This is a genomic window from Pseudomonas sp. BSw22131, from assembly GCF_026810445.1.
Classification (GTDB): Bacteria; Pseudomonadota; Gammaproteobacteria; order Pseudomonadales; family Pseudomonadaceae; genus Aquipseudomonas; species Aquipseudomonas huanghezhanensis.
This window is the reverse complement of sequence record NZ_CP113949.1, coordinates 514,157-571,827: the sequence shown is the minus strand read 5'-3', so window position 1 is coordinate 571,827 and position 57,671 is coordinate 514,157. Positions and strand designations below refer to the sequence as shown.

Annotated in this window: 45 protein-coding genes and 1 pseudogene (1 of these 46 cut by a window edge); 27 read left to right on the top strand and 19 right to left on the bottom strand. The window is 59.0% G+C overall.

The genetic code is table 11. The features are described 5' to 3' along the window. Positions 1-20 precede the first annotated feature (20 nt). The gene (locus tag OYW20_RS26420; RefSeq protein WP_456239193.1) at positions 21-884 is read left to right on the top strand and encodes a methyl-accepting chemotaxis protein; all 864 of its coding nucleotides are present in this window, start codon (positions 21-23) and stop codon (positions 882-884) included. An 86-nt stretch (positions 885-970) separates the two neighbouring features. Here the strand turns inward: OYW20_RS26420 and OYW20_RS02600 are convergent, their stop codons facing one another. The 4 genes from OYW20_RS02600 to OYW20_RS02585 are packed head-to-tail and all read right to left on the bottom strand — an operon-like array spanning position 971 to position 5,350. Continuing rightward, entirely contained in the window at positions 971-1,744 is a 774-nt protein-coding gene (locus OYW20_RS02600; protein WP_268799179.1) for a hypothetical protein, read from the bottom strand. Continuing rightward, entirely contained in the window at positions 1,741-2,514 is a 774-nt protein-coding gene (locus OYW20_RS02595; RefSeq protein WP_268799178.1) for a hypothetical protein, read from the bottom strand. The genes OYW20_RS02600 and OYW20_RS02595 overlap by 4 nt, the downstream gene beginning before the upstream one ends. Beyond that, the gene (locus OYW20_RS02590) at positions 2,511-3,317 is read right to left on the bottom strand and encodes a hypothetical protein (protein ID WP_268799177.1); all 807 of its coding nucleotides are present in this window, start codon (positions 3,315-3,317) and stop codon (positions 2,511-2,513) included. The genes OYW20_RS02595 and OYW20_RS02590 overlap by 4 nt, the downstream gene beginning before the upstream one ends. After that, entirely contained in the window at positions 3,314-5,350 is a 2,037-nt protein-coding gene (locus OYW20_RS02585) for a lipase family protein (RefSeq protein WP_268799176.1), read from the bottom strand. Before OYW20_RS02585 ends, OYW20_RS02590 begins: the two co-directional genes overlap by 4 nt. Positions 5,351-5,686: 336 nt before the next feature. Between OYW20_RS02585 and OYW20_RS02580 the strand changes: the two genes are divergently transcribed. After that, a complete protein-coding gene (locus OYW20_RS02580; RefSeq protein ID WP_268799175.1) occupies positions 5,687-7,627 on the top strand; it encodes a HAMP domain-containing methyl-accepting chemotaxis protein in 1,941 nt (646 codons plus the stop codon). Positions 7,628-7,808: 181 nt separating this feature from the next. On the opposite strand, the gene mdoH is transcribed toward OYW20_RS02580, so the two are convergent. From mdoH to pip, 4 genes are all read right to left on the bottom strand, one after another. Next, on the bottom strand, positions 7,809-10,397 hold the full coding sequence (gene mdoH, locus OYW20_RS02575) for a glucans biosynthesis glucosyltransferase MdoH (protein ID WP_268799174.1): 2,589 nt from the start codon (positions 10,395-10,397) through the stop codon (positions 7,809-7,811). Then, positions 10,390-12,318 (bottom strand): glucan biosynthesis protein G, encoded by a 1,929-nt coding sequence (locus OYW20_RS02570; RefSeq protein ID WP_328284803.1) that lies wholly within the window; start codon positions 12,316-12,318, stop codon positions 10,390-10,392. The genes mdoH and OYW20_RS02570 overlap by 8 nt, the downstream gene beginning before the upstream one ends. Positions 12,319-12,582: 264 nt before the next feature. Then, complete coding sequence (gene dtd, locus OYW20_RS02565; protein WP_268799173.1) at positions 12,583-13,020, bottom strand: D-aminoacyl-tRNA deacylase; 438 nt, start codon at positions 13,018-13,020, stop codon at positions 12,583-12,585. Positions 13,021-13,111: 91 nt separating this feature from the next. Next, positions 13,112-14,083 (bottom strand): prolyl aminopeptidase, encoded by a 972-nt coding sequence (pip, locus tag OYW20_RS02560; protein WP_268799172.1) that lies wholly within the window; start codon positions 14,081-14,083, stop codon positions 13,112-13,114. A 299-nt stretch (positions 14,084-14,382) separates the two neighbouring features. Between pip and OYW20_RS02555 the strand changes: the two genes are divergently transcribed. The 6 genes from OYW20_RS02555 to OYW20_RS02530 all read left to right on the top strand — a co-directional run bounded on the left by OYW20_RS02555 (position 14,383) and on the right by OYW20_RS02530 (position 23,731). Further along, positions 14,383-16,866, top strand: a complete 2,484-nt coding sequence (locus OYW20_RS02555; protein ID WP_268799171.1) for a glycogen/starch/alpha-glucan phosphorylase — start codon at positions 14,383-14,385, stop codon at positions 16,864-16,866. A 295-nt stretch (positions 16,867-17,161) separates the two neighbouring features. Beyond that, a complete protein-coding gene (locus OYW20_RS02550) occupies positions 17,162-20,023 on the top strand; it encodes a DUF2339 domain-containing protein (RefSeq protein ID WP_268799170.1) in 2,862 nt (953 codons plus the stop codon). Next, positions 20,020-21,399, top strand: a complete 1,380-nt coding sequence (locus OYW20_RS02545) for a DUF3999 domain-containing protein (RefSeq protein ID WP_268799169.1) — start codon at positions 20,020-20,022, stop codon at positions 21,397-21,399. Before OYW20_RS02550 ends, OYW20_RS02545 begins: the two co-directional genes overlap by 4 nt. A 167-nt stretch (positions 21,400-21,566) precedes the next feature. Then, the gene (locus OYW20_RS02540) at positions 21,567-22,577 is read left to right on the top strand and encodes a class 1 fructose-bisphosphatase (protein ID WP_268799168.1); all 1,011 of its coding nucleotides are present in this window, start codon (positions 21,567-21,569) and stop codon (positions 22,575-22,577) included. A 315-nt stretch (positions 22,578-22,892) separates the two neighbouring features. Beyond that, positions 22,893-23,147 carry a hypothetical protein gene (locus OYW20_RS02535; RefSeq protein WP_268799167.1) on the top strand — a complete coding sequence of 85 codons (255 nt, stop codon included), beginning with the start codon at positions 22,893-22,895 and terminating at the stop codon, positions 23,145-23,147. Next, positions 23,144-23,731 carry a lipocalin family protein gene (locus OYW20_RS02530; RefSeq protein ID WP_408005456.1) on the top strand — a complete coding sequence of 196 codons (588 nt, stop codon included), beginning with the start codon at positions 23,144-23,146 and terminating at the stop codon, positions 23,729-23,731. Before OYW20_RS02535 ends, OYW20_RS02530 begins: the two co-directional genes overlap by 4 nt. A 144-nt stretch (positions 23,732-23,875) precedes the next feature. On the opposite strand, the gene OYW20_RS02525 is transcribed toward OYW20_RS02530, so the two are convergent. After that, positions 23,876-25,240 (bottom strand): formimidoylglutamate deiminase, encoded by a 1,365-nt coding sequence (locus OYW20_RS02525; RefSeq protein WP_268799166.1) that lies wholly within the window; start codon positions 25,238-25,240, stop codon positions 23,876-23,878. A 112-nt stretch (positions 25,241-25,352) separates the two neighbouring features. Here OYW20_RS02525 and hutC point away from each other — a divergent pair, with 112 nt between their 5' ends. From hutC to nhaA, 3 genes are read left to right on the top strand one after another with little or no spacing between them, the layout of a single operon-like run. Beyond that, a complete protein-coding gene (gene hutC, locus OYW20_RS02520) occupies positions 25,353-26,132 on the top strand; it encodes a histidine utilization repressor (protein WP_268799165.1) in 780 nt (259 codons plus the stop codon). Then, a complete protein-coding gene (locus OYW20_RS02515; RefSeq protein ID WP_268799164.1) occupies positions 26,129-26,722 on the top strand; it encodes a HutD/Ves family protein in 594 nt (197 codons plus the stop codon). The genes hutC and OYW20_RS02515 overlap by 4 nt, the downstream gene beginning before the upstream one ends. A gap of 49 nt (positions 26,723-26,771) precedes the next feature. Further along, positions 26,772-27,947: a Na+/H+ antiporter NhaA gene (nhaA, locus tag OYW20_RS02510; protein ID WP_268799163.1), complete on the top strand. Its 1,176-nt coding sequence runs from the start codon at positions 26,772-26,774 to the stop codon at positions 27,945-27,947. 89 nt (positions 27,948-28,036) lie between these two features. On the opposite strand, the gene OYW20_RS02505 is transcribed toward nhaA, so the two are convergent. Then, on the bottom strand, positions 28,037-28,744 hold the full coding sequence (locus tag OYW20_RS02505) for a substrate-binding periplasmic protein (protein ID WP_408005495.1): 708 nt from the start codon (positions 28,742-28,744) through the stop codon (positions 28,037-28,039). 260 nt (positions 28,745-29,004) lie between these two features. Between OYW20_RS02505 and OYW20_RS02500 the strand changes: the two genes are divergently transcribed. The 12 genes from OYW20_RS02500 (at position 29,005) to hutG (ending at position 43,024) form a co-directional block, all read left to right on the top strand. After that, positions 29,005-29,535, top strand: a complete 531-nt coding sequence (locus OYW20_RS02500) for a DUF3455 domain-containing protein (RefSeq protein ID WP_268799161.1) — start codon at positions 29,005-29,007, stop codon at positions 29,533-29,535. A 102-nt stretch (positions 29,536-29,637) separates the two neighbouring features. Further along, the gene (locus OYW20_RS02495; RefSeq protein WP_268801019.1) at positions 29,638-30,204 is read left to right on the top strand and encodes a sigma-70 family RNA polymerase sigma factor; all 567 of its coding nucleotides are present in this window, start codon (positions 29,638-29,640) and stop codon (positions 30,202-30,204) included. Further along, positions 30,201-30,929: an anti-sigma factor gene (locus OYW20_RS02490; protein WP_268799160.1), complete on the top strand. Its 729-nt coding sequence runs from the start codon at positions 30,201-30,203 to the stop codon at positions 30,927-30,929. The genes OYW20_RS02495 and OYW20_RS02490 overlap by 4 nt, the downstream gene beginning before the upstream one ends. A gap of 350 nt (positions 30,930-31,279) precedes the next feature. Further along, complete coding sequence (gene hutU / locus OYW20_RS02485; protein WP_408005455.1) at positions 31,280-33,013, top strand: urocanate hydratase; 1,734 nt, start codon at positions 31,280-31,282, stop codon at positions 33,011-33,013. Positions 33,014-33,218: 205 nt separating this feature from the next. Next, on the top strand, positions 33,219-34,187 hold the full coding sequence (locus OYW20_RS02480) for an ABC transporter substrate-binding protein (RefSeq protein ID WP_268799158.1): 969 nt from the start codon (positions 33,219-33,221) through the stop codon (positions 34,185-34,187). Positions 34,188-34,374: 187 nt separating this feature from the next. Beyond that, on the top strand, positions 34,375-35,226 hold the full coding sequence (locus OYW20_RS02475) for an ABC transporter permease (RefSeq protein WP_268799157.1): 852 nt from the start codon (positions 34,375-34,377) through the stop codon (positions 35,224-35,226). Then, the gene (locus OYW20_RS02470) at positions 35,223-36,077 is read left to right on the top strand and encodes a quaternary amine ABC transporter ATP-binding protein (RefSeq protein WP_268799156.1); all 855 of its coding nucleotides are present in this window, start codon (positions 35,223-35,225) and stop codon (positions 36,075-36,077) included. The genes OYW20_RS02475 and OYW20_RS02470 overlap by 4 nt, the downstream gene beginning before the upstream one ends. 14 nt (positions 36,078-36,091) lie before the next feature. After that, complete coding sequence (locus OYW20_RS02465; protein ID WP_268799155.1) at positions 36,092-37,717, top strand: HAL/PAL/TAL family ammonia-lyase; 1,626 nt, start codon at positions 36,092-36,094, stop codon at positions 37,715-37,717. Between the two features lie 11 nt (positions 37,718-37,728). Then, the gene (gene hutH, locus OYW20_RS02460; protein ID WP_268801018.1) at positions 37,729-39,264 is read left to right on the top strand and encodes a histidine ammonia-lyase; all 1,536 of its coding nucleotides are present in this window, start codon (positions 37,729-37,731) and stop codon (positions 39,262-39,264) included. 208 nt (positions 39,265-39,472) lie between these two features. Beyond that, complete coding sequence (locus OYW20_RS02455; protein ID WP_268799154.1) at positions 39,473-40,867, top strand: amino acid permease; 1,395 nt, start codon at positions 39,473-39,475, stop codon at positions 40,865-40,867. A gap of 123 nt (positions 40,868-40,990) precedes the next feature. Next, complete coding sequence (hutI, locus tag OYW20_RS02450; protein ID WP_268799153.1) at positions 40,991-42,196, top strand: imidazolonepropionase; 1,206 nt, start codon at positions 40,991-40,993, stop codon at positions 42,194-42,196. Between the two features lie 21 nt (positions 42,197-42,217). Next, positions 42,218-43,024: an N-formylglutamate deformylase gene (gene hutG, locus OYW20_RS02445; RefSeq protein WP_268799152.1), complete on the top strand. Its 807-nt coding sequence runs from the start codon at positions 42,218-42,220 to the stop codon at positions 43,022-43,024. Positions 43,025-43,258: 234 nt separating this feature from the next. Here hutG and OYW20_RS02440 read toward each other — a convergent pair whose 3' ends face one another. Then, a complete protein-coding gene (locus tag OYW20_RS02440) occupies positions 43,259-45,589 on the bottom strand; it encodes a heavy metal translocating P-type ATPase (protein ID WP_268799151.1) in 2,331 nt (776 codons plus the stop codon). Positions 45,590-45,671: 82 nt separating this feature from the next. On the opposite strand from OYW20_RS02440, the gene cadR reads away from it, so the two are divergent. Further along, positions 45,672-46,130: a Cd(II)/Pb(II)-responsive transcriptional regulator gene (gene cadR, locus OYW20_RS02435; protein ID WP_268799150.1), complete on the top strand. Its 459-nt coding sequence runs from the start codon at positions 45,672-45,674 to the stop codon at positions 46,128-46,130. A gap of 101 nt (positions 46,131-46,231) precedes the next feature. Here cadR and OYW20_RS02430 read toward each other — a convergent pair whose 3' ends face one another. Together OYW20_RS02430 and lgt are read right to left on the bottom strand one after the other, a co-directional pair. Then, on the bottom strand, positions 46,232-47,065 hold the full coding sequence (locus OYW20_RS02430) for a thymidylate synthase (RefSeq protein WP_268799149.1): 834 nt from the start codon (positions 47,063-47,065) through the stop codon (positions 46,232-46,234). Positions 47,066-47,135: 70 nt separating this feature from the next. After that, on the bottom strand, positions 47,136-47,948 hold the full coding sequence (gene lgt / locus OYW20_RS02425; protein ID WP_268799148.1) for a prolipoprotein diacylglyceryl transferase: 813 nt from the start codon (positions 47,946-47,948) through the stop codon (positions 47,136-47,138). A 128-nt stretch (positions 47,949-48,076) separates the two neighbouring features. Between lgt and OYW20_RS02420 the strand changes: the two genes are divergently transcribed. Further along, complete coding sequence (locus OYW20_RS02420; protein ID WP_268799147.1) at positions 48,077-48,823, top strand: NRDE family protein; 747 nt, start codon at positions 48,077-48,079, stop codon at positions 48,821-48,823. Positions 48,824-48,916: 93 nt separating this feature from the next. Here the strand turns inward: OYW20_RS02420 and ptsP are convergent, their stop codons facing one another. Together ptsP and OYW20_RS02410 are read right to left on the bottom strand one after the other, a co-directional pair. Beyond that, complete coding sequence (gene ptsP, locus OYW20_RS02415; protein WP_268799146.1) at positions 48,917-51,196, bottom strand: phosphoenolpyruvate--protein phosphotransferase; 2,280 nt, start codon at positions 51,194-51,196, stop codon at positions 48,917-48,919. Between the two features lie 21 nt (positions 51,197-51,217). Next, the gene (locus OYW20_RS02410; RefSeq protein ID WP_268799145.1) at positions 51,218-51,697 is read right to left on the bottom strand and encodes an RNA pyrophosphohydrolase; all 480 of its coding nucleotides are present in this window, start codon (positions 51,695-51,697) and stop codon (positions 51,218-51,220) included. Positions 51,698-51,862: 165 nt separating this feature from the next. On the opposite strand from OYW20_RS02410, the gene OYW20_RS02405 reads away from it, so the two are divergent. After that, positions 51,863-52,519: a histidinol-phosphatase gene (locus OYW20_RS02405; RefSeq protein ID WP_268799144.1), complete on the top strand. Its 657-nt coding sequence runs from the start codon at positions 51,863-51,865 to the stop codon at positions 52,517-52,519. 122 nt (positions 52,520-52,641) lie between these two features. Here the strand turns inward: OYW20_RS02405 and OYW20_RS02400 are convergent, their stop codons facing one another. Next, positions 52,642-53,070, bottom strand: a complete 429-nt coding sequence (locus OYW20_RS02400; protein WP_268799143.1) for a DUF2269 family protein — start codon at positions 53,068-53,070, stop codon at positions 52,642-52,644. A 143-nt stretch (positions 53,071-53,213) separates the two neighbouring features. Then, a pseudogene (ilvA, locus tag OYW20_RS02395) lies at positions 53,214-54,726 on the bottom strand (threonine ammonia-lyase, biosynthetic). A 252-nt stretch (positions 54,727-54,978) separates the two neighbouring features. Between ilvA and rpiA the strand changes: the two are divergent. Continuing rightward, positions 54,979-55,650: a ribose-5-phosphate isomerase RpiA gene (gene rpiA, locus OYW20_RS02390; RefSeq protein ID WP_268799142.1), complete on the top strand. Its 672-nt coding sequence runs from the start codon at positions 54,979-54,981 to the stop codon at positions 55,648-55,650. 122 nt (positions 55,651-55,772) lie between these two features. Here rpiA and OYW20_RS02385 read toward each other — a convergent pair whose 3' ends face one another. Together OYW20_RS02385 and OYW20_RS02380 are read right to left on the bottom strand one after the other, a co-directional pair. Then, the gene (locus OYW20_RS02385; RefSeq protein WP_268799141.1) at positions 55,773-56,681 is read right to left on the bottom strand and encodes an SdiA-regulated domain-containing protein; all 909 of its coding nucleotides are present in this window, start codon (positions 56,679-56,681) and stop codon (positions 55,773-55,775) included. A gap of 81 nt (positions 56,682-56,762) precedes the next feature. Continuing rightward, positions 56,763-57,671: the 3' portion of an SdiA-regulated domain-containing protein gene (locus OYW20_RS02380; protein ID WP_268799140.1), read on the bottom strand. 15 nt of this gene lie beyond the right edge of the window; only the last 909 of its 924 coding nucleotides appear in the window; the start codon falls outside the window, past its right edge; it ends in the stop codon at positions 56,763-56,765.

Sequence of the window (57,671 nt, the reverse complement as noted above, 5' to 3'; positions counted from 1 at the left end):
TTCAAAGCAGCATCCAGCGCATGACCGTAAACCTGCGGCAGTTGATCAGCGGTATCAGCGACGGCGTGACGCAGATTGCCAGTGCGGCAGAGGAGCTCTCGGCCGTGACCGAGCAGACCAGCGCAGGGGTCAACAGCCAAAAGGTTGAAACCGATCAGGTCGCCACCGCCATGCACGAAATGGCCGCCACCGTGCAGGAAGTGGCGCGCAACGCCGAAGAGGCCTCCGAAGCCGCTGTCGCTGCAGACCAGCAGGCACGCGAGGGCGACCGGGTGGTGAATGAAGCCATCGCACAGATCGAGCGTCTGGCAAGCGAGATGGGGCTCTCCACTGAAGCGATGGGCGAACTGAAACGCGAAAGCGACAAGATTGGCAGCGTGCTGGATGTGATCAAGTCGGTGGCACAACAGACCAACCTCCTGGCGCTCAACGCCGCCATCGAAGCCGCCCGTGCGGGTGAGGCAGGACGCGGATTTGCGGTCGTGGCCGACGAAGTGCGCAGCCTTGCTCAGCGCACACAGAAGTCCACCGAGGAAATCGAAGCGCTGATTGCCGGCCTGCAAAACGGCACGCAACAGGTCTCGACCATCATGGACAACAGCCGTGAACTGACCGTCAGCAGCGTGGCCTTGACGCGTCGGGCAGGCAACTCGCTGGAAAACATCACCAAGACGGTGTCGGCGATCCAGGCGATGAACCAGCAAATCGCCGCCGCTGCCGAGCAGCAAAGCGCCACGGCCGAGGAGATCAACCGCAGTGTGCTGAACGTGCGAGATGTCTCTGAGCAAACCTCGGCGGCCAGCGAAGAAACCGCTGCGTCGAGCGTTGAGCTGGCGCGGCTGGGTACGCACTTGCAGACGCTGGTGGGTCGCTTTCGGGTTTAAGCGATCATCTGATCGGCGCGAGTGAGGCGCCGATCATGGCGCTCATCACTCAACCTCAGCATCGACCTGGTCACTTACGCGCAAAATCATTGTTTGCTCTCTGTGGCCAAGCGAATGGCTTCCAGCCTGCGAAAGTTGGGATGCGTGCGGCCGTCGGCGAAGACACTTCCATCGGGGTATGTGAAAGAGGTGAAGTTGCCGTCCTTTTTGACAGCAGGGCCTTTGGAGTAGAGAACGAAGTCGGAGTGCACAACCGGCTCGAAGTAGACAGAGCGAGCATTCAAAGCCTTGTAACCCAGGTAAATCTTACCCTCGCCTGCCAGACTGACCGTTTTTTTATAGCGCCCGAGTAACTCCTCATCGACCCATGGGTAATATTCTTTTTTGATTGTTAAATCTCCTTCTACGGTCCAGGTCACCCCGCCATGCGACGGATTGTTGTGATCGAAGACCACTAGAACGCCACCCCCTGCGCCGTACCTCACGTTCTCGCCAAAACGGGTGGGGTAAGCATAAGCAACGCCGAACGTCACGTTGCTCAGGCGCCACTTGCAGGCTCCCCCACCGTCAATAGCCATTTTTGCTTGATAAAGATCAGTAGTTCCCTGACGCACAGGCTGCAGTTCAAGTTGCTGATAGCCATCCCGCGTATACGGCTCACCGTTGGCATCGTGATTAATGAAGGTACAAAGGGTTGACCGATACATCACCTGCATCGTCTCCGCCTCAAGTTCTTCAGGCACTTTCACCGTCACCGTGATTTGTTCGCTGTCTGCAGGCGGGTCAAGGCTGTGGTCCTGTCTGCAACCGCTCAGGATGGTGAACACAGCAACCATTGAAATGGACAGCGCGAGTCTCATGGTTTGCTCTGCGCAGCGAGGCGGATGGCTTGTAGTTTTTTGAAGTCAGGTTGGTAGCGACCGTCAGCGGCAACAGTACCGTCGGGGTATGTAAACTTTATAAAACTGCCAACTTTGTGGACTTTGGTACCTTCCGAAGTCACCAGCCATCTGGAATGAAAATTCGGTTCGAAGTAAACATGGCGAGCAGTCAACGCTTCGTAGGCCAAATAAATTTTCCCTTCTCCCGCCAAGTTGATGTGTTTCTTATACCCTCCAAGATACTTTTCATGTAACTGAGGATAATAGTCTTTCTTAATTGCTAGATCCCCTTCTACTTTCCAAGTGGCGCCTCCAATCGATGAGCTGTTGTGATCGAAGATCACCACCACGCCACCTCCAGTCCCGTGCCTCACGTTCTCGCCGAAGCGAGTAGGGTAAGCATAAGCAACGCCGAACGTCACGTTGCTCAGGCGCCACTTGCAGGCTCCCCCACCGTCAATAGCCAGTTTTGCTTGATAAAGATCAGTAGTTCCCTGGCGCACAGGCTGCAGTTCAAGTTGCTGATAGCCATCCCGCGTATACGGCTCACCGTCGGCATCGTGGTTAATGAAGGTACAAAGGGTTGACCGATACATCACCCGCATCTTTCTCGCCTCAAGTTCTTCAGGCACTTTCACCGTCACTGTGATCTGTTCGCTGTCTGCAGGCGGGTCAAGGCTGTGGTCCTGCCTGCAACCGCTCAGGATGGTGAACATAGCAACCATTGAGATGGACAGCGCGAATCTCATGGCTTGCTCTGTGCAGCGAGGCGGATGGCCTCTAACTTGCGAAAGTTGGGATGCCAGCGGCCATCAGCGAAGACACTTCCATCGGGGTATGTGAAAGAAGTGAAGTTGCCGTCCTTTTTGACAGCAGGGCCTTTGGAGTAGAGAACGAAGTCGGAGTGCACAACCGGCTCGAAGTAGACAGAGCGAGCATTCAGTGCCTTGTAACCCAGGTAAATCTTACCCTCGCCAGTCAAGCTAACAGACAGTTTGGGACGGCCGAGAAGGCTTTCATGCACCCAAGGGTAGTAACTTTCCCTGATCGTTAAATCCCCATCGACCACCCAGGTCACGCCGCTATGTGACGAATTGTTGTGATCGAAAACCACTACAACACCGCCCCCTGCGCCATACCTCACATTCTCGCCAAAACGGGTGGGGTAAGCATAAACAACGCCGAACGTCACATTGCTCAGGCGCCACTTGCAGGCTCCCCCACCGTCAATAGCCAGTTTGGCTTGATAAAGATCAGTAGTTCCCTGACGCACGGGCTGCAGTTCAAGTTGCTGATAGCCATCCCGCGTATACGGCTCACCGTTGGCATCGTGGTTGATGAAGGTACAAAGGGTTGACCGATACATCACTTGCATCGTCTCCGCCTCAAGTTCTTCAGGCACCTTGACCGTCACCGTAATTTGTTCGCTGTCCGCAGGCGGGTCTAGACTCTGATCCTGTTTGCAACCTCCCAGACAGAGAAAAAGAATCAGGCAAGGAATCGCAAACCTGCTGATCACGCGCGTGCACCATTCAGTGTGGGAAAAGCTCATCGCAGTGACTTCGCGTAAAACGCCTTGGAACTTGCGACATTGTCAAAGCGCTGTAATGCCTCAGGTCCGCCTTCGCTCTCGGACGTGATCCGCAACGCCGTCTCCATCTTGTCTTGCAGGCCGAGAAACAATTGATTGCGACTGTACTCATCCTCGGGAATGCGCTCGTAGTGCTCCTTCATCTGTTGTTCAAATTGATTGCGCTCGACCTGAAGATCCAGCAACTCCTCGCGCGCAGGGTTGATCAACTCCATCAACTGGTCGTGGATGTAGGGCTGGTACTTCGACATGAAGTGATCGCCGATGCCCAGCATTTTGCTGATGTCCGGATTGCCATAACGAGGGAAATGCCGAGCCAGGCTTTCGGCATCCAGGGACTTGATCAGGTTTTCCTGATTGTTGCTCGCCTGCTGGCTATCCGTCTCGCTCAGGCTGGGGACGAGGTAGAGTTTTGTACGGCGCGGTAAAAGATAAGCGATGGTTCGCAGATAGGGCCGTCCGCTGGGGTCGCGATAGGCAGGATAAGGCTCATGCAGCCTTTGGGTGTGCTGCTCGGCTGTGTAAAACATGGCGATTTCGCCGTGGTGGCTGAACGGGTCGCCGTGCTTGTACACCGCAGTTACTGCCGCTTGCCGCACCGACCAACTGAAACCCATCATGATTCCGGCCGGTCCCCAGATATCGTAGAGGTAATTATCCATTGCAGCTTCAGGCGGAACACGGGGGACCACGTCTGCGTCGTTGACGTGACGGAAATGCCATAGCTCGCTCAGGCTTTGAATGGCCTTGAGGGTGAAGGTGCGTGGCATGCCGTAGGTGTAGAGCAGCGGACTTTGGTCTTTCAATGATGCTGCGTGCACAAGTGCGAGCGCGCCGCCGAGGCTGTGACCGCAAACAAAAAGTCCCTTGTGTTCAGCGTCTATAGGAATTACTTCGCCGAGATGCCTCGCATAAACCCTTCGCGCCACCTCAAACGCATCCCGAAACCCCATGTGTACGCTGCCCTCTGGTGTCAATCCGGCACAGGGCACCTTCGTTTCGCACATGGCGGACACCTCCGGCGCAACTGGCCGAAACGTCAGGTCGGAGGCCAGATCTGCAAGGCCATTCATTTCGGTACCGCGCCACGCGACCAACACCTGAGAAGCACTGATGGCATAGAACAGCTGCGTATTGCCTTCAGGTAAAGGCGCCTTGCTGGTGTCCAACGGCTGAACGTCGGTGTAGCGGCCATCGAAAGGTACATCGGTGACCAGACAAGGCCAGTTTCGGGAACCGTCACGTACAAGCGGCGTTCGGGACAGGTCCAGACATTGCTGCTCAAACAGCTGTCTGACCGATCCAAACTCCAGATCAGGCACATTGCTGTACGCCAAAATACTCATCAGGCCCAGGTTGTAGGCATTGGCCAGACTGTATTGCGACTGATGGTGCAAGACCAGCGACCACGCACGTAGCGGGCAGATCTCCAGGACATGCCGGCGATCCAGCTGGTCGTCTTCAACAGTGAAACCGCTGTAGCGGGGATCGGGGAAGTGGTAAGCCGGGGGCTGTTTCGGGGTGGGTAAAGGCGGGTCAAAATTCGGCAACTGGTCGCAAATCTGACCGATGCGCAAGTAGTGATACGTGTGACCTGCGGCCAGAGCCTGCTCTTCGATGGGAGAGAAACCCGAGCGCTGAGGGCTGTACAGCGGCGTGGGATCGCTAAAAAGCGGTTTGTTCGGTTCAGCGCGCAGGGCTCTCAGTCTGCGGGTTTGAAGCACCTGCGCCAGCGGATCGGCAGCAATCAGCAGGGTGACAGCCAAAGGATGGATTTCCTCCAGGCGGATCACGCCTTGCGCATCGCTGACCCCACTGAATTCAGGGACGTAGTTGATGCGAGTGGCCTTACTGGTCGCCCGATAGGGCATGTTGGCGAGCGGCTCCCCGCGCTCGTCCAAGAGCTGAAACTCGACCCATTGCATTTTTTGGGGCCTGCAATAGACATCCTGATTCGGATTGATCGTGTCGGTGCGGTGCAGTCGATCGTTCATGTCAGTCCTTGCTCGCTGTTGCTTCCCTGAAGTGCCGGCAACAGTAAGTGAAGGAAAGTCCTCGCTCCATCCCGCAAAGGCCGAACGGGACACGTCCTAACCCATTTGAAGACATCTCCTACGCGCGCTTGCCGGCGCAGTTGCCAGCCCTTGAAACGGGTCCGATCTCTCACGTGATCGGCTTCAATCCGTGACCCACTTCACCTTCTTCTCTCGATCAGAAACTTCCTACGACCCTCTCAGGTCGCGCTCTTCAACTCCCTGCCGATGCGCTTTCAACGCTCGCCCTGCTGATGCCAGGCGGGCTATTGATTGCTCATCCGCAGGAGATTCACCATGTTTCGACGCATTGATCAGGCGCTGGGCGACACCAGCGTCAAACTCAAGCTTTCACTGGGCTTTGGCCTGGTGCTGATGCTGACCCTCGCTATCGCCCTCACCGGCTGGCATGGTCTGGATACGATGATCGAACGCTCGGAATCGATCACGGCCATCGGCCAGCTCAACGCGATGACTAAAGACCTGCGCGCCGAACGGATCACGTTCCGCATCGATAACACACCGCAAAGTGCACAACGGGTGGTTGATCGACTGAACGAAATCGAAGCGCATCTGAATACGTTGCGTGCGGACGCCGATCACGCCGAGTTGCTGAAGCTGCTCAACGGCCAAAGTGAAACCGTACGCACGCTCGAACAGACGTTCGCTGACCTGGGGTTGCTGCTCAAGGAGCGTGCAGCCTCAAAGCTGCGCCTGAACGAGTACTCAGAGCAGGCGGTGACGGCTGTCGGACAAGTTGAAAACAAAGTGCTGAAAGCTGTGAGCCAAGAGCAGGACAGCAGTGAGCAGTTCGATGAATTCACCAACATCCTGCAGCTGCGGCGGCAGATACAGAATGCCCGCTACGAGGTGCTTGCCTACGTCTTCAGCGGTCAGGAGAGTTATGAAGTGGCGGCCATTACCGCCATTGACGAGTCGCTCAAGGAGATTGAGCAGATCTCACAAGATCAAGCACAGGAAAGCGCATCTGATCTGAAACTCGCCAATCAGGCACTTAAGCGCTACCGCGACCAGTTGGCGCTGTTCAAAGAGGTGCAGGTTAAAACCGAGGCGGCACACGAGAGCATGGAGGCGCTGGGGGAGACGCTGCTGGCGTCGACCACCGAACTGAGCAGCTTGCAGAGCGCCCGTCGCGACAGTGAAGCCGGACAATCACGCACCGCTCTGGCGGGCGTTGCGGGCCTGGCCTTGACCCTGGGATTACTCGCGGCGTGGCTGATCACGCAGCAGATCATCGCGCCGTTGCGCCAGACGCTGATCGCCGCAGAACGTATCGCCCAAGGCGATCTAAGCCAGAACCTCGCTGTAACGCGTCGGGATGAGATGGGCGAGATGCAGCAGCGCATGCAGTCGATGACAGAGAGCCTGCGAGCATTGATCGGCGGCATCAGCGATGGCGTGTCGAAAATCGCCAGCGCCGCAGGGCAGCTTTCTTCCGTGACTCAGCAAACCAGCATCGGGGTGAATAAACAGAAGGACGAAACCGATCAGGTAGCAACGGCAATGAACGAGATGACGGCCACGGTGATGGAGGTTGCGCGCAATGCTGAAGAGGCGTCCGAAGCTGCCAGCCAGGCTGATCTGCAGGCGCGCGAAGGCGACAAAGTGGTCAATGAGGCGATCACCCAGATCGAGCGGCTGGCGGACGAAGTGACCAATTCCACTCAGGCGATGGGCCAACTGAAAACCGAGAGCGACAAAATCGGTGGCGTTCTCAATGTGATCAAGTCGGTCTCCCAGCAGACCAATTTGCTGGCGCTCAATGCCGCCATCGAAGCTGCCCGCGCAGGTGAAGCAGGCCGGGGATTTGCTGTGGTAGCCGACGAGGTGCGCAGCCTTGCGCAACGTACGCAACAGTCCACCGAAGAAATCGAGGAGCTGATCGCTGCGCTGCAAAACGGCACCCAGCAGGTGGTCAACGCGCTTGATGCCAGCCGTATGCTGACCGATAACAGTGTCGACCTGAGCCGACGGGCGGGCAGTGCTCTGGAGCACATCACCCGGACGGTTTCGACCATCCAGAGCATGAATCAGCAAATTGCCACTGCGGGTGAAGAGCAAAGCGCCGTAGCCGAACAGATCAACCGAAGCGTGCTCAACGTGCGCGACATCTCTGACCAGACCGCCGCCGCCAGCGATCAGACTGCATCCGCCAGCGCAGAACTCGCACGACTGGGCCTGGAGTTGCAAGAGATGGTGGGCAAATTCCGGGTGTGATGAGCGGGCTGGCGCTCGCTGTTGCAGGAGCTGACAACCCAGGGCGAGGCTGGATTCGGTAAATCTGGCACACCGTGATCGCAGCTTAGCGGGCAAGCCTCACGCCAACGGGATCGGTGTCAGACACAAAAAAACGCCCTTGAAGCCAGGCTTCAAGGGCGTCTTTTGTATCGGTCTGCCGTCAGACGTTCACAAGCGTCGGCTCGATCAGATGGCTCGCCGGCTGCAATGGCAGCAGTGGTGCGTGCGGGTCGGCTGCGAACGAATCTCGCCAGGCGGTGAGCCATGACGAATGCCCTTCTGTCCAGACCAGCTCGTGCAAACGGGCCAAGGCTACCGGGTCGCTCAACAACGCCAGTCGCTCGCTGTTATTGAGAAGCTCAGGACCACCCTTGACCGCATGACGAACGCGCTCGGTACGCATCCACTCGATCGGCTCGGCATGGCGATGGCGCGATGTTGCCAAAGCGCACGCCAGCGCGTTTTGCTGCGGATCGACCACTGCGCGCACGAAGCCGTCTTTCAGAGCATGCCAACGATTCTCGTGCGTGTACTTGTCGGTCGAGACCAGCTCTTGCGGCGGTGTGTGCTCCTCCGGAATCAAGAACAGGTTTTCGTCACGCGCCTTGAGGCCCAGGTTGGTACGGCTGGAAATCACCGATACCGGGATCGACAACATCAGCGAACCTACGATCGGCGCAAGCCACCACAGGAAACTCGGATTCAGCCAAACCACCAACAGCGCCCAGCAAAAGCCCAGCAAGGTCTGCGGACCGTGGCGTTTGACAGCCTCGCTCCATGGCGTGGAGTCATCGTCACGTTGTGGCGAGTTCCAGGTCGCTGCCCAGCCCAGAAATGCGGCCAGTACGAAGCGGGTATGGAAAATCATCCGTACCGGCGCCAGCAGCATGGAAAACAGCACTTCCATGAGCATCGACATCGTGACTTTGATACGACCGCCAAAACCGACCGAGCCCTTTGCCCAGATCAGAATGATGCTGAGCACTTTAGGCAGGAACAGCAGCACAATCGTGGTCGAGAACAACGCCACGGCCTTTTCAGGATGCCATTGAGGCCACAGCGGATACAGCTGACGCGGTTCCATGAAGTACGTCGGCTCCATCAGCGTGTTGACCGCAAGCAGCGCCGTCGACAACACCAGGAAGAAGAACCATAACGGCGCTGACAGATAAGACATCACGCCGGTCAGGAACACAGCACGGTGAACCGGGTGCATGCCCTTGACCAGGAACAAACGGAAGTTCATCAAGTTGCCGTGGCACCAGCGGCGGTCACGCTTGAGTTCGTCCAAGAGGTTCGGCGGCAGTTCTTCGTAACTACCCGGCAAGTCATACGCAATCCACACGCCCCAGCCGGCACGGCGCATCAGCGCTGCTTCAACGAAGTCGTGAGACAGAATCGCTCCCGCAAACGCACCTTTACCCGGCAGCGGCGCCAAGGCGCAATGCTCGATAAACGGTTTCATGCGGATGATCGCGTTGTGGCCCCAATAGTGGGATTCGCCCAGCTGCCAGAAGTGCAGACCGGCGGTGAAGAGCGGGCCGTACACACGGGTGGCAAATTGCTGCATGCGTGCATACAGCGTGTCCATGCCCGAAGCGCGCGGCGCGGTCTGGATGATGCCGGCATCCGGTGTGGCTTCCATCAAGCGCACCAGACTGGTCAGGCATTCGCCACTCATCACCGAGTCGGCGTCAAGTACGACCATGTAGCGGTACTCACCGCCCCAACGACGGCAGAAGTCATCCAGGTTACCGCTTTTGCGCTTAACGCGACGACGACGGCGACGATAGAAAATCCTGCCGAAACCACCGGTCTCACGACACACGTCCAGCCAGGCTTGCTGCTCGGCTACACAGATGTCGGTCTCGTTGGAGTCGCTTAGGATGAAGAAGTCGAAACGATCCAGATCACCTGTGGCTTTGACCGACTCGAATGTAGCGCGCAGACCGGCAAATACCCGGGGCACGTCTTCATTACAGATCGGCATGACCAACGCAGTGCGTGCGCCCACCTCAATCGGTTCGTTACCCGCGCTTGCACCGGAAATGCGGTACTTGTCATGGCCGGTCAGCAATTCCAGAAAGCCCATAAGGGCTGTCCAGAAGCCCGCTGATACCCAGCAGAACAGAATGCCGAACAACAACAGAATGCTGGACTGCAGCGCATAAGGAAGCACTTGCGCTGCGGTCTGCAGCAAGGTCTGGCGGCTGATTTCGTCGAACGACACCAGCGACCAGCCTTGATACGGCAGGATGCCCTTCATGTAGAAGCCAGCCACGATGGTCTGGCCCAGCATGAGGATCAGCAGAATGTAGCGGCGGATCGAACCGACCGTGCGCCAGCGCGACTTGGGCAAATCACGCGGCAAGTCGTCCTTGGACGGCTTGGGCGGGTTTTTCTTGCCGGTCAGCCTGCGCCAACCGCGCACCAGGATATTGGTGCGCCAAGGTTCGGGCACTACTTTGGTACGACGGATCGGCGGCGTAGCCTTGAGGCAGACGCGACCGCTGGCGTCGACAGCCAGCATCTCGGCGTCTTGCAGTTCGTCAGCGGTGGTGAGCGTCAGACGACGCTCCACCGACGCCAACGCGGCGTCGGCCGGATCGCTGGCAGTCTGCGCCGACAGGCGTTCGTGCAGCTCAGCGAACGACGTGACGCTTGCCATCTCGGCACGCTGCTCGTCGCTCATTGGCAAATGTGCCAGATACTCTTGAAGAGACTCAGGCACGGCTTGTGGATTACTCATCGGCTGGCAACTGGTAGCTCCAGGTCTCGGTCAGGATTTGTTGAATCTTGGCCGTGTCCTGTTGGGTGGATGCAGCCGTTGGAGCTGGCTGCTGGGCGTCTTTGCTGGCCTTGTTCGCTTTCGCTGCATCGCCCAGCGCCGCTTCTGGCTTGGACGCTTCGGCATCGGCTTTCGCCTCGGCAACTTTGGCCGCTTCGACAGTTTTGGCTGCGTCAGCTTTCAGGCCATCGGCGCGTGCAGCATCGACGTTGACGATTTGTGCCTTGTCATCTTTAGGCGCGGCGGCAACCAGAGCGGCAGGCGCAGCCTTGGCAGCTGCTTTTTTGTCTGCGTTCTTGTCAGTCTTGTCGGCCGTGATCACGGCAGGTTCCTTGCCAGGTTCAGCAGGGCTTTCACGCAACAAGTACGCACGCATTTCCACGGACTTGTTGGTGTCTTTGACTTTCAGACGCAGCGTCAGGCGCCAGCCCTTGGTGACCGGGTTGTAACGCAGGTTGTTTTCGACCAGCTCGGTATTTTCGTCGGTGATGACCTGGCTGCGAATCGCAGGGTCTTCACCCAGCTTGGCCAGAACCGGACCTACGAAGTCAACGATGTAAGCAACGCTGCCGTCCGGTTGACGAACCAGATTGGACTGCTTCACGTCACCGGTCGAACGCAGGGTTTGTTTGACCCAGCCCAGATCCGGAGAATGAATGGAGTCTTCATCCATGGTCCAGTGCAGGCGGTAGTTGAAGTCGACCGACTTACCGGGCTCCGGCTGAACTTCCGGTTTCCAGAACGCTACGATGTTGTCGTTGGTTTCATCAGCTGTCGGGATCTCGACCAGATCGACGGTGCCTTTGCCCCAGTCGCCTTTAGGCTCGATCCAGGCGCTCGGACGTTTGTCGTAGCGGTCATCCAGGTCTTCGTAATGGCTGAAACCGCGGCCACGTTGCAGCAGACCAAAACCACGCGGGTTTTCGACGGAGAAGCTGCTCACAGCGAGATGCTTAGGGTTGTTCAGAGGACGCCAGATCCACTCGCCATTGGCTGCCTGAATCGACAGACCGCTGGAATCGTGCAGTTCACGCCGGTAGTTGAGCACTTTGGACGGCTGATTGGCGCCGAACAGGTACATGCTGGTCAGCGGAGCCACGCCCAGTTTGCCGACCTTTTCACGCAGATACATGCGCGACTGCACGTCAACCAGGGTGTTGGTGCCCGGACGCAAGGTCAGCTTGTAAGCACCAGTGGCGCGAGGGGAGTCGAGCAGTGCGAAGATCACCAGATGGTTATCGTCCGGATTAGGCTTCTCGATCCAGAACTCGGTGAAACGCGGGAACTCTTCACCGGAAGGCATCGCAGTGTCGATGGCCATGCCGCGTGCCGACAAACCGTAAACCTGCCCTTTGCCCACAACGCGGAAGTAGCTCGCGCCCAGCATGGTCATGATTTCGTCTTGTTTGTCATCTTTGTTGATCGGGTACATCACGCGAAAGCCCGCGTAGCCCAGATTCTGAGTGGACTTGGGATCGAACTTAACGTCACCGAAGTCAAAACGGGCCGGATCGTATTTGATCTCGTTGACAGCTGTGGCGGTAACTTCGTTGATCTTCACCGGCGTATCGAAGTGCATACCCTGGTGATAGAACGAAATCTTGAACGGGGTTTTGTCGGCGGCCCATTCAGCCTTGTCCTGCAAAAAACGGATCTTCTGGTAGTCCGCGAACTTCATGTCGCGAAATTCCGCCGGAAGGTTGCTCTTGGGAGCTACGAATTTCTGCCCGGCCAGATCTTTGGCCTTTGTTGCCACGTCGTCCAGATCGAACGCCCACAACTGGCTGGCGCCCAACAGACAAAACAGAGCAGACCCAGCCAACAGCGCGCGATGCAGGCGCTTGCCGGGAGTCTTTGGTGCATTACATGGACTAACAATCACGAGCAACCCTCGCCTAAAACAGATGAAGAAACCAACGGCCAGCTATCAAGTGCCGGGTTGGCGAGCATTGTTCCGACTCCGAAAGGGGCCAATGATTCCCCAACCGACGTCGGATCAGTCTGCGTTTGTACCGATTGAACAGGCGAATGCCCGTCTCTGTAGCGCGCGATTATCTAGCAGGCCGCGTTACAACGCATCAGTTGAAGCAAAGTATTTATCGGTACAGACCTAATAAATTCAGGCAATGCGCACAAAAACGGACGTTTACGTCTCGAGCAAAAATGTCACTGGGCCATCATTGACCAAATGCAGTTGCATATCCGCACCAAACTGGCCCACGGCAACCGGGTCGTGCAAGTTTTTAGCCTTGTCCACCAAGTAGTCGAACAACTCTTTGGCAAACGCAGGCGCCGCTGCTTTCGAGAAGCCCGGACGCAAGCCGCTCCTGGTATCTGCTGCGAGCGTGAACTGCGAAACCAGCAACAAACCGCCCCGTATATCAGCGACGGAGAGATTCATTTTCCCCTCTGCATCGCTGAACACCCGATAGTTAAGCAGTTTATGCAGAAGCTTATCGGCGCTGGCCTGTGTGTCATGAGGCTCGATACCGACTAAAACCATGAGCCCTTGGTCGATGGCGCCGACTGTCTGGCCAGACACATCGACGCGTGCCTGTGAGACTCGTTGAAGCAAGCCCTTCATTTAAAATCCTATGTCCAACAACAAGGTTGCGGTTCGCCTTTTCGCCAAAAAGTTGGCTCCTACAGAGAGTTGCTGCTCCTGCAGACTGCCGTTACGCCTCTTCTGGTGGAAGATCCAGCAAACGCTGAGCCACTTGTGCTGCCGCCCGGACCAGCGCGTCGGTAATACCGGGTTCGGAGGCTGCATGGCCTGCGTCACGAATCACTTGCAACTCACTGTTGGGCCACGCCTGATGGAGCTCCCAGGCATTGTCCAGCGGGCAGATCACATCGTAACGGCCGTGAACGATGATCCCCGGCAGATGCGCGATCCTGGGCATATCGCGAATCAGCTGGTTTTCTTCGAGGAAGGCGTTATGCGTGAAGTAATGACACTCGATGCGGGCGATAGAGAGGGCGCGCTGGGGCTCGGAGAAGCGGTCGACGACCAGCGGATTAGGCCGCAATGTGGCGGTCCTGCCCTCCCACGTTGACCAGGCTTTTGCCGCATGCATCTGGGCAATCTGATCGTTACCGGTAAGACGTTTATGAAACGCCGCCAGCAGGTCATGACGTTCGTCCAGTGGGATCGGCGCCAGGTAATCCTGCCAGTAGTCGGGGAACAGACGGCTGGCACCCGCTTGATAGAACCACTCGATTTCCTGAGGACGGCACAAAAAGATGCCGCGCAAAATCAGTGCATGGACCCGCTCAGGGTGAGTTTGCGCGTATGCCAGCGATAACGTTGAACCCCACGAGCCGCCAAACAGCACCCATTTGTCGATGCCAAGGTGATTGCGGATGCGCTCCAGGTCTTCGACAAGGTGCCAAGTGGTGTTGTTTTCAAGACTTGCGTGCGGTGTGGAGCGACCACATCCACGCTGATCGAAGGTGATGATGCGATAAAGATTGGGGTCAAAAAACCGGCGGCTTTGGGCATCGCATCCTGCTCCGGGACCGCCGTGGATGAAAACCACTGGCAAACCTTCGGGCGATCCGCTCTCGTCGACATAAAGGACATGAGGCTCTTCCACTGCCAGATCGTGCCGGGCATAAGGTTTGATCTGCGGGTACAAAGTCTGCATAGGTGCTCCACAAGTCCAATTCATTGGCTGCTGTATGTCTGCCGCTGGTCATCATAAACCCGAATGAGTTAATGATCATGCACCGCTTTTTTCCACCTTTGGCGACGGCAAAGCAAGAGTGGAACGATCAATGCAGGGGTTTGTGGATTGAATTCGGGGCCGAACGAGAACACGCTCCCTGAGTCGAAGCGTGGGTCGTTTCATCAGATATTTCACCTCGTTTGGAGGACATAACGGATGACACGCCCTACAGTCAAACAACCCCTTTCGCTCGTCTAAACAACTTGAGGTCGTACCCGATGTCTCCGGAACCCAACGTTCGTGACGCTGAAGTGGCAGCATTTCGTGAAGCTGTACTCAATAAACTCGAGTACGCCGTCGGCAAGGACCCCGACCACGCGTTCGACCATGACTGGTTTATGGCTATTGCCCTTGCGACACGGGACAAGATGGCCGAGCGCTGGATGAATCACACCCGATATATCTACAAGCAGGAAAAGAAACGCGTTTATTACTTGTCCCTGGAGTTCCTGATCGGGCGTTTGATGTTCGACAGCCTGAGCAACCTGGGGATTCTTGAAACCGCACGCGTGGCGCTCAAGGGCCTTAACGTCGACCTGGAAAAAATCCGCACACTGGAACCCGATGCTGCTTTAGGCAACGGTGGCTTGGGCCGTCTGGCCGCATGCTTCATGGAAAGCATGTCGACGCTGGGCGTGGCAGGTCATGGATACGGCATTCGTTACGAGCACGGTCTGTTCCGCCAGAATATCGTCGATGGCTGGCAGCAGGAACAAACCGAGAACTGGCTGGACTTTGGTAACCCTTGGGAATTCGAACGCCCAGAGGTGATTTACCAGATTGGCTTCGGCGGTAGCGTGCAACCGGTGCTCGACAGCAACGGCGCACCGATGCTGGATGCAGCCGGCGAAACCCGGCAGGTCTGGCATGCGGGCGAAACCGTCCGGGCGATTGCCTACGACACCCCGGTGGTGGGCTGGCGCGGCAAGGCCGTGAACACCCTGCGCCTCTGGCGGGCGCGGGCGGTCGAGAATCTGCACCTGGAACGCTTCAACGCTGGCGACCATGTCGGCGCAGTGGCTGAAGTGGTGCGTGCTGAAAGTATTTCTCGCGTGCTGTATCCAAACGACAGCACTGAGGCCGGCCAGGAACTTCGCCTGCGTCAGGAATATTTCTTTGTGTCTGCCTCGTTGCAGGATCTGCTGCGTCGGCACAAGAACATGGACTACACCATCAACAGCCTGCCGGAGCACGCTGCGATTCAGATGAACGACACGCACCCCTCGATCGCCGTGGCCGAGTTGATGCGCATTCTGATCGACCTGCACGATGTCGAATGGGCCGAGGCTTGGCGCATTACGGTCGGCACACTGGCCTACACTAACCACACTTTGCTGCCTGAGGCGCTGGAAACCTGGCCAGTTGGCCTGATGGAACGCATGTTGCCGCGGCACATGCAAATCATCTACATGATCAACGCCCAGCTCATCGACCATGTTCGCGAGTCGCAGAAGGATGACCCGGAACTGTTCGATCTGCTGCGCGCGGTGTCGCTGATCGAAGAGGACAACGGGCGTCGCGTGCGCATGGGCAACCTTGCGTTTATCGGTTCCCACAGCACTAACGGGGTTTCGGCGCTGCACACCCAGTTGATGCGCAAAACGGTGTTTGCGCAGTTGCACAAACTGCACCCGGATCGCATTAACAACAAAACCAACGGCATCACTTTCCGGCGCTGGCTGTTCCAGTCCAATCCGGAGCTGACGTCGATGCTGGTCAAGGAGTTGGGCGAACAAGTGCTCGACAACCATGAGACCGCGCTGCTGAAGCTGGAGCCGTTTGCCGACAAGCCAGCCTTCCAGAAGCAGTTTGCCGAGCAGCGCCTGCAGAGCAAGACCGCGCTGGCCGCGATCATTCAGGAACGCATGGGCATCACGGTCAACCCGGCTGCGATGTTCGACGTGCAGGTCAAGCGCATCCACGAGTACAAGCGCCAGCTCCTGAACCTGTTCCATACCGTGGCGCTTTATCAGGCGATGCGCGCTGACCCGAGCACCAATTGGGCGCCACGCGTGAAAATCTTCGCAGGCAAAGCGGCCGCCAGTTATCACTCGGCCAAGCTGATCATCAAACTGGCCAACGACATCGCACGGACCGTGAACAACGACCCGACGTTGCGCGGTCAGTTGAAAGTGGTGTTCATGCCCAACTACAACGTCAGCCTGGCCGAAAGCATCATCCCGGCGGCGGATTTGTCGGAGCAGATATCCACCGCAGGGCTTGAAGCCTCCGGCACCAGCAACATGAAATTCGGCCTCAACGGCGCGCTGACCATTGGCACGCTGGACGGCGCGAACGTGGAAATGAGCGAGCAAGTGGGCCTGGAGCACATGTTCATTTTCGGCATGAGCGCACAGGAAGTCGAAGCGCGCAAACATGCTGGTGAGTTCAACGCGCATGGAGACATTGCAGCATCCGGGCGCTTGAACGATGTGTTGCAGGCGATTCGTGGCGGGGTGTTCTCGCCGGATGATCCATACCGTTATGCGGGCTTGATAGACCAGTTGATTGCCTACGACCGTTTCTTTGTCTGCGCGGACTTCGAGTCTTACTGGCACGCACAGGCCAAGGTCGAAGCGCACTGGCACAAGCCTGAGGAATGGTGGCGTTCAGCGGTGCTCAACACCTCACGCATGGGCTGGTTCTCTTCGGACCGGACCATCCGGGAGTATGCGACCGATATCTGGAAAGCGCTGGATTGAAGTCGCTGATGCGCGCCACAAACTCTGCGGCGTAATTGGCTTGTAGAGACGATGGGGTCGGGTGAGGCTGTCATTGCGGTGAGTCATTTAGACCGCACTGCGGCTTCGCTCAGACTCGTCAGCGCCTACAAAATCACTACTCATCTATTTATGCAGTTGCAGAGTCGCCGGCATTCCATTCCAGCTTGCCTGCGAGCGAGACTACGTTCTAATACCGCCACAAAATGTTTCATCCCGGTGTACGCCCGATATACTCCCACCATCGCCGTCACTGGCTGGGTAAGGATGTCGTCGCGTGCAATGGATTCTGATGCTGGCGGGTTTGCTCATAGGTGTGTTTCTTGATGAAACGCTGACGGGCGCAGCTTTGGGCGCCCTGCTCGGTTTGGCCACAGGCCTGACTGTACGAATGTCGGCGCTGAGCAAACGCACTGCCGCGCACCAGGAACAACTGGCGCAGATGCAAGCGGCGCTGAAATCGCTGCAGCAGAGGCTCGACGCGTCAGACGTCGCCCCCGATCCGCCCCTGGATACTGCCCAAACCGCCTCCGCTTCAGTTCCCCTGCCCACGCCTCTCAACATTCAAAGCGTCAGCACAGATGGCCCGGAGCTAATCTGGGACTTGCCCGACGTCGAACAACCGTCGCTTGCCAACGAGGGCGATTCCGAATGGCGCAGGCCGCAGCCGGCCGGACAGTCAGGCCCCTCGGCCACTCAACCCCCGCACACACCCAACGTATTCGACACAGCTTTGCTGCGGGCGAAAGACTGGCTTTTGGGCGGCAACACAGTGCTTCGCGTTGGCGTGGTGCTGCTGTTTCTGGGCTTGGCGTTTTTACTGCGCTACGCCACGGAAGGCATGATCGTTCCGGTCGAAGCCCGTTATGCAAGCGTGGCGGCGAGCGCTTTGGCATTGCTGGGGCTGGGATGGTGGCTGCGTCAGCGCAATCCGGCATTTGCTCTGATGATGCAAGGCACCGGCATTGCCGTGTTGTACCTGACAGTGTTCGCGTCAATGAAGCTGCACGCACTGATGGGCCCGGGCATGGCGTTCAGTCTGCTGGTCGCTGTCACGGTGTTCTCTGCCACGCTGGCCGTGACGCAGAACTCGCTGGCGCTGGCGTGCGTGGCCGCGCTCGGCGGTTTCGCGGCGCCGTTGCTGACATCGACCGGCGAAGGCAGCCACGTTGCGCTGTTCAGCTACTTCGCACTGCTGAACGCTGGCATCTTCGCCATTGCGTGGTTCAAGGCCTGGCGCCCTCTGAACCTCATCGGCTTCTTGGGCACCTTCGGCATTGGTTTCGCGTGGGGCCTCAAGGCCTACACCGCAGAGTTGTTCTGGAGCACCGAACCGTTTCTGGTGCTGTTCTTCCTGATGTACCTGGCCATCGGACTGCTGTTTGCAATGCGCACTCTTCAGGCACACGAAACGGGGCCTGAGGATGACAGCCGCGAGGCGTTGCTTCGCTGGTCCGCCAGGCAGGGTTCATACGTCGACGGCAGCCTTTTGTTCGGTACCCCCATCGCAGGGTTCGGCCTGCAATACGCGCTGGTCGAGCATCTTGCGTTTGGCGCTGCCTTCAGCGCATTGGCGTTGGGCGTCCTTTACCTGCTCATTGCTCGCGTCCTGACCGGACGTGCGCCGGGCCGTGCATTGTTGCTGGTTGAAACCTGTCTGGCGCTGGGTGTCGTATTCGCTACCCTGGCGATACCGCTCGGGCTTGATGCGCAATGGACGACAGTTGCCTGGGCCATCGAAGGCGCGGCGGTGTTCTGGCTGGGCATGCGTCAGGACAGGGTGCTGGCACGCGGTTTCGGTCTGCTGCTGCAAGCGGGCGCCGGGGTTTCCTTCTTTGGGGTGATCAACACCTGGTTCGATCCGACCTTCGATCACGGTGACTTCTGGACACCGTTGCTGATCTCCGTCGCCGGGCTGGTCAGCGCCTGGATGGTTTATTCAATTGGAGCCTTACGCTGGGTAAGCGCGCGCATCCTGCAACCCGCGTTACTGCTGTGGGGCGCACTTTGGTGGGCGGTTGCGCTGGCCATGTCGACTCACTTCGTACCGGGGGCTGCGGGTATTCCGTTCCTGCTGACGCTGGGCGCGATCACCGTCGGGCTGTGGACGCTGATCACGTTGCGCCTTCGCTGGCCGGGGTTGGCACAGCTCTGCACATTACTCACCCCCTTGAGTGGCGCGCTGCTGCTGGCAGAGATTTTCGACCCGCGTTACAACCCGGCTGCTGACTGGGGCTGGCTTGGCTGGCTGGCCGTGTTCGCGGCGCATGCGTGGTCGCTGCGTCAGTTGGCGAGCCTGATCCCCGGCAGACAGTTGAATATCGCCCATGTACTCGGCTGCTGGCTGATCATCGCCGTGCTGTCGCTGGAATTACGCTACGCCTTGCTGCAATTGTCGGAGCATTACAACGCCTGGCGCTGGCTCGGCTGGGCTTTGCTGCCAAGCCTTTACCTGCTGGCAATGACGTCGCCGCGCACTGGGCGATGGCCGGTTCGCGACTACCCGAAAGCCTATCGTGTCTGGGCGGCAGCGCCATTGGCAGCGCTGATGCTGACGTGGTTTTGGGTGGCCAATGCCGTGAGCGATGGCGCCGCCGATCCGCTGCCTTACGTCCCGTTGATCAATCCGCTGGAGCTGGGCCTGCTGCTGACGTTGACGGGGGTTTGCCTGTGGGCACGCAGCCATCTGCCGCAGTTGGGTGTGCCCCTCGATGCTGCGCGCAAACGGGTACTGATCGCTGCGGGCGTCTCGCTGTTCGCGCTGGTCACTGCAACGGTCATGCGCACCGTGCACCATTGGACAGGCGTGGCGTGGGAGACCGAGGCCCTGCTGTCGTCGATGCGTGTACAGGCCGGCCTTTCCATCGTCTGGACGCTCATGGCACTGGCCCTCATGATCGGCGGCCACCTGCGCGCCCGACGGCACATCTGGCTGGCGGGTGCTGCTTTGATCGGCATTGTGGTCGCCAAGTTGTTCCTGATCGAGCTCAGCGATCAGGGCGGCCTGGAGCGAATCGTTTCGTTTATCGGCGTTGGCATTCTGCTGCTTGTAGTGGGATATTTCGCGCCACTTCCGCCTAAAACCCTTACGTCGCCCTCTTCACCCGAGGCGCCTGCCGAGGGGTCGGCCCGCTCATGAGGAAGGCGTTGTTGAGCTGTCAGTTCATTGCCAAGGCCGCTGTGTTCGTCTCCCTGTTGTGCGCCGCACTGCTGGCCTGCGCCGAAGACCTGCCGGATGATTTCGCCAGCCAGACACCGCTGACGCTCAGCGGCAACGGACCGTGGTATCGGCTGGAGCTGCCGCTGTCGGTGCAGTTGAACGCCCATCAGGGCAACCTAAATGATGTACGAGTCTTCAACGCGGACGGTCAGGCGCAACCTTATGCGCTGACGTTCACAGCACCGCAGCGGGTCGAGAACGAGCAGCCGGTGTCGGTCAAATGGTTCCCGCTGTACAACCGCGACGACGCCAGGGACGTCGAGCCGGCCATCCGTGTCGAACGCACGCCCAACGGAACGCTGGTCGAGGTGCAGCCACAGGGTGAGATAGAGGCCGGCGAAGAAATCCTGCGCGGCTGGCTGCTCGACACCAGCGCGATCAATGCCCCGCTGGATCAGTTAATCATCGACTGGTCCACCGAACGCGAAGGGTTTCAGCGCTTCACCATCGAAGCCAGCGACGACTTGCAGCATTGGCAGCGCTGGGGCGAAGGTCAGGTTGCACGCCTTTCCTTTGCCGACGAAGTGGTGGAGCAGCGCGAGGTGTCGCTGCCCGGCCGGACAGCACGTTACCTGCGTCTGCTGTGGAACACCCCGCAATCCGCCCCCACATTGACCTCCGCGCAGATCCTTGTGACGCGTCCCGGAATACTGCCGCTCAGTTGGTCTGCGGCGGTCAAAGGTCGCGTCGAGGCTCCGGGCGTTTATGTCTGGCAGTTGCCGGTGGCATTGCCCATCGAGCGCATGAAAATCAACATTGAGCAGGCCAACAGCCTGGCGCCCGCAATGCTGTACGGGCGGCGCGACAATAAGTCGTCATGGCGGCTGATCAGCGATGGCTTGCTGTACCGACTGACGCAGAATGGCCAGGACGTGGCTCAGGACGAGATGGAGTTGCCCGGCGATGTGCTTCAACAATTGAAGCTGGAGGTCGACGAGCGCGGCGGTGGGCTAGGGCCTCAATCACCGGAATTGAGCGTGGCCGTGCGCGCCACGCAGTTGGTGTTTCTGGGCCGTGGCGCTCCGCCCTATAGCTTGGCGTTGGGCAATGACTCGGTGCCAGGCGCCAACCTGCCGCTCCCGACACTTATCCCGGGCATGACCGAGCAGACACTCGCGACCCTCGGCACTGCCACCCTTGCGTCCACGCCCGTCACTGCCAGTCCCGCACCCGTCGCCATTGCCGAGGGCATCGATTGGAAACGCGCAGGGCTCTGGGCCGTGCTGGTGCTCGGCGTTATATTCCTGGGCTGGATGGCACTGAGTACGCTGAGCGCATCGAAAAAAAGTCGTTGAGGCTGAAACGTTACCGCTGCCGCGAACCGCGCAAGATTATGGCGTTTTGCGCCTGCGCTCAGGGGCGACGTGAACTCAATGGCCCGCAACCCGGTCTGACAGGCAGTATTACGTCATGACTCGCGCTAAACTGTGCGCGTTTTCCAATCCCTTCTTCGGAGCTCTCCATGTCCCGCGTTACCCTGAGTCGCTATTTGATTGAGCAGACCCGCAGCAACAACACGCCTGCCGATCTGCGCTTCCTTATCGAAGTGGTCGCGCGCGCATGCAAGGAAATCAGCCACGCCGTCTCCAAAGGCGCACTGGGCGGCGTTCTCGGCAGCATGGGCACCGAGAACGTGCAAGGCGAAGTGCAGAAGAAGCTCGACGTGATTTCCAATGAAATCCTGCTCGAAGCCAACGAATGGGGCGGTCACCTGGCCGGCATGGCGTCCGAAGAAATGGACAACGCCTACCAGATCCCGGGCAAATACCCGAAAGGCGCCTATCTCCTGGTGTTCGACCCATTGGATGGCTCCTCGAACATCGACATCAACGCACCGGTTGGCACCATCTTCTCCGTGCTGCGTTGCCCGAACCAATACCTGAGCCAGAACGAAGCCCTGAATGAAAAGGCCTTCCTGCAGCCAGGCACCGAGCAAGTGGCTGCCGGTTATGCCATCTACGGTCCGCAGACCATGCTGGTACTGACCTTGGGCGATGGCGTGAAAGGCTTCACCCTGGACCGCGAAATGGGCAGCTTCGTCCTGACCCACGAAGACATCAAGATCCCGGAGTCCACTCAGGAGTTCGCGGTCAACATTTCCAACCAGCGTCACTGGGAAGCGCCGGTAAAACGCTACGTCGACGAGCTGCTGGCTGGCGAAGACGGTCCGCTGAAAAAGAACTACAACATGCGTTGGGTCGCAGCGATGGTGGGCGATGTGCACCGCATCCTGACGCGTGGCGGTCTGTTCATGTATCCGCGTGACAGCCGCGAGCCTTCCAAACCGGGCAAGCTGCGTTTGATGTACGAAGCCAACCCGATGTCGTTCCTGGTTGAGCAAGCGGGTGGCGCGTCCACCGACGGTCATCAGCGCATTCTCGACATTCAGCCAGAAGGCCTGCACCAGCGTGTTGCGGTGTTCCTGGGTTCGAAAGAAGAAGTCGAGCGCGCCACCTCGTACCACAAAGGCTGAAACTCTGACTCGCCCCTGCGCAGCCAGGGGCAAGCGTGAATTGGCAACAAAGCCCCAGGACACCGACACGCAAAGCTGTTTCGGTGGTCTGGGAGAGCAGGCACTGGTGGCGGTCTGTCCTGATGGATCGAAGGTCCACCAGGCGGGTTGGCACTGGTGCTGTTGCTCAATCAATTACCCCGCAGGATCCATCGACATCCCCGTCAAGGAACCGAGTTCCCTCTTTATCTTCTAAGCTTTCGGAACAGTGCCAGCGTCTTGCGTCATGGACGAACGCTGTGACGTCTTCCCCCTTCCGTTTCAGGAGCTTCACTCATGTCATTGCGCTCTCTTGCATTGTTGTCGTTCTGCGTTTTGCTGGCAGCCTGCAGCAAGATCAATCAAGAACACTATTCAAAAATCTCGGCGGGCATGCCCAAGGCCGACGTTGAGAGATTGCTGGGCAGCCCGACTGAATGCTCAGGCGCATTGGGCATGTCGAGTTGCACATGGGGCGATCAAAAGAGCTTCATCAGCGTTCAATATGCCGCCGACAAAGTTGTTCTCTTTTCTGCTCAGGGCCTCGAATGAAGATCCGCCACTCAGTGAAGTTAGGTGCGCTGGCGTTCGCGGCCTTGTTGATGGCTGGCTGCGCATCCTCCGGAGGTGATTCCATGCCCCCGCGAACGGTCGACCACGTTGACCTGAAACGTTATCAGGGCACCTGGTACGAACTGGCGCGCATGCCGATGTTTTTCCAGCGCAACTGCGCGCAGTCCGAGGCCCAGTACAAGCTCAAGGACGACGGCAACATCGCTGTGACCAACCGCTGCCGCACGATAGAAGGCAAGTGGGAAGAGGCAACTGGGACGGCGTCGCCACAAGTACCCGGCAAGACCGACAAGCTGTGGGTGGAGTTTGATAACTGGTTCTCGCGACTACTGCCGGGTGTAGCGAAGGGTGACTATTGGGTGCTCTACCTCGGCGACGGATACAAGACAGCGCTGGTTGGCAATCCGGACCGCAAATACATGTGGTTGCTGTCCAGGACTGCGCACGTGTCAGAACAAACCAAAAACGAGCTGCTGACCAAAGCGCAACAGCAAGGTTATGACACCACCAAGCTGATCTGGCGTGTAGATGACTCCAAGATCGCAAAGGCATCACGCGAATAAATTCGCGCCTGCAGAGTGACGCCGCGCCGACCTTCTGTACAAGGGGCCAACTTGTTGGCGAGACGTATTCCGGGGGGGACCCCTTCAGTACGTCTCGCCAATGAATTCGCTCCTACAGCAACGCGCTTAGAGTGATACCTCGGCTTAACCCAGCATCTGCCGCAGCACCTGCGCAAACGCACGGCTACTTTCTTCCTCATCGGCATGTCGGCCTTCGCTGATCACCCAGCGACCGTTGACCATCACGTCACGAATCTGCCGATCACCGCCTGCAAACAGCCAGCGGTTGAGAATCCCGTCCCCCGCTGCAGTGGCCAGATACGGATCATTGCCGTCGAGCACCAACCAATCGGCGCGCTTGCCAACCTCCAGCGCGCCTACCGCCTGCCCCATCGCCTGTGCACCGCCCGCCAGCGCCGCGTCATACAACGTGCGGCCAACCATCGGTTGATCGCTGCGATACAGCCGGTTGCGCTTTTGGTCACGCAAGCGCTGACCGTATTCGAGCCACCGCAGCTCCTCGACCACGCTCAAGGAAACATGGCTGTCAGAACCAATCCCCCAGCGCCCGCCCTGCGCAATGTAGTCCACTGCCGGAAATATGCCGTCGCCAAGGTTGGCCTCGGTGGTCAGACACAGCCCTGCCACGGCCCGACTGCTCGCCATCATCGCGACTTCATCCGCCTCGGCGTGGGTGGCATGCACCAGGCACCAGCGCTGATCGACTTCAACGTTTTCATAGAGCCATTGCAGCGGCCTGCGACCGCTCCAGCTCAGGCAATCCTCGACTTCTTTTTGCTGCTCGGCGATGTGGATATGCACAGGGCATTGCGTGTCGCCAGCCGCCAGCACATCGGCGATCTGCTGCGGCGTGACGGCTCGTAAAGAGTGAAAACACAGCCCAAGCGCCTGGGCAGGTTGCGTGTCGATCACCGAACGCAGGCTGGCTTGCAGGTTGAGGTAACTGTCGGTGCTGTGAATGAAGCGACGTTGGCCGTCGCTGGGCGCTTGCCCACCAAAACCTGCATGGCTGTAAAGCACTGGCAGCAAGGTCAGCCCGATGCCTACTGAACTCGCTGCGGCGCTAATGCGCAGTGCCAGCTCGGCGGGGTCGGCGTAGGGTTTGCCGCTGGTGTCTTGATGCACGTAATGAAATTCAGCGACTGAGGTATACCCGCCCTTGAGCATCTCGATGTACAGCTGACGAGCGATGATGCCCAGTTGCTCTGGACTGATCTGACCGACCAGGCGGTACATCAAGTCACGCCAGGTCCAGAAGCTGTCATCAGGGTTGTCTGCCACTTCTGCCAGCCCGGCCATTGCGCGCTGAAAGGCGTGGGAGTGCAGATTGGGCATGCCCGGCACCACGGGGCCGTTCATCAGCTCGGCGCCATCGCGCTCGGCGCCAGCCTGCACGTTCGTCAGCATGCCTTGCGGGCTGACGTCGAAACGCACATTGCTCGCCCAGCCGATGGGCAGCAGCGCGCGCTCAGCAAAGAAAACGGACATCGTTTTGCACCCCTCGCGTCAAATTGTCTATACATATACAGACGTTTACCTGGCCGGTAAACTGCGTCGCGCTTGTCGTCAGCCACGTTAATGGTTAGCGTGAGCGCCATCGATGATCATCACGCCAAACAAGGATTTCCCTGTGCCGACTCCGCCTGCCATCTCTCCGCTGGCCGCCCAGATGGGTGATAGTCCGGCGCCGCTGTATGCGCGGGTCAAGCAGATGATCAACCAGCAAATCGCCAACGGCACCTGGCCGCCGCATCACCGCGTGCCTTCCGAAAGCGAACTGGTGACGCAGCTCGGCTTCAGCCGCATGACCATCAACCGCGCGTTGCGGGAGATGACCGCCGAAGGCCTGCTGGTGCGCATGCAGGGCGTCGGCACCTTTGTCGCCGAGCCAAAGACCCAATCAGCGCTCTTTGAAGTGCATAACATCGCTGACGAAATCGCCTCACGCGGCCACCGTCACAGCTGCAAGGTCATCATCCTGTGTGAAGAGGCCGCCGGCTCGGAGCGCGCGCTGGCGCTGGACATGCGCGAAGGTCAGCGGGTGTTCCACTCATTGATCGTGCATTTTGAAAACGACATCCCCGTGCAAATCGAGGACCGCTTCGTCAACGCCGCAGTCGCCCCGGACTATTTGCAACAGGATTTCACCCAGCAAACCCCTTACGCCTATCTGTCGAACGTCGCACCTCTGACCGAGGGCGAACATGTGGTCGAAGCCATTCTCGCGGACGCCAATGAATGTGAATTGCTGCAGATCGAAAAAGGCGAGCCCTGCCTGATGATCCGCCGCCGCACCTGGTCCGGCCGCACGCCAGTCACTGCCGCACGCTTGATCCACCCCGGCTCGCGTCATCGCCTCGAAGGACGTTTCAGCAAATGACCGGTCTCAGCGTCTTACGCGCAGCCGACTATCCACGTATGCCGTGGAAAAACGGGGGTGGCAGCACCGAGGAGATTACCCGCGACGCAAGCGAAGGCCTCGATGGCTTCGGCTGGCGTCTGTCGATTGCTGACATTGAGCAATCAGGAGGCTTTTCGACGTTTGCCGGTTACCAGCGAATCATCACGGTGCTGCAAGGCGCAGGCATGACGCTGAACATCGACGGCACGCTCAGCGAAGCGCTGCTGCCCTCCGATCCGTTTGCGTTCAGTGGCGACAGTCAGGTTTCGTGCGCCTTGCTGGACGGTCCGATCCGTGATTTCAATCTGATCTACGCCCCCATGCGTTATCGCGCGAGGCTGCAATGGATCGACGTGCTGCTCCCACAACGCTTCTTCACCTCGGCCAGCGTATTTCTGTTGTTCAGCGCCGCTGAGCAAGTTGCGATCAATGCCGCCGAACACCCGCCTCAACTGCTTGAAAAATATGACTGCCTGCAACTGGACAATCCAAACGGCGCATTGCTGGAGATGGTGGTGTATGCCCCGCGTGCAAGCCGCTGCTGCGTGATTGAACTGACTGCGATCTGATTAGCGCGCTCACATAAAGCCACCCGCCCACAAGGACGTCATCGTATTCATGAACACGCTCAACAAAAAAGAAACCCCAAGAGCCATCGCCATCATGGCCAGTTTCCTCGCTTCCGAATCGGCTGGCGGACTGGTGCTGATGGGTGCTGCGCTGGCCGCGATCATTGTCGCCAACTCGCCACTTGCGCCCGGCTACTTCGCGGCGTTGCACAGCGTGTGGGGTGGTTTGTCGATCGAGCTGTGGATCAATGATGGCTTGATGGCGATCTTCTTTTTGATGGTCGGCCTGGAAATCAAACGCGAAGTGCTGGCGGGCGGTCTGTCGAGCTGGAGTCAGCGTGCGCTGCCCGGTTTCGCAGCGGCAGGCGGCATGCTGGTCCCCGCGCTCATTTACCTTGCGGTCAACTGGGGTAACCCCGAAACCCTCGGCGGCTGGGCCATTCCTGCGGCCACCGATATCGCGTTCGCCCTTGGGGTGCTGTCATTACTCGGCAAACGTGTGCCCACCTCGCTGAAAGTCTTTCTCGCGGCGCTGGCGATTCTTGACGACCTCGGCGCCGTCACGATCATCGCGCTGTTCTACAGCACCGGCCTGAACATGCCGATGCTGCTGGCCTCTTTTGCCACCCTCGCGGTGCTGATCGTGATGAACCGCATGGGGGTTCGGCGTCTACTGCCGTACTTGCTGCTCGGTCTGCTGCTGTGGTTTTTCGTCTTGCAATCAGGCGTCCACGCAACCCTGGCGGGCGTCGCGCTGGCGCTGTGTATTCCCTTGGGCAAGCCAGAAGAAGAAGCGCGCTCACCGCTGCTGTTTCTCGAGGAGAAGATGCATTACTGGGTGGCGTTCGCCGTGGTCCCGATCTTCGGCTTCGCCAACGCGGGGGTGTCGTTGTCGGGCATCACGCTGGGCAACCTGCTCGACCCGGTGCCGCTGGGCGTCGCGTTGGGGTTGTTCGTGGGCAAGCAGATTGGCGTGTTCCTCGCAGCCGTCGTGGCCATTCGCGCAGGCGTTGCAGTGTTGCCCGAAGGCAGCAATTGGGCGCAGCTGTACGGCGTCGCATTGTTGTGCGGGATTGGCTTCACCATGAGCCTGTTCATCGGCAACCTGGCCTTCCCCGGTCAAGCGCACTTGATCGATGAAGTGAAGGTCGGCGTGCTGATCGGCTCGATACTGTCGGCCATTTTTGGGGTGCTGTTGCTGCGCAGCAAGATGGCAAGGCACTGATACAGGGCCTTGACGCGCTGCTCTGCATTCAAATCCGCTCGACCTTTATCTAAAGGACCAGCCCCGACATGGCCCGATAAGTGATTTTGTCACTGCCTGGAAGGCTGGTCATACCGACGCTGGATCCGCGCCAACTCACCCGACTGACGCAGTTGCTCCAAGGCACTGGTCCAAGCCGCTACCACGTGGTCTTCCGAGTCGAGACTGAACGCGATATACAACGATGAGCGATAGAGCTCAACGGGCACCTGCCGCAACATACCGGGGGCGATATTCAACTGCCGGCTGTAATAAGCAACCCCCGCAGCGGTGTCGCCGACGATGAGCTCAGTACGCCCGGCCAGCATCATGCGGTAAAGCTGCAGGCTGCTCGTGGCGCTTTTATCCAGGTTGGTGAAGCCTTTGGACTGCAGTACCTCGGGTATCAGGCCAGCATTACGCGTGGTGATGCGCGGCGCGTGCAGCAGTTGCTCCAGAGAATTCACCGGATCCTTGGAACTGAACAACTGATAGGGATAAATCGACTCCTCCACAATCGGACCGACCCACTTGTAAAGCGCCTCCCGCTCCGTATTACGGAACATCGAAAACAGTATTGTTTTGGGCCGGGTTTTCAATACCCGAGAGCTTCGCATACTGGGCAGCACCACCACGTCAAAGTCATCCCCGGTCAACGCCATAATCGCCCGAACGATCTCCGTCGTCATCCCGGTGAGTTGATCGTTCTGCGAATAGTTATAAGGCGCCCACTCTTCCGTAACGAGTTGGTACTGGTCAGCCCTGGCGAGAGAGCACATCGATAGAAAAAGCAGAACTGCGGGGAGGGTCAGATTTTTCAAGTCTTCTGCCTGATGGACTGTACGGTAGTCGAGGGTGGACCTGATCAAGACGGCCGAACAAGTATAGACGTTGAGGGCATCAGGTGATGATGCGGTCGTACAGAGCCCAGCGCCTCTCTAAATTTATTTTCCACTCACTGCATCCAGATCCTTTCCTGGCGGGTAGTACAGATAGCAGCCCTTTGCTGCAGACGGATAACCCATCAGGAGAACCACCCATGAACGCTAAAAAACGCTTCTGCCTGACTGCCAGTGCCCTGGCTTTGACCTGCGCAACCTCAGCATTTGCCCAAGCTGATCTGCCTGACACCATCAAAGTCCCTGCCGGACACAAAGTCAGCATGGAGACCACGGGCGTGGGTGAAATCACCTACGAGTGCCGTGCCAAAGCGACCAACGCCAATGAAACCGAATGGGTATTTGTCGGGCCCAAAGCGGTACTTAACGACCGCAGCGGCAAACAAGTCGGCACCTATTACGGCCCACCTGCGACCTGGGAAGCCAAAGACGGCTCGAAAGTAACAGGCACACAGTTGGCTGTAGCGCCTTCCAGCGCTGGCAACCTGCCGTATCAGTTGGTCAAGGCCAACCCGGCTGAAGGCAAAGGCGCCATGAGCGGCGTTGCGTACATTCAGCGCGTTGCACTCAAAGGCGGTGTTGCCCCTGCCACCGTGTGTGCCGCCGCCAATAAAGGCGCGAAGGAAGTGGTCAAGTACCAAGCGGACTACATCTTCTGGGCCGCTAACTGACAGAAGTGACTCCTTATCCTGACGCAGGAACTGGTCTATGCTCCTGCGCGGGATCCCCGGTGATTGATTGGGGAAAGCGCTTTCTCTTCACGGCTGATCGATTTGTCCGCGCACCAGAATCCGTTTGATTACGAAGCTGCCTTGCATGCCTGCGCCCGTGGCGAACGGCAGGCGCTGCAGCGGCTTTATGAACAGGAAGGCTCACGACTGCTGGGCGTGGTGCAGCGCATTGTGCGCGACACGGCGTTGGCGGAAGACATCGTACATGACGCCTTCATCAAGGTCTGGACCCGGGCGAGCAGTTTCGATCAAAGCCGGGGCTCCGCACGAGGCTGGGTGTTCAGCATCGCGCGGCATCTGGCGCTCAACTCCGTGCGTAACCAGGCACGCGAAGTGCCGATGAATGAAGAGGATGTCGACGACAGCCACCTGCCAGCGACACTGGAAGGCTGGCAAGACACCCAAGATGCATTCGACTGGCGAGTCAATCCAGGTCGTATCGACCATTGCCTTGAGCAGCTCGAACCCGTACGCCGCAACTGTGTGTTCCACGCCTATGTCGACGGTTACTCGCATCAGGAAATCGCCAGCAAGATTGGTGCTCCATTGGGCACCGTCAAAGCCTGGATCAAACGTAGCCTCGCCGCCTTGCGGGAGTGCATTGGATGAACTATACCCCAGGCAATGCCCGTGATCCTGACCTGCAAACCCTTGCGGGCGAGTACGTGCTCGGCACCTTATCAACTCAACAGCGCAAGGCCGTAGAACTGCGTTTGCCACATGAGCCTGCGCTACAGGCAGCGGTCGATGAATGGGAAGAGCGCTTGCTCGACCTCACCCGACTGGCGCAACCCCAAACGCCCTCCCCTCACTTATGGGGACGTATCGAGCGCAGCGTCGACGCTTTCGAACCCCCAATACGCGGGACCAGGCCGAACTCAACATCGCGCTGGTGGGACAACCTTGCCGTCTGGCGCGGTCTGACCGGCATGGGACTGGCCGCCTCTTTAGTGCTGGGGATCGCACTGGTCACGCAAATGGCCTCGCCACCAGCGCCTTCCTATCTGGTGGTTCTGGTTGCGCCGCAGGACAAAGCCCCCGGTTGGGTCATTCAAACCAGCGATTCGCGTGAGATACAGCTGATTCCGCTGGGCATGGCCGACGTCCCACAGGACAAGGCGCTGCAATTCTGGACCAAGGGCGATGACTGGAAAGGCCCGGTATCGCTGGGTTTGGTCAAGCCTGGCCAAGTGCTGAAAGTGCCCCTGGACAAGCTTCCCAAGCTTCAAGCAAACCAACTGTTCGAGCTGACTCTGGAGACCACAACCGGTTCGCCGACGGGTAAACCGACCGGCCCTATTCAGGCGATTGGTCGCGCGGTGAAGGTCATTTGATCCGTACCACGTCGGCACCGACCGACGTGATTGCACGTAACGGGCTGTTACTGCGCGCACTGCCATGGAGCGCGACGCCCTGAAAAGTAACATCCCCGTCAGCAGCCTGTGCGTCGAATGCAGGAACAACGAATGCCCTCCTCCCGCTGAAAGCCTTGCCCCGTCAAGATGAAACGGTCTTTTCGGCTGTCATGATGAAGTTGGTCTCTCGCTTGCATATGCTTGTATGTACAAGTAAAGATGGGTACGCACGAGTGACGTCCATCGCGCTGATGCGAGCTGCTAAAGTCATCCCGGCGAGGCGCTACCAACTACCTGTTCCGCCTGTTCGCCGCAGGCACCGTTCGCCCATGTGCCTGGGCCGGTCTGGATCGATCATCGAGGATTGCTACGTGACTACTGAGAACAATACCCCGCAATGGACCAAACGCCGCGACGTCGAAATCCGCGCTGCTCGTGGTACCACACTCACTGCCAAGAGCTGGATGACCGAAGCGCCGTTGCGGATGTTGATGAACAACCTGGATCCGGACGTCGCCGAGAACCCGAATGAGTTGGTGGTCTACGGCGGTATCGGCCGGGCAGCACGCAACTGGGAGTGCTACGACAAAATCGTCGAAAGCCTCACCCACCTGAACGACGACGAGACCCTGCTGGTGCAATCCGGCAAACCGGTCGGCGTATTCAAGACCCACACCAACGCCCCTCGCGTGCTCATCGCCAACTCCAACCTCGTGCCGCACTGGGCGAGTTGGGAGCACTTCAACGAACTCGATGCAAAAGGCCTGGCCATGTACGGCCAGATGACAGCGGGTAGCTGGATCTACATCGGCAGCCAGGGCATCGTTCAGGGCACTTACGAAACCTTCGTTGAAGCCGGACGCCAACATTACAACGGCGACCTCAAGGGCAAGTGGGTGCTGACCGCAGGTCTGGGCGGCATGGGCGGCGCACAGCCTCTGGCCGCTGGCATGGCGGGCGCATGCTCGCTGAACATCGAATGCCAGCAGAGCCGAATCGATTTCCGACTGAAAACCCGTTACGTCGACGAACAAGCCACGGATCTGGACGACGCGCTGGCCCGAATCGCCAAGTACACATCCGAAGGCAAGGCGATTTCCATCGCCTTGTGTGGCAACGCGGCAGAAATCCTCCCGGAAATGGTTCGCCGTGGCGTACGCCCGGACATGGTCACCGACCAGACCAGCGCCCACGACCCACTCAATGGCTACCTGCCGAAGGGCTGGACCTGGGAGCAGTATCGCGAACGCGCCGCCAGCGAGCCCGCCGCCGTCGTAAAAGCCGCAAAGCAGTCGATGGCCGAGCACGTCGAAGCGATGCTGGCGTTCCAGAAAATGGGCATCCCGACCTTCGATTACGGCAACAACATCCGTCAGATGGCTAAAGAAGTGGGCGTTGACAACGCGTTCGATTTCCCAGGATTCGTCCCCGCGTACATTCGTCCACTGTTCTGCCGTGGCGTAGGCCCCTTCCGCTGGGCAGCGCTGTCAGGCGACCCCCAAGACATCTACAAGACAGACGCAAAAGTCAAAGAGCTGATTCCGGACGACGCACACCTGCACAACTGGCTGGAAATGGCGCGTGAACGCATTGCGTTTCAGGGCCTGCCGGCGCGTATCTGCTGGGTCGGTCTGGGCCAGCGCGCCAAACTTGGCCTGGCCTTCAATGAAATGGTGCGCAGCGGCGAGCTGTCGGCGCCGGTGGTCATCGGTCGCGATCACCTGGATTCGGGCTCGGTCGCCAGCCCGAACCGCGAAACCGAGTCGATGCAGGACGGCTCAGACGCCGTCTCCGACTGGCCACTGCTCAACGCCCTGCTCAATACCGCCAGCGGCGCGACGTGGGTGTCGTTGCACCACGGTGGCGGCGTCGGCATGGGCTTTTCGCAGCATTCGGGGATGGTCATCGTGTGTGACGGTACCGATGAAGCGGCCGAGCGTATCGCGCGCGTGCTGCACAACGATCCGGCAACCGGCGTGATGCGCCACGCAGACGCGGGCTACCAGATCGCAATCGACTGCGCCAAAGAGCAGGGCCTTAACCTGCCGATGATCACCGGCTAACCAAACGCTGCTGATCCGTTTACCCCTGCGGCGGTAAACGGATCAGCGTTTTTTTTGGGAGGGAGTTTGCTCGCGATAGCGGTGTCACAATCAGCGTTGCAGCGTTTCACAGAGCCTTATCGTCCGAATGCGGCTCAGAGCAAGCCCCCTGTCTTGAAGACTGGTCAGGGGCAGTCATCCATTTCAAGATCCGGAGCGTCACACAATGAAAACCAAAAAGGCCCTGTTATCCACATTGCTATGCGCAGGCTTGTTGACCGGGGCAGGCGCTAGCCAGGCGGCCGGGTGGTGCGAATCCGGTAAACCGGTGAAATTCGCCGGTCTGAACTGGGAAAGCGCGATGCTGCTGACCGACGTGCTGCAAGACATTCTGAAAACCGGATACGGCTGCGAAGTCGACAGCCTGCCGGGCAACTCCATCACCATGGAAAACGCCCTGAGCACCAACGACATTCAAGTCTTCGCCGAGGAGTGGGTCGGCCGCAGCGAAGTCTGGAACAAAGCTGAAAAAGCCGGAAAAGTCGTCGGCGTCGGCGCACCCGTCAAAGGCGCCATCGAAGGCTGGTACGTGCCGCGCTACGTGATCGAAGGCGACGCCAAACGCAAGCTGGAAGCCAAGGCCCCGGACTTGAAGTCGATCAGCGACCTGGCCAAATACGCGTCTCTGTTCAAAGACGCCGAAGAGCCAGAAAAAGGCCGCTTCTACAACTGCCCGGCGGGCTGGACCTGCGAGCTTGAGAACAGCGAAATGCTGAAAAGCTATGGCCTGGAAGACAAATACACCAACTTCCGCCCAGGCACCGGCCCGGCGCTGGATGCAGCGATTTTGTCGAGCTACAAGCGTGGCGAGCCGATCCTTGCGTATTACTGGTCGCCGACACCGCTGATGGGGCAAGTGGACATGGTGCGCCTGGAAGAAAAAGCCGGCGTGAACAAGACCATCGACATCAAGGTCGGCCTGTCTAAAGCATTCCACGACCAGGCGCCTGAACTGGTAGCCGTGATGGAGAAAGCCAACATCCCTATCGATTTGCTGAACCAGAACCTGGCGCGCATGACAAAGGAACGCATCGAGTCGCCGAAACTGGCGAAGATCTTCCTCAAGGAACACCCTGAAATCTGGCACCAGTGGGTGAGCGAAGACGCAGCGAAGAAGGTGGATGCTTCGCTCTGAATGGCAGCACTGTCTGTAGGAGCGTGGCTTGTCCCGCGATCGGTCGGGAACCGGCCGTAAACCCCGCGAATCCGGTGTGTCAGACGTATTGCACCGCCTGATTTGACTGCCGCTTCGCGGCAGATCGCGGGACGAGCCACACTCCTACATAGGTTGAGCGCAATACATCACAGATCGAGAGCACCTTATGTTCCCCGAGAGCTTTACGTTTTCCATCGCCAATTGGGTCAACGACTGGGTCGACAAGCTGGTCACCAATTACGGCGACGTGTTCCGGCACATCTCCGACACGCTGCTGTGGGCCATCGTCAAACTCGAAGGCCTGCTGCGCATCGCACCATGGTGGCTGTTGCTGGCCATCGTGGGCGGCATCGCCTGGCACGCCACCCGCAAATTCACCACCACGGCGGTGATTGTCGGTTTGCTGTTCCTGGTGGGCGCAGTCGGCCTGTGGGACAAGCTGATGCAAACCCTGGCGCTGATGCTGGTCGCGACCTTCATTTCGGTGCTGATCGGCATTCCGCTGGGCATTCTTTCGGCGCGCAGCAACCGCCTGCGTTCGGTGCTGATGCCGCTACTCGACATCATGCAAACGATGCCGAGCTTCGTGTATCTGATCCCGGTGTTGATGCTCTTTGGCCTGGGCAAAGTACCGGCGATCTTCGCCACCGTCATTTACGCCGCGCCGCCGCTGATCCGCCTGACGGATCTGGGCATTCGGCAGGTGGATGGCGAGGTGATGGAGGCGATCAACGCGTTCGGCGCCAATCGCTGGCAGCAACTGTTCGGCGTGCAACTGCCGCTGGCCCTGCCGAGCATCATGGCCGGTATCAACCAGACCACGATGATGGCGCTGTCGATGGTGGTGATTGCCTCGATGATCGGCGCTCGCGGCCTGGGTGAAGACGTGCTGATCGGCATTCAAACGCTGAACGTCGGACGCGGCCTTGAAGCCGGTCTGGCGATCGTGATCCTCGCGGTGGTGATCGACCGCATCACGCAGGCCTATGGCCGACCACGGCATGAGGCCAACAAATGACCAGCGCTGAATTCAATACGCCACACGGCGATACGCCGAACAAGATCGTCGTCAAAAACGTCTACAAGATCTTCGGCAACCGCTACAAAGACGCGCTGAGCATGGTCCAGCAGCAAAAGTCCAAAGATCAGGTGCTGGCTGAGACGGGCTGCGTGGTGGGTGTGAACGACTTGTCGCTGTCCATCGCCGCCGGCGAGATCTTTGTGATCATGGGCCTTTCAGGCTCAGGCAAATCCACACTGGTGCGCCACTTCAACCGGCTGATCGATCCTACCAGCGGCCAGATTCTGGTCGACGGCGAAGACATCCTCACCTACGACATGGAGGCGCTGCGCAACTTCCGTCGGCACAAGATCAGCATGGTGTTTCAGAGCTTCGGTCTGCTGCCGCACAAGACCGTGGCGGACAACGTGTCCTACGGCCTGAAAGTACGCGGCGAAACCAAGGCCGTGTGCGACGAGCGTGCCCAGCACTGGATCACCACCGTGGGCCTCAAGGGCTATGAAAACAAATACCCGCATCAGCTTTCCGGCGGCATGCGCCAGCGTGTGGGTCTGGCTCGGGCACTGGCGGCGGACACCGACATCATCCTGATGGATGAGGCGTTCAGCGCTCTCGACCCCTTGATCCGCGCCGAGATGCAGGACCAGTTGCTGGAGCTGCAATCGGCGCTGAAGAAAACCATCGTCTTCATCACCCACGACCTCGACGAAGCCGTGCGCATCGGCAATCGCATCGCCATCCTCAAGGACGGCAAGTTGATCCAGGTCGGGACGCCAAAGGAAATCCTCTACTCACCCGCCGACGAATACGTTGATCGTTTCGTGCAGCGCCGCGTGGCCACCCTTTAAGGACCGTTGCAGTCATGTCGCGAGCTGAGCAGATCATCATCGGTGATGCCCCTTTGGGTTGGCAGGACGTCGTTGCGGTCGCCCGTCACGGTGCGCGGCTTGAACTGTCGCCCAACGCCTGGGCGCGCATCGACAATGCGCAAGGTATCGTCCAGCGCATCGTCGTCAGCGGCGAGCGCGCCTATGGCGTCAACACCGGGCTGGGCGGGTTGTGCAACGTGCTGCTGGAAGGCGAGCAACTGAGCCGGCTGTCACGCAACACCTTGCTCAGCCACGCGTGCGGCGTCGGTTTACCGTTGCCCGATGAACAGACTCGCGCCATTACCTGCGCCGCGATCATCAATTACAGCCAGGGTAAATCCGGCATTCATCGGCAGGTCGTCGAAGCCCTGTTGGCGTTGCTCAACCATCGGATTACCCCGCAGGTGCCCTCACAAGGTTCGGTGGGCTATCTGACCCACATGGCGCACATTGGGGTCGCGTTGCTGGGCGTCGGTCAGGTGAGCTATCGCGGGCAGGTCATTTCGGCGCTACAGGCATTGAGCGAAGAAAGTTTTTCGCCTGTGGTGCTGGGCGCCAAAGACGGGCTTTGCCTGGTCAACGGCACCCCGTGCATGACCGGCCTCAGCTGCCTGGCGATTGCCGACGTTCAACGGCTGACGCAGTGGGCCGACATCATCGGCGCCATGACCTTTGAAGCGCTGCGCGGCCAGCTCGACGCATTCGATGAAACCATCATCGGCCTCAAAGCCCATCCGGGCATGCAACAGGTCGGCAGAAACCTGCGCGGCTTGTTGGCGGGCAGCGAAGTGCTTGAGCTGAGCAAAGGCATTCGCACGCAGGATGCGCTCAGCATCCGCTCGATTCCGCAGGTGCACGGCGCCACGCGTGACCAGTTGGCTCACGCCACCCGACAGATCGAAATCGAACTGAACTCGGCCACCGATAACCCGTTGCTGCTTGGCACGCCCGAGGCTTATCGCGTGGTGTCGCAAGCCAACCCGCACGGGCAGTCAGTGGCGATGGCGGCGGACCTGCTGGCGATTGCGATGGCAGAGCTGGGTTCGATAGCCGAGCGCCGCCTGGACCGTCTGATCAACCCCGCTGTCAGCGGCTTGCCGGCGTTTCTGGTCACCCAGCCGGGGGTCAACTCGGGAATGATGATTGTGCAATACGTCGCCGCCTCGCTGTGCGCCGAAAATCGCCAGTTGGCGCAACCTGCGGTGATCGACAACTACGTCACCTCCGGCCTTCAGGAAGACCACCTGAGCATGGGCACCAGCGCTGCACTGAAGCTGCACAAAGTGCTGGAAAACGTCACGCAGATCCTTGCCATCGAGTATCTGCTGGCGGCCCAGGCGTTCGAATTTTTCAAGGAGCAGCGTTTCGGCGTTGGCACCGACATCGCCTGGCAATTGCTGCGCGAACGTGTGCCCGCTTATGACGAGGACCGCTGGCTGGCGCCTGATATCGCCAGCAGCGTGACCCTGCTCAAAAACGAAGAATCACTTCAAACGATTTTCCGCGCCTGCCACGGACAATCATCAATCAGCAGTCGGGCTCCGAGCACCAACAGTGCAGGGCAAGCAGGAGCCAGCTCAGGGCGCCCGACCGACATTAACGAAGGAGTAGCATCGTGACCGATTCAACACTGGCGACCACACTGAACCTGATCCCCGGCCAACTGACCCTGGCGCAACTGCGCGCGATCTATCAGCAGCCTGTGACCCTGAGCCTGGACAGCAGCGCCGACCAGCAGATCGAAGACAGCGTCGCCTGCGTCGAGCAGATCCTTGCCGAGAACCGCACCGCTTACGGCATCAACACCGGTTTCGGGCTGCTGGCTTCAACACGCATCGCCAGCGCCGACCTGGAAAGTCTGCAGCGCTCGCTGGTGCTTTCCCATGCGGCAGGCGTTGGCCAGCCGATCAGCGACGAACTGGTGCGCCTGATCATGGTGCTCAAGGTCAACAGCCTGAGCCGAGGCTTTTCCGGCATCCGTCGCAAGGTGATCAACGCGTTGATCGCACTGATCAACGCCGAGGTCTATCCGCACATTCCGCTCAAGGGTTCGGTCGGCGCATCCGGCGACCTGGCACCACTGGCGCACATGTCACTGGTACTGCTCGGCGAAGGCAAGGCACGCCACAACGGCCAATGGCTGAACGCGGCAGAAGCATTGGCGATTGCCGGGCTTGAACCGCTGACACTGGCGGCAAAAGAGGGCCTGGCGTTGCTCAACGGCACGCAGGTGTCGACTGCTTACGCCTTGCGTGGCCTGTTTGAAGGTGAAGATTTATTCGCCGGTGCTTTGGCCTGTGGCGCGTTGACGGTTGAAGCGGTGCTTGGTTCGCGCTCGCCCTTTGATGCGCGCATCCACGCGGCACGCGGTCAACGTGGTCAGATCGATGCAGCGGCGGCGTATCGCGATTTGCTTGGCGACGGCAGCGAAGTGTCCGACTCCCATCGAGACTGCGACAAAGTGCAAGACCCATACTCCCTGCGTTGCCAACCGCAAGTCATGGGCGCCTGTCTGACGCAGCTGCGTCAGGCCGCCGACGTGCTGGCGGTCGAAGCCAACGCTGTTTCGGACAACCCACTGGTGTTTGCGGCTGAGGGTGAGGTGATCTCCGGCGGTAACTTCCACGCCGAACCGGTGGCAATGGCCGCTGACAATCTGGCCTTGGCACTGGCAGAAATCGGGTCGCTGAGCGAGCGTCGCATTTCACTGATGATGGACAAGCACATGTCTCAGCTGCCGCCGTTCCTGGTGGCCAATGGCGGCGTGAACTCAGGCTTCATGATCGCGCAGGTCACCGCTGCGGCGCTGGCCAGCGAGAACAAGGCGTTGGCGCACCCGCACAGCGTCGACAGCATCCCGACTTCGGCCAACCAGGAAGACCACGTGTCGATGGCGCCGGCGGCCGGCAAGCGCTTATGGGAAATGGCAGAAAACACCCGTGGCGTTCTTGCCGTAGAATGGCTCGCCGCGTGCCAGGGCCTGGACCTGCGCAACGGGCTAAAAACCTCGATCAAGCTGGAAAAAGCCCGTGCCGCCTTGCGCGCTCAGGTGCCGTTCTATGAGAAGGACCGCTTCTTCGCGCCGGACATCGACGCGGCCATCCAGTTGCTCGCTTCACAATGCCTGAATGCCCTGGCACCTGCGGACCTGCTTCCAAGCCTTTGAATGCTCGGACAGGCCAGGATGGGTCTGTCGTTGAAATGAGTGGGAGATGGATCACTCCCCTGCAGGAGCGCGCTTGCCCGCGAAAGGTAACGTGTCAGGCGACATAGATGTTGTATGTGCCGACGTATTCGCGGGCAAGCGCGCTCCTATAGAGCTTGCGCTCCGGACCCACATCATTTCAGCGCATCAGAACATCAAGGAACGCGAAATGACTACGCAACACACCGCCCTAAAACGCGGATTGACCGCACGCCATATACGTTTCATGGCGCTCGGTTCGGCCATCGGCACAGGGCTGTTCTACGGCTCGGCCGAGGCCATCAAAATGGCGGGGCCTGCGGTGCTGCTGGTCTACCTCATCGGCGGCGCAGCGGTATACATGGTCATGCGCGCGCTGGGGGAAATGGCGGTACACAACCCGGTTTCAGGCTCATTCGGCGAGTACGCCAGTACCTGGCTTGGCCCGCTCGCAGGCTTTGTGCTGGGCTGGACCTACGCGTTCGAGATGATCATCGTCTGCCTGGCGGACGTCACCGCCTTCGGGATCTACATGGGCTTCTGGTTCCCCGACGTGCCGCGCTGGATCTGGGTGCTGAGCATCATATTTTTCATTGGCGCGCTGAACCTGTGCAGCGTCAAAGTCTTCGGTGAAACCGAGTTCTGGCTGTCGTTGCTCAAAGTCGGGGCAATCGTCGCGATGATCCTCGCAGGCTTCGGCATTCTATTATTCGGCTTCGGCTCGGCATCGGTGGATGGCGCTGCCAGTGTCAGCAACCTCTGGACCCACGGTGGGTTCATGCCCAACGGCGTCGGTGGCATGGTCGCGTCGCTGGCGGTGGTGATGTTTGCCTTCGGCGGCATTGAAATCATCGGCGTCACGGCAGGCGAAGCCAAAGAACCACAGAAGGTAATTCCGCGCGCGATCAACGCCGTGCCACTGCGAATCCTGCTGTTCTACGTGCTGACGCTGTTCGTGCTGATGTCGTTGTACCCGTGGCAGCAGATCGGCAACGAAGGCAGCCCGTTCGTCCAGATCTTCGATCACCTGGGGATCGGTTCAGCGGCGACTGTGCTTAACATCGTGGTCATCTCGGCGGCGATTTCCGCCATCAACAGCGACATTTTTGGCGCCGGCCGCATGATGTATGGCCTGGCGATACAGGGTCAGGCCCCCAAGGGGTTCGCGCAGCTTTCAGCCAACGGCGTGCCGTGGATGACAGTCGTGGTGATGGGCGCAGCGTTGCTGTGCGGCGTGGTGCTCAACTACCTGATCCCGGAAAACGTCTTTCTGCTGATCGCCTCCATCGCGACGTTCGCCACTGTCTGGGTATGGCTGATGATCCTGCTGACGCAAATCGCAATGCGCCGTTCGATGACCACCGAGCAGGCCGCCGAACTGAAATTCCCGGTGCCGTTCTGGCCGGTAGCGCCGGTCGTGGCAACCGCGTTCATGCTGTTCGTATTCGGCGTGCTGGGCTGGTTCCCGGATACGCAGGCAGCGCTGATTGTCGGCGCGATCTGGATCGTGTTGTTGGTGATCGCGTATTACGTGTGGGTCAGGCCCAGGCAGGACTCGACCCAACTTGAATCGCACCGCTCATGATTTACCTGTGGGAGGGAGCTTGCTCGCGATAGCAGTGTGTCAGACGACAGACATGTCACTGGTACAGCGCGTCGCGAGCAAGCTAACTCCCACAGGGACTAAATCGCTATCTGGAGGCAATCGATGAAAACGCTCTGGCAGCACTGTCACGTCGCGAGCATGGCGCACGGCCAATACTCGATCATCGAGGACGCCGCCATCGTGACCGAAGGCGCGCACATTTCCTGGATCGGCACGCGCACCGAAATGCCCCCTCAAGGCGATGTGCAGACCGTTGACCTGAACGGCATGTGGGTAACGCCAGGGCTGATCGACTGCCATACGCACACTGTGTTCGGTGGCAACCGCAGCGGAGAGTTCGAACAGCGGCTGCAAGGGGTGAGCTACGCCGAGATTGCAGCGGCAGGCGGCGGTATTGCCAGCACCGTGCGTGCCACCCGGGCCGCCAGTGAAGACCAGTTGTACACCAGCGCCGAGCGACGCCTGAAGCACTTGCTCAAGGACGGCGTGACCACGGTCGAGATCAAGTCCGGCTACGGCCTGGATCTGGAAAACGAACGCAAGATGCTGCGCGTCGCACGCCGTCTTGGTGAGCATCTGCCCGTAACCGTGCGGGCGACCTGCCTCGCCGCTCACGCCCTGCCCCCTGAATACAAAGACCGCGCCGACGATTACATCAACCACATCTGCGGCGAAATGCTGCCAGCGCTGGCCGCTGAAGGCCTGGTGGATGCGGTGGACGCGTTCTGCGAATACCTGGCCTTCTCGACCGATCAGGTAGAACAGGTGTTCATCACGGCTGGCCAACTGGGTTTGCCGGTCAAGCTGCACGCCGAGCAATTGTCGTCGCTGCACGGCTCAAGCCTGGCGGCGCGTTATCAAGCGCTGTCAGCGGACCATCTGGAATTCATGACCGAGGAAGACGCGATCGCCATGGGCGCCGCAGGGACGGTGGCCGTGTTGCTGCCCGGAGCGTTTTACTTTCTGCGTGAAACCCAGCTACCGCCCATGGACGCCTTGCGTAAACACGGAGTGAACATCGCCATCGCCACCGACCTGAACCCCGGCACTTCGCCAGGTCTGTCGCTGCGCTTGATGCTGAACATGGCCTGCACGTTGTTCCGCATGACCCCGGAGGAAGCACTCGCGGGCGCGACCATCCATGCGGCCAAGGCGCTGGGCATGGCCGAAACCCACGGATCACTTGAGGTCGGCAAGGTCGCCGACTTCGTTGCATGGAACATCGAGCGGCCCGCAGACCTGGCCTACTGGCTGGGCGGCGATCTGGAAAAAAGGGTCGTGCGTCACGGCATCGAAAGCACTTTCTAACTGACTTTTCGGGAGAGCATCGTGGACAACGTTCTGAGTTTTACGCGCGGCAGCCTGCCATTGCTGATCAGCATGCCGCATCCCGGCCTGAAGCTGACTGAAACGGTCAAAGCCGGGCTGGTGGTCGACGCGCTCAGCCTGCCGGACACCGACTGGCACATCCCGCGCCTCTATGACTTCGCCCAAGAGATGGGCGCCAGCGTATTGGCCGCCGAGTATTCGCGCTTCGTCATCGACCTCAACCGCCCGTCCGACGACACACCGTTGTACGCTGGCGCGACCACCGGATTATTTCCGGCCACGCTGTTCGAAGGTGATCCGTTGTTCCACGAAGGGCTGGCACCGAGCAAAGCAGAGCGCGCAACGTATCTGGAGCACATCTGGACGCCTTACCACGACACGCTGCAGCAAGAGCTTGAGCGGTTACGCGACGAATTCGGCTACGCGCTGCTGTTCGATGCACACTCGATCCGCGGCCACATTCCCCATCTGTTCGACGGCCTCCTGTCGGATTTCAACCTCGGCACGTTCAATGGCACCAGTTGTGATGAAACCCTCGCCCGCAAGCTCGAAGCGACATGCGCCGAAGCGGGTGACCACTACAGCCATGTGCTGAACGGACGCTTCAAGGGTGGCCACATCACCCGCCATTACGGCAACCCGGCCAACCACATCCATGCGGTGCAACTGGAACTGACGCAGAGCACTTATATGGATGAGTTCGTGCCCTTCCACTACCGCCCAGACCTCGCCGATCCGACGCGGGTGGTATTGAAGGCGCTGTTGCAGGCGATGATTGAGTGGGGACGGGAGAAGTACGGGAAGTAATCCGCTCATTCAGGGCTACTGCGCAGCCCATCGCCGACAAGCCGAGCTCCCACGCCCTTCGGGCAGAAGCAAAATTACCGTGCCCTTAATCGACGACGTATCGGTTTGATAGAGGGCAGCTTACTTCGCGATGGCAGTGTGTCAGACACCGGCTTGGTCTCTGATAGACCGCTTCGCGAGCAAGCTCCCCTCCCACAAAAGCAGCTCGGGCCGCTGAAAAACAGCGACAGCCGCCTACTTCCTCAACAACCTCAACCCATTGAACACAACCAGCAAACTCACGCCCATGTCGGCGAACACGGCCATCCACATCGTTGCCATGCCGGCGAAGGTCACGACCAGGAAGATGAGTTTTATCACCAGCGCCAGGGCGATGTTTTGCTTGAGGATGCGAGATGTCTGGCGTGACAGCTGGATAAACGCCGGAATCTTGCGCAGGTCGTCATCCATCAGCGCCACGTCGGCGGTTTCGATGGCGGTGTCGGTACCGGCTGCGGCCATGGCGAAACCGATTTCCGAGCGAGCCAGCGCAGGCGCGTCGTTGATGCCATCGCCAACCATGCCCACTCGATGGTTCTTTGCGTACAGCCCTTCAATGGCTGCCAACTTGTCGGCTGGCAGCAAGTTGCCCTGCGCCTGATCAATCCCAACCTGCTCAGCAATGGCCTTGGCGGTGTGTGGGTTGTCGCCGGTGAGCATCAGGGTTTTGATGCCCATCTCGTGCAACTGGGCAATTGCCTGGCGGCTGCTGTCTTTGACCGTGTCGGCCACAGCAAACAGGGCAAGCGGGCCGGTCTGGTCGAACAACAAAACCACGGTTTTTCCCTGCACTTCCAGCGCCTCGAGGCTGGCCTCAAGCTCCGGTGAACACAGACCCGATTCGTGGACCAAGCGGTGGTTGCCCAAGTGATACACGCGACCGTCGACTTCACCTTTGACGCCTCGTCCGCCCAGCGCCTCAAAATCCCGAACTTCAAGGTGCGATTCAGGTTGCGACGCCTTGGCAATCGCCAGTGAAACCGGGTGATCGGAGCGTGCTGCCAAGCTGATCGAAACAGCCTGTGCCTTATCGCCGAAAGCCTCATCGAGCAGCACGTAGTCGGTCTGCACCGGCTTGCCGTGGGTAATCGTGCCTGTCTTGTCCAACGCGATAACGTCGAGCTTGTACCCCATCTCCAGGTACACGCCGCCTTTGATCAAAATGCCTTTGCGCGCGGCTGCAGCCAGACCGCTGACGATGGTCACTGGCGTGGAAATCACCAGCGCACACGGGCAAGCGACGACCAGCAATACCAGCGCACGATAGATCCAGTCGAACCACAAAGCGCCCATGAACAACGGCGGGATGATCGCAATTGCCAACGCCAGGACGAATACGGCCGGGGTGTAGATCTTCGAAAAACTGTCGACGAACCGCTGCGTCGGCGCGCGCGCACCTTGCGCGGCTTCGACCGCATGAATAATGCGCGCCAGCGTCGAGTTATTCGCCGCGGCGGTTACCTTGAATTCCAGCGCACCCGCCTGGTTGATGGTGCCGGCGAAGACTTTGTCACCGATGGTTTTCTCGACTGGCAGGCTTTCACCTGTGATCGGCGCCTGATCGACGCTGGAGCTGCCGGAAACGACTTCGCCGTCCAGACCAATCCGCTCGCCTGGCTTGACCCGCACCACTGCGCCCAGCTCGATCTGCCTGGCGTCGACCTCAACCCACTGGCCATTGTGCTGAACCGTCGCCGTATCGGGCGTCAGTTGCATCAATCCGCCAATCGCATTGCGCGCCCGGTCCAGGGACTTGGCTTCGATCAGTTCCGCCACCGTAAACAGAAACATGACCATCGCCGCTTCCGGCCACTGACCAATCAACACCGCACCCGTCACCGCGATGCTCATCAACGCATTGATGTTGAGGTTGAAGTTCTTGAGGGCGATCCAGCCCTTTTTGTAGGTGGTAAGGCCGCCGCTGAAGATCGCCACCAGCGCGATCACTGCCACCACCCAGGTCGGCGCAGCGTTGGTGAAATGGATGACCTCCGACGCCAGTGCTGCGACGCCGGACAATGCCAGCGGCCACCACGGTTTTTTCGCGGGTGGCAGCGAAGCGGTTTCGTTGTCGGCGCCCTTGTCGATCAGGTCAGCCTGCATCCCCAGCGAGCCAATGGCCTCACGGATAGGGTCGGTGGAGGGCAGTTCGTGCCAAACACCCAGGACGCGATTGATCAGATTGAATTCAAGCTTCTGAATCCCTGCCATCTTGCCCAGTTTGTTCTGGATCAAGGTCTGCTCGGTCGGGCAGTCCATGGCCTCGATGCGGAAGCTGCTCAGTTGGCCGCCGGTCGCCGACTGGGCGCCAAAGGTCACTACCGCAGGCGCGTCGGTGTCGTGCGAGCAGCAGGAATGAGCATCGTGCTTATGCACAGGCGTGAACTTGCCAGGCTGAGGAGTCGGCGCAGCGCCATGGTCATGGTCATGGTCATGGTCATGGTCATGGTCATGGTCATGGTCATGGTCGGCATGATTGTGCGCAGCGTGATTGTGAGGCGTTGGTTTGTGTGCTGAGTCACTCATTGAAGAGTCTCTTGAGGTGCTTGTTGCCAAGTGAACACCCTGTAGCCACTATAGGGTCAAGCACCCAAATGAGATTCACGACATGAGCGCGTCCTACAAGATCGGCGATCTGGCAAAACTCACTGACTGTCCCGTGGAAACCATCCGTTATTACGAGCGTGAGACGCTGCTAGGTGCGCCCGCCCGCAGTCAAGGCAATTACCGGTTGTACAAACAGGAACACGTCGAGCGCCTGACCTTCATCCGCAATTGCCGCAGCCTGGACATGACACTCGATGAGATACGCAGCCTGTTGACCCTGCGCGACAGCCCGCAAGGTCAGTGCGAAAGCGTCAACGCATTGATCGACGATCACATTCAACACGTCCACGCACGCGTCGCCAGCCTCCAGGCATTGCAGAAGCAACTGGTGGATCTGCGTCAACGCTGCAGCGAAGGCGCCCCGGATCACTGCGGGATTCTGGATCGACTAGAGGTCAGCGGCAGCGTGGTGACAGCAGATTTAGAGCACTCCCACGTTGGCCGTAGCCACGGACACTGATTTCAATGCCGTGCAGGAGTGCTTCATTCGCGAGGCGTCGGGTCTGATTCAACCTGGCTGACGACGCCTCGCCAGCAAGTTGGCTCCTATACTGACGGGGATCAGACGGCCACGGGCGCTTTAATGCTCGGGTCGGCGTCGTAACCGACTATCTCGAAATCTTCGAATCGGTAGTCGTAAATGCTCTCGGGACGACGATTGATTTTCAGCGTCGGCAGCTTCTTTGGAGTACGCGTCAGTTGCGTCGCGATCTGCTCGGCGTGGTTAGCGTAAGCATGCGTATCGCCCAGGCTGACGATGATCTCGTGCGGGATCAGATCGCACTGCTGCGCCAGCATGTGCGTCAACAGCGCCAGGGCTGCGGTGTTGTAGGGCAGCCCCAAAAATACATCCGAGCTGCGGATGTACAACTGCATCGACAGCTTCCCGTCCGCGACATACGCCTGATAGAGCAAATGGCACACTGCAAGCGCCTGACGCCCGGCCTTCACGTTCTCCTGTGGAGAAAGCTTCTCGTCCGGCAGGTATTCAGTGTTCCAGCCGTGGAACAGAATCCGGCGGCTGTTGGGGTTGTTCTTCAGGCAGTCGACCATGTAGTCGATCTGATTGATCTTGCCGCCATCCTTGGTTGGCCAGCCGGTCCACTGCGCACCATAGACAGGGCCAAGATCACCCTCCTCGGTCGCCCATTCATCCCAGATGGTCACGCCGTTTTCATTGAGCCATTTTGTATTGGTGTTGCCACTGAGCATCCAGATCAGCTCGTTGGCGATGCTTTTGAAGTGCAGCTTTTTGGTGGTCAGCAGCGGAAAACCGTCGGCCAGGTTATGACGAAACTGGCGACCGAACACCGCAGTCGTGCCGGTGCCGGTGCGATCGCCCTTGCGCGTACCGTTATCGATGACGTCCTGCAGCAGTTCAAGGTATTGCTTCATGCCCAAAGGCCTCTCTGTATCGGTAAGTCGCCGGGCAGCATCGCCCGGCCCTTCAAGTACTGTCGTATCGTCAGACGGTTGCGTTGCTCGACGCAGGCGCCCGGCGGTAAGCAAGCCAGATCAACACCAGGCCACCGATGATCATCGGCAGGCTGAGTATCTGGCCCATGGTCAGCCAACCCCACGCCAGATAACCCAGTTGCGCATCCGGAACCCGGACGAACTCGACGATAAACCGGAAAAGCCCGTAGAAAAACGCGAACATGCCGGAAACGGCCATGGTCGGGCGCGGCTTGCGCGAGTAGAAGTAAAGGATCAGGAACAACGCAACGCCTTCCAGCGCGAACTGATACAGCTGCGACGGGTGACGCGGCAACTGGGCGGGATCGCTGAACGGCGGAAAAATCATGGCCCATGGCAAGTCAGTCGGCTTGCCCCACAGCTCGGCGTTGATGAAGTTGCCGATGCGTCCGGCACCCAGCCCGATCGGCACCATTGGCGCGATGAAGTCCATGAGCTGGAAGAAGGATTTGCCGTTGCGCTTGCCGAACCAATAGGCGGCGATCATTACACCGACGAACCCACCGTGGAACGCCATGCCGCCTTTCCACACTTCGAAGATCAGTAGCGGATTGGCGATGTAGTTGGGCAGATCGTAAAACAGCACGTAACCCAATCGCCCGCCGACAATGACGCCCATCGCGAGCCAGAAGATCATGTCCGAAAGCTTTTCCTTGGTCCACGTCGGGTCAAAGCGGTCCAGCCGGCGAGAGGCAATAAACCACGCGCTCCCAATGCCGATCAGGTACATCAGACCGTACCAGTGAATTTGCAGTGGGCCGATGGCTACCGCTACCGGGTCAATCTGCGGGTAAGGCAGCATTACGACTCCTTAATTGGAACGTCCAAAATCAGTCCGGCATGTTACCGGAAGCATGACGCTGTGCTCTACCGGCGTGCGATGGATGTACGTGCGATGTGTGCGTAAAGTGCAGCAAAAAGGAGTCCTGCATGTGCTTGATCGTGTTCGCCTGGCGCCCCTCCCATCAACAACCGTTGGTACTGGCCGCCAATCGTGATGAGTTTTACGCGCGCCCCACGCTACCGCTTGCCGCTTGGGAGGATGCGCCCCGTGTCTATGCAGGACGTGACCTTGAAGCAGGTGGTACCTGGCTGGGTATTAACGCGGATGGACGCTTCGCTGCGCTGACCAACATCCGTGATCCGGGCCAACCGCTGGGCAGACGCTCACGAGGTGAGCTGGTTGCTCATTTTTTGACCGGTTCGATGCCGATTGAAGAGTATTTGCTGGAGGTCGAAGGACGCACAGGGGAATACGGCGGGTTCAATTTCCTGGTTGGCAATCGCCAGACGCTGCACTTTATAAGCGCCACCGACCCGACACCGCGACAGTTGAGCGAGGGCATTTACGGCGTGTCCAACGCAGGGCTCGATACGCCATGGCCCAAGCTGGTCAAGGCCAAAAAAGCGCTGTCCGCTCAGCTGCAGGACCCACAGCCAGCGCAGCTGTTTGATTTTCTGGCTGATCCGGACCCGGCGCCGGAGGCAGAACTGCCAGATACAGGCTTGGGTCTGGTCACCGAAACGCTGCTGTCGAGCGTATTTATCGCCAGTCCCGCTTACGGCACACGGGCCAGCACTGTGCTGATCGTCAATGCAGATGGCCGTCGACAGATTACTGAGCGCAGCTTCGGGCCTTACGGCGGGCGGTTGGGGGAAGTTGAGGTCAATCTGTAAGGGCGAGCTTGCCCCGCGATGGCTTTGTATCAGCGAGAGATTCGTCTGACTCACCGCCATCGCGGAGCAAGCGCGCTATTGCAGATATCAGTATCAGTGGCCTTTGACGGACCCCGGATTGATCATCCGCGACAACCCAAGGTTCTTCAGCGCTAACTGCAGCGAGCTGTTGATTACTTGCGGGTTGTCGTTGGTCATCAACTGCGCGAGCAGTTCTTTGGCTTTGCTCAGGTTGATCTGGCGCAGCATCCACTTCACCTTTGGCAAGTTGGTGGCGTTCATCGACAGGCTGTCGAAACCCATTGCCATCAACAGCACTGCAGCCGCTGGATCACCCGCCATTTCACCGCAAATACTGACCGGCTTACCCTCGGCGTGGGCGTCGCGGACCACATTCTGCAGTGCCTGCAGGACCGCCGGGTGTAGATAGTCGTAGAGATCGGCCACCCGCGGGTTATTTCGATCAACCGCCAGCAGGTACTGAGTCAGGTCGTTGGAGCCTACCGACAGAAAGTCCACCTGCCGCGCCAGCTCACGGGTCTGATACACCGCCGCAGGCACCTCGATCATGACCCCAACCGGTGGCATCGGTACGTCAGTGCCTTCGTCGCGCACCTCGCCCCAGGCACGGTGAATCAGGTGCAATGCCTCTTCGGTTTCATGCGTCCCTGAAATCATCGGCAGCAAAATTCGCAGGTTGTTCAAGCCTTCGCTGGCCTTGAGCATCGCCCGGGTCTGCACCAGGAAAATTTCCGGATGGTCGAGCGTGACGCGAATCCCGCGCCAGCCCAGGAACGGGTTGTCTTCTTTGATCGGGAAATACGACAGTGCCTTGTCACCGCCGATGTCCAGCGTCCGCATGGTCACTGGCAGCGGATGGAAGGCGGCAAGCTGTTCGCGATAGATCGCCAACTGCTCTTTTTCACTGGGGAAACGCTGCTGAATCATGAACGGCACTTCGGTGCGGTACAACCCGACACCTTCGGCGCCACGCTGCTGGGCGCGGGCGACGTCTGCCAGCAAACCGGTATTCACCCACAACGGCATCCGGTGGCCATCGAGCGTGACGCATGGCAACTCGCGCAGCGATTCCAGCCCCTGAGACAGCTGGCGCTCTTCCTCGACCACGATCGAATACTGTTTGCGCAGGATTTCGCTCGGGTTGGTGTAGACCTCACCGTGGTAGCCGTCGACGATCAGTTGAATGCCATCGACCTTCGAATAAGGCAGATCGACCACGCCCATGACCGTGGGAATGCCCATGGCACGCGCCAGAATCGCAACGTGAGAGTTGCCCGAACCCAGTACCGAAATCAGACCCACCAGCTTGCCTTCCGGCACTTCGCCGAGCATGGCAGGGGTCAGCTCTTCACTCACCAGAATGGTGTTGTCGGGGTAGACCAGCGTCTGCTGGCGGGCTTCCTGAAGGTAAGCGAGCAAGCGGCGCCCGAGATCTTTGACGTCTGAAGCGCGTTCACGCAGGTAGGCATCGTCCATCAGCTCGAAGCGTTTTACGTGCTCATTGACGACCGAACGCAACGCGCCTTGCGCCCATTGGCCGGTCTTGATCACGTTGGTGACTTCGCTGCCGAGCGAGGCATCGTCGAGCATCATCAGGTAAACATCGAACAGCGCGCGCTCTTCCGGGCGCAACTGGGTAGCCAACTTCGCCGAAAGGGTACGCATGTCGCTGCGAACGCCTTCCAGAGCGGTATTGAACAGTTTGAGCTCGGCTTGGATGTCGGTCACGGTTTTATCAGGGACGACTTCGAGGTCCGCAGGGGGCAACATCACCACCGCCATGCCCACCGCGGCACCTGGCGAACCCGGCACACCCACGAACTTGGCTTCCTGAATGCCCTTGCCCTGACGACCCAAGCCGCGAATCGAGCCAGTGGCTTCAGCGTGGGCGATAACCCCAGCGAGTTGCGCGCTCATGGTCACGAGGAAAGCTTCTTCCCCTTCATCGAACTGGCGGCGTTCCTTTTGCTGGATCACCAACACCCCGACCACGCGGCGGTGGTGGATGATCGGGGCGCCTAGGAAAGACGCGTATCGTTCTTCACCGGTTTCAGCAAAGTAGCGATAACGAGGGTGATCAGCAGCGTTCTCGAGATTGAGTGGCTCTTCACGGGTGCCGACCAGGCCAACGAGGCCTTCATTGGGCGCCATGCTGACTTTGCCGATGGAGCGCTTGTTGAGGCCCTCGGTGGCCATCAGCACGAATCGATTGGATTCCGTGTCCAGCAGATAGACAGAGCAGACCTGGCTGCTCATGGCCTCTTTGACGCGTAACACAATAATCCCCAACGCCGCCTTGAGATCCTTGGCGGAGTTAACTTCCTGGACGATCTTGCGCAGCGTATTGAGCATGGCTCGGGGTCGAACTCCGTGTCAGTCGCGCGCCAACAGGCGCGGGGCAAGCTCTTTGAGTGCGCGTCGATACACTTCGCGCTTGAATGTCACCACCTGGCCCAACGGATACCAATAGCTGACCCAGCGCCAGCCATCGAACTCCGGTTTACCGGTCAAATCCATCCGCACCCGCTGCTCGTTAGAGATCAGGCGCAGGAGAAACCATTTTTGCTTCTGACCGATACACAGCGGTTGGCTGTGGGTGCGGACCAGACGTTGCGGCAGACGATAGCGCAACCAGCCCCGGGTGCAGGCAAGAATTTCAACATCATGCCGTTCTAGCCCGACTTCTTCGTTCAATTCACGGTAGAGCGCGTCTTCCGGCGTCTCTTGAGGGTTGATCCCCCCTTGCGGAAACTGCCAGGCATCTTGGTTGATACGCCGAGCCCATAGGACCTGGCCTACATCATTCGTCAGAATTATCCCGACATTAGGGCGGAAACCATCGGGGTCGATCACGGCTACAACCTCGCAAACGCATGTCGGCGCATTGTTCCACAAAGATCGTGAAGGCAGCAACGAGGCGCAGGCAGCTTATTGGCACAACTGCAGTAATAGATGCAGCGAGGCAAAAAAACCTCGTATTCTTGGGCTCTTTTTTTAGTCATTTCAGCGAGTAACCGTATGCGCCTGGCTCTATTCGACCTCGACAACACGCTTCTCGGTGGCGACAGCGACCACGCCTGGGGCGATTACCTGTGCAAGCGCGGCATCCTTGACGGTGCTGCTTACAAAGCAAAAAACGACGCGTTCTATCAGGACTATCTGGCCGGGACACTGAACCTGACCGACTACCTGAATTTCAGCCTGGAGATTCTGGGCCGCACAGCTCCCGAGCAACTCGACGAATGGCACCGCGAGTTCATGCGCGACTGCGTCGAACCCATGGTTTTACCCAAAGCGATGGCGCTGATTGCCAAACACCGCGACGCTGGCGACAAGCTGGTAGTGATTACGGCGACCAATCGCTTCGTAACGGCACCTATCGTTGAGCGACTGGGGATCGAGACGTTGCTCGCAACTGAATGCGAAATCATCGACGGCCGCCATACCGGTAAAACCACCGGCGTGCCGTGTTTCCGTGAGGGCAAAGTGACGCGCCTGAATACCTGGCTGCTGGACAATGATTTCAGCCTGGAGGACAGCTACTTCTACAGCGACTCGATGAACGACCTGCCGTTGCTGGAAAAAGTCACGCATGCGGTGGCGGTCAACCCTGATGAGAATCTGCGAGCTGAGGCAGCAATCCGCGGCTGGCCGGTGATTTCGCTGCGTGATTGAAGTGATGTGTCGTCAGGTCTGACGCCATCGCGAGCAAGCCCCCTCCCACAATGGATATTTCGCACATAGAAATCATTGTTGGAGGGAGATTGCTCGCGATAACAATTGATCAATCAAAACCGTTAAACCGGCTTGGCGCCCATCAATCCGGCAATCGCCACAAAACACACCGCACTGAAGATCGCCAGTGCCAAGGTGAATTTCGGATTACCGACAAGCACCGGGCGGTGCAGACGATTCACACGCACAGCCAGCCAGGCCCAGCTCAACGCACCGAATACATACAACACGCTGGCGCTTAGCAACCAGGTCTGCCCCAGCGGCCAACCCGCGTAGTGCACCAGCCACCAGCCGCTGACCGGCAATGTCAGCAAGCAAATGCCCATCAGCAACCAGACGAACGCCCACGGGCGCTGCATCGCGCGATTCTGCACTGTGAGATCGCCGGCCCTGCGCCCGCGAATCATCCAGACGGTCAATGCCAGCGCACTGATGAATAACAGCGCCGTGGTGACCGTGTGCAGGATTTTCAGTGCAGCGAAGTGTTCCATGTTCGGAGTGTTCCCATTGGTGCATGAATTCAGAGTAGCAGTGAGCTGTCGTTTCTCTGTAGGAGCGAACTTGTTCGCGAGACGGCCGACCTGATACACCGCACCATCGCCTCGCCAACAAGTTGGCTGCTACAGGTTTTGCATCAGCCCAGAAACAGCTTGTACGCAGGGTTATGGGTTTCATCCCAATACGGATACCCAATCTCCGCCAGCGCCGCCGGCACCAGATGCCGCTCATCCTCTGGCACCACCAACCCGGCCACTACCCGCCCATCTGCCGCGCCATGGTTGCGGTAGTGGAACATCGAAATATTCCACTGACCGCCCAGCTTGTTAAGAAAGTTGAACAGCGCGCCGGGCCGCTCCGGGAACTCGAAGCGGAACACCACCTCATCGCTGACCCGCTCCGAATGCCCGCCGACCATGTGCCGCAAATGCAGCTTGGCCAGTTCGTTGTCGGTCAGGTCCAGCACCGGAAAACCCTGCTCGGTGAGGCTTGAGATCAGCGCTTTGCGCGGGTCGGTCTCGGGATGGGTCTGCACGCCAACGAAGATGTGCGCCTCGCGGTCGGTGTGGTAGCGGTAGTTGAACTCAGTGATCTGGCGTTTGCCGATGGCTTCGCAAAACGCTTTGAAGCTGCCCGGTTTCTCGGGGATGGTCACGGCGATCACTGCTTCGCGGCCTTCGCCCAGTTCGGCACGCTCGGCCACATGGCGCAAGCGGTCGAAGTTGACGTTGGCACCGGAATCAATCGCCACGAACGTCTGCCCGGTCACGCCGTATTGTTCGGTGTACTTTTGATCCCGGCCACACCCAGCGCGCCGGAAGGCTCGGTGATCGAGCGGGTATCGTCGTAGATGTCCTTGATCGCGGCGCAGATTTCATCGGTGCTGACGGTGATTACTTCATCGACGTAATGCTGGCAGATGTCGAACGTGTGCTTGCCGATCTGCGCCACCGCGACGCCGTCCGCGAACAACCCGACTTGCTGCAACACCACGCGCTCGCCATAGGCCATGGCTTGTTGCAGGCAATTGGAATCGTCCGGCTCGACGCCGATGACTTTGATTTCAGGGCGCAGGTATTTGACGTACGCCGCGATGCCGGCGATCAAACCGCCGCCTCCGACAGGTACGAAGATCGCATCCAGTGGCCCCGGGTGCTGACGCAATATTTCCATCGCCACCGTGCCTTGCCCGGCGATGGTGTCCGGGTCGTCGTACGGGTGAACGTAGACGTAGCCTTTTTCCTCAACCAGCTTCAGGGAATACGCCAGCGCCTCGGGAAAGAGTCGCCGTGGAGCACGACAATGCCGCCTCGGGAGCGTACGCCTTCGACCTTGATCTCCGGGGTGGTCTTGGGCATGACGATGGTGGCTTTGACGCCAAGGGTCTTGGCGGCGAGCGCCAGGCCTTGCGCGTGATTGCCTGCCGAGGCCGTGACCACGCCGCACGCGAGATCTTCCGGGCTCAGTTGCGCGAGCTTGTTGTACGCGCCGCGAATCTTGAACGAGAACACCGGCTGCAAGTCTTCGCGCTTGAGCAGCACCTGATTGCCAAGGCGCTCGGACAACCGGCGCGCGCCGTGCAGCGGGGTTTCCACGGCGACGTCATACACGCGGGAGGTGAGGATTTTCTTGACGTAGTGTTCGAGCATCGCAGAGGCATCACTGGCGAAAAGGGCAAGGCCGGGAAGTCTACCCCGCACTCCAACTGACGACCACACGAATGACCGGGTTTTGCCAGCGTCATGTCGCTATAATCCCGGCCCTCAGCGCATCACTACCGCCTTGAAGGAGCGCGCTTGCCCTCGATGGCGTGGTGTCAGACGACTTAACCGTGACTGACAGAACGCTTTCGCGGGCAAGCGCGCTCCTACAGGGAGACATTCAAACCGGAGCCCACCCGCATGACCCAGGATCAACTCAAACAGGCCGTGGCCCAAGCCGCTGTCGACTTCATACTCCCCAAACTTGACGACAAAAGTGTCGTCGGCGTCGGCACCGGCTCCACCGCCAATTGCTTCATCGACGCACTGGCTCAACACAAGGGCGCGTTCGATGGCGCGGTCGCCAGCTCCGAGGCCACCGCCGCTCGCCTCAAGGCCCATGGCATTCCGGTGTATGAACTCAACACGGTCAGCGATCTTGAGTTTTACATTGACGGCGCCGACGAAAGTGACGAGCACCTGAACCTGATCAAAGGCGGTGGCGCGGCCCTGACCCGGGAGAAGATCGTGGCCGCAGTCGCCAAAACGTTCATCTGTATCGCCGACGGCAGCAAGCTGGTACCTGTGCTGGGTGGCTTCCCGCTGCCGGTCGAGGTGATTCCAATGGCGCGCAGCCACGTCGCACGCCAATTGGTAAAACTGGGCGGTGATCCGGTGTACCGCGACGGTGTACTGACCGACAACGGCAACATCATTCTCGATGTTCACAACATGAACATCACCAACCCGTCGGAGCTTGAAGCGCAGATCAACAACATAGTCGGCGTAGTGACTAACGGCCTGTTCGCTGCACGTCCGGCGGATTTACTGCTTTTGGGCACGCAAGAAGGCGTGAAAACCCTGAACCGCTAATGACACGCCATCTGTAGGAGCGAACTCGTTCGCGAGACGTGATAACTGACACACCCGGTCAGCTGCTTCGCCAACAAGTTGGCTACAGAGCATTGCGTCACTCAGGCGATAACACTCTCGCCTCACGGCTTCTTGAACACATAAAACAGGTTCGGCTCGCTCACCAGATACAACGTGCCGTCATCGCTCATTGCGATGCCTTCCGCCTGTGGCACGTTGCGGGCGAGCCCCATGCTGCCTTTGCTCAGCGACGCGTTGGCCACGGGTCTGCCGGTGGTGTCGAGCTCAAGGATCTGCCGCGACTCATCCGACAACGCCAACAGGTGCCCGCTTCGCTCATCGAACTGCAAACTGGACAGGTCGCGCACAAACAATCCGGCGTTACGCGCCTTGTCTGTGGTCACTTCCAGTACGTTGGGCGTGTCATCACTGACCCGTGGAAACCCGCGAATCTCGATGATCTGCACCGGCTTGCGCTCTTTGGCGACAAACAGCCGTTGCCCCTTCGTGTCGTAGGCCAGCCCTTCGAAACCATTGTTTCCGCCCGCATCGATACCCAGCGTGAGCTGCTGAGAATCATGGGCATCGAGGAACAACGTGTCGGCGTCGACATGGACCTTGAACAGGCTCTGGCTGTGCTCATCACTGATCACATAAACACCGGGGCTGATGTACTCAATGGCCTCTGCATCGCCGAAACCGGTCAAAGGAATACGTCGGATAACCCGCCCATCAAGGCTCAGCTCGGCGAGCTCGCTGTTTTTGTTGGTGACGGTGAACAAGGTTTTACGGTCAGGATCGTAACTCAGGGCCGAAACGTTATCGTCCAGCCCGTCGATCACCTTGCCTTCGATCGCCACCTGATAATCGCTCAAGCCCAGGCTCGCCGTGTCATCGGATTGCCAGAACACATGCCAGTTGAACCAGAGACGCTCGACGACCCGGTATTCACGCCCTATGAAAAACGATGCAACGACAAGCATGAAAACCAGGAAAGCCAACAAAGGCTTGGCAAAAGGAAGGCGACGCATTTATGGAACCCGGCAAAAAAGAAGGCACTTTAATAGCATGCCAATCTGAAGTCAGTCTTAAATCAGATTGGCAACATGCGCTTACTTCTTCTTGAACGTATAAAACAGGTTCGGCTCACTGACGATGTAAAGCGTACCTGCTTCATCCATCGTCACGCCTTCTGCCCTTGGGATAGTCGCGCCAAGGCCATTGAGGCCGTGCAACAGGGTCATGAAGCTGACCTGCTCGCCCTTCTCGTCCAGCTCCAGCAACATGTGTGATTCGGCCGAAAGCACCAGAAGATGGCCTGTTCGCTGGTCCGAGTACAGCGCTGACAGATTGCGCAGATCGATGTTGTTATTGACCAGCTTTTGCTTGTCCCCTTTGAGCACGCTACTGCCGTCACTGCTCCAGGTGAACAGCGCCGGCGGACGCTCCTCGCCGAGCCAGATTCGCTGGTTTTTCGCGTCCCAGGCAACGCCTTCAAACGCCTTGTTCTGGTTCTTCGAAGGGCCAAGGTCATACTTGGGGAAGTCAGCGATATTCAGGGTTTTGGTGTCAGGCGTCACCGTGACAATCGTCATCAAGTGCTGACGCTCATCAACAATGGCAATCAAACCGTTTTCCAGCACCGCCACGCCTTCCGGGTTGCTCCAGCCGACCAGCGGGATTTTGCGGATCACGTCTCCGTTGAGCTTGAGCTCGGACAAGAACGCATTCTTGCCCATCACCGAAAACAGCGTCTTGGTGACAGGGTTGTAGGACAGGTCCGACGCTTCGTCTTCTTCCATCCCCACGAGGGGCTTCGCATCGATATCAACGACGTAGTCCGGCAGCCAAATACTTGCAGCGTGCTCGGCCGGGGTGACGCTTTGCTCGCGCAGCCACAGGCGGCCCCGATCATCCCAATGGAACGCGAAAGCGAGGCCATAGCCGATGATGAGCAGTAAAATCAGCCACCCATACCAGCGCACGCGCGGCAATCGGCGTTTGGATTTACCCAGTGGATC

Excerpts from the sequence above, each read along its gene's own strand:
- OYW20_RS26420 (WP_456239193.1), top strand. The coding sequence starts at position 21 with ATGACCGTAAACCTGCGGCAGTTGATCAGCGGTATCAGCGACGGCGTG.
- OYW20_RS02600 (WP_268799179.1), bottom strand. The coding sequence starts at position 1,744 with ATGAGACTCGCGCTGTCCATTTCAATGGTTGCTGTGTTCACCATCCTG.
- OYW20_RS02595 (WP_268799178.1), bottom strand. The coding sequence starts at position 2,514 with ATGAGATTCGCGCTGTCCATCTCAATGGTTGCTATGTTCACCATCCTG.
- OYW20_RS02590 (WP_268799177.1), bottom strand. The coding sequence starts at position 3,317 with ATGAGCTTTTCCCACACTGAATGGTGCACGCGCGTGATCAGCAGGTTT.
- OYW20_RS02585 (WP_268799176.1), bottom strand. The coding sequence starts at position 5,350 with ATGAACGATCGACTGCACCGCACCGACACGATCAATCCGAATCAGGAT.
- OYW20_RS02580 (WP_268799175.1), top strand. The coding sequence starts at position 5,687 with ATGTTTCGACGCATTGATCAGGCGCTGGGCGACACCAGCGTCAAACTC.
- mdoH (WP_268799174.1), bottom strand. The coding sequence starts at position 10,397 with ATGAGTAATCCACAAGCCGTGCCTGAGTCTCTTCAAGAGTATCTGGCA.
- dtd (WP_268799173.1), bottom strand. The coding sequence starts at position 13,020 with ATGAAGGGCTTGCTTCAACGAGTCTCACAGGCACGCGTCGATGTGTCT.
- pip (WP_268799172.1), bottom strand. The coding sequence starts at position 14,083 with ATGCAGACTTTGTACCCGCAGATCAAACCTTATGCCCGGCACGATCTG.
- OYW20_RS02555 (WP_268799171.1), top strand. The coding sequence starts at position 14,383 with ATGTCTCCGGAACCCAACGTTCGTGACGCTGAAGTGGCAGCATTTCGT.
- OYW20_RS02545 (WP_268799169.1), top strand. The coding sequence starts at position 20,020 with ATGAGGAAGGCGTTGTTGAGCTGTCAGTTCATTGCCAAGGCCGCTGTG.
- OYW20_RS02540 (WP_268799168.1), top strand. The coding sequence starts at position 21,567 with ATGTCCCGCGTTACCCTGAGTCGCTATTTGATTGAGCAGACCCGCAGC.
- OYW20_RS02535 (WP_268799167.1), top strand. The coding sequence starts at position 22,893 with ATGTCATTGCGCTCTCTTGCATTGTTGTCGTTCTGCGTTTTGCTGGCA.
- OYW20_RS02530 (WP_408005456.1), top strand. The coding sequence starts at position 23,144 with ATGAAGATCCGCCACTCAGTGAAGTTAGGTGCGCTGGCGTTCGCGGCC.
- OYW20_RS02525 (WP_268799166.1), bottom strand. The coding sequence starts at position 25,240 with ATGTCCGTTTTCTTTGCTGAGCGCGCGCTGCTGCCCATCGGCTGGGCG.
- hutC (WP_268799165.1), top strand. The coding sequence starts at position 25,353 with ATGATCATCACGCCAAACAAGGATTTCCCTGTGCCGACTCCGCCTGCC.
- OYW20_RS02515 (WP_268799164.1), top strand. The coding sequence starts at position 26,129 with ATGACCGGTCTCAGCGTCTTACGCGCAGCCGACTATCCACGTATGCCG.
- nhaA (WP_268799163.1), top strand. The coding sequence starts at position 26,772 with ATGAACACGCTCAACAAAAAAGAAACCCCAAGAGCCATCGCCATCATG.
- OYW20_RS02505 (WP_408005495.1), bottom strand. The coding sequence starts at position 28,744 with ATGTGCTCTCTCGCCAGGGCTGACCAGTACCAACTCGTTACGGAAGAG.
- OYW20_RS02500 (WP_268799161.1), top strand. The coding sequence starts at position 29,005 with ATGAACGCTAAAAAACGCTTCTGCCTGACTGCCAGTGCCCTGGCTTTG.
- OYW20_RS02490 (WP_268799160.1), top strand. The coding sequence starts at position 30,201 with ATGAACTATACCCCAGGCAATGCCCGTGATCCTGACCTGCAAACCCTT.
- hutU (WP_408005455.1), top strand. The coding sequence starts at position 31,280 with ATGTGCCTGGGCCGGTCTGGATCGATCATCGAGGATTGCTACGTGACT.
- OYW20_RS02480 (WP_268799158.1), top strand. The coding sequence starts at position 33,219 with ATGAAAACCAAAAAGGCCCTGTTATCCACATTGCTATGCGCAGGCTTG.
- OYW20_RS02475 (WP_268799157.1), top strand. The coding sequence starts at position 34,375 with ATGTTCCCCGAGAGCTTTACGTTTTCCATCGCCAATTGGGTCAACGAC.
- OYW20_RS02470 (WP_268799156.1), top strand. The coding sequence starts at position 35,223 with ATGACCAGCGCTGAATTCAATACGCCACACGGCGATACGCCGAACAAG.
- OYW20_RS02465 (WP_268799155.1), top strand. The coding sequence starts at position 36,092 with ATGTCGCGAGCTGAGCAGATCATCATCGGTGATGCCCCTTTGGGTTGG.
- OYW20_RS02455 (WP_268799154.1), top strand. The coding sequence starts at position 39,473 with ATGACTACGCAACACACCGCCCTAAAACGCGGATTGACCGCACGCCAT.
- hutI (WP_268799153.1), top strand. The coding sequence starts at position 40,991 with ATGAAAACGCTCTGGCAGCACTGTCACGTCGCGAGCATGGCGCACGGC.
- OYW20_RS02440 (WP_268799151.1), bottom strand. The coding sequence starts at position 45,589 with ATGAGTGACTCAGCACACAAACCAACGCCTCACAATCACGCTGCGCAC.
- cadR (WP_268799150.1), top strand. The coding sequence starts at position 45,672 with ATGAGCGCGTCCTACAAGATCGGCGATCTGGCAAAACTCACTGACTGT.
- OYW20_RS02430 (WP_268799149.1), bottom strand. The coding sequence starts at position 47,065 with ATGAAGCAATACCTTGAACTGCTGCAGGACGTCATCGATAACGGTACG.
- lgt (WP_268799148.1), bottom strand. The coding sequence starts at position 47,948 with ATGCTGCCTTACCCGCAGATTGACCCGGTAGCGGTAGCCATCGGCCCA.
- OYW20_RS02420 (WP_268799147.1), top strand. The coding sequence starts at position 48,077 with ATGTGCTTGATCGTGTTCGCCTGGCGCCCCTCCCATCAACAACCGTTG.
- ptsP (WP_268799146.1), bottom strand. The coding sequence starts at position 51,196 with ATGCTCAATACGCTGCGCAAGATCGTCCAGGAAGTTAACTCCGCCAAG.
- OYW20_RS02405 (WP_268799144.1), top strand. The coding sequence starts at position 51,863 with ATGCGCCTGGCTCTATTCGACCTCGACAACACGCTTCTCGGTGGCGAC.
- OYW20_RS02400 (WP_268799143.1), bottom strand. The coding sequence starts at position 53,070 with ATGGAACACTTCGCTGCACTGAAAATCCTGCACACGGTCACCACGGCG.
- rpiA (WP_268799142.1), top strand. The coding sequence starts at position 54,979 with ATGACCCAGGATCAACTCAAACAGGCCGTGGCCCAAGCCGCTGTCGAC.
- OYW20_RS02385 (WP_268799141.1), bottom strand. The coding sequence starts at position 56,681 with ATGCGTCGCCTTCCTTTTGCCAAGCCTTTGTTGGCTTTCCTGGTTTTC.